The organism is Hyphomicrobiales bacterium (assembly GCA_039973685.1).
Classification (GTDB): domain Bacteria; phylum Pseudomonadota; class Alphaproteobacteria; order Rhizobiales; family JACESI01; genus JACESI01.
The window spans coordinates 1-57,671 of sequence record JBDWKL010000037.1; the positions used below are offsets into that span (position 1 = coordinate 1).

At 48.7% G+C, this 57,671-nt stretch carries 55 protein-coding genes (1 of these 55 running past the window's edge); 31 read left to right on the forward strand and 24 right to left on the reverse strand.

From position 1 onward, the window contains the following. From ABJO30_09740 to rpmG, 5 genes are all read left to right on the forward strand, one after another. Nucleotides 1-1,336 (forward strand): topoisomerase C-terminal repeat-containing protein (locus ABJO30_09740; GenBank protein MEP3233094.1); only part of this gene is annotated, 1,336 nt, incomplete at its 5' end. Nucleotides 1,337-1,339: 3 nt separating this feature from the next. Beyond that, nucleotides 1,340-3,613 carry a ribonuclease R gene (gene rnr, locus ABJO30_09745; protein MEP3233095.1) on the forward strand — a complete coding sequence of 758 codons (2,274 nt, stop codon included), beginning with the start codon at nucleotides 1,340-1,342 and terminating at the stop codon, nucleotides 3,611-3,613. Nucleotides 3,614-3,695: 82 nt separating this feature from the next. Further along, complete coding sequence (locus ABJO30_09750; protein MEP3233096.1) at nucleotides 3,696-4,181, forward strand: DUF983 domain-containing protein; 486 nt, start codon at nucleotides 3,696-3,698, stop codon at nucleotides 4,179-4,181. Continuing rightward, entirely contained in the window at nucleotides 4,178-4,918 is a 741-nt protein-coding gene (locus ABJO30_09755) for an NUDIX hydrolase (GenBank protein MEP3233097.1), read from the forward strand. The genes ABJO30_09750 and ABJO30_09755 overlap by 4 nt, the downstream gene beginning before the upstream one ends. 140 nt (nucleotides 4,919-5,058) lie before the next feature. Next, a complete protein-coding gene (rpmG, locus tag ABJO30_09760) occupies nucleotides 5,059-5,226 on the forward strand; it encodes a 50S ribosomal protein L33 (GenBank protein MEP3233098.1) in 168 nt (55 codons plus the stop codon). A gap of 357 nt (nucleotides 5,227-5,583) precedes the next feature. Here the strand turns inward: rpmG and ABJO30_09765 are convergent, their stop codons facing one another. Further along, a complete protein-coding gene (locus tag ABJO30_09765) occupies nucleotides 5,584-6,963 on the reverse strand; it encodes a PleD family two-component system response regulator (protein ID MEP3233099.1) in 1,380 nt (459 codons plus the stop codon). A 21-nt stretch (nucleotides 6,964-6,984) separates the two neighbouring features. Then, entirely contained in the window at nucleotides 6,985-7,356 is a 372-nt protein-coding gene (locus ABJO30_09770; GenBank protein ID MEP3233100.1) for a response regulator, read from the reverse strand. Between the two features lie 133 nt (nucleotides 7,357-7,489). On the opposite strand from ABJO30_09770, the gene ABJO30_09775 reads away from it, so the two are divergent. Together ABJO30_09775 and ABJO30_09780 are read left to right on the forward strand one after the other, a co-directional pair. After that, nucleotides 7,490-7,771, forward strand: coding sequence for a DUF3572 family protein (locus ABJO30_09775; protein ID MEP3233101.1), 282 nt, complete (start codon nucleotides 7,490-7,492; stop codon nucleotides 7,769-7,771). Then, complete coding sequence (locus ABJO30_09780; GenBank protein ID MEP3233102.1) at nucleotides 7,768-8,412, forward strand: hypothetical protein; 645 nt, start codon at nucleotides 7,768-7,770, stop codon at nucleotides 8,410-8,412. Before ABJO30_09775 ends, ABJO30_09780 begins: the two co-directional genes overlap by 4 nt. Before the next feature lie 6 nt (nucleotides 8,413-8,418). On the opposite strand, the gene ABJO30_09785 is transcribed toward ABJO30_09780, so the two are convergent. The 3 genes from ABJO30_09785 to aspS form a co-directional block, all read right to left on the reverse strand. Beyond that, complete coding sequence (locus ABJO30_09785) at nucleotides 8,419-9,906, reverse strand: hypothetical protein (protein MEP3233103.1); 1,488 nt, start codon at nucleotides 9,904-9,906, stop codon at nucleotides 8,419-8,421. 160 nt (nucleotides 9,907-10,066) lie between these two features. Continuing rightward, the gene (locus tag ABJO30_09790) at nucleotides 10,067-11,698 is read right to left on the reverse strand and encodes an EAL domain-containing protein (protein MEP3233104.1); all 1,632 of its coding nucleotides are present in this window, start codon (nucleotides 11,696-11,698) and stop codon (nucleotides 10,067-10,069) included. A 114-nt stretch (nucleotides 11,699-11,812) separates the two neighbouring features. Further along, nucleotides 11,813-13,594, reverse strand: coding sequence for an aspartate--tRNA ligase (gene aspS, locus ABJO30_09795; protein ID MEP3233105.1), 1,782 nt, complete (start codon nucleotides 13,592-13,594; stop codon nucleotides 11,813-11,815). Between the two features lie 182 nt (nucleotides 13,595-13,776). Here aspS and rnd point away from each other — a divergent pair, with 182 nt between their 5' ends. Further along, nucleotides 13,777-14,931, forward strand: a complete 1,155-nt coding sequence (gene rnd, locus ABJO30_09800) for a ribonuclease D (GenBank protein ID MEP3233106.1) — start codon at nucleotides 13,777-13,779, stop codon at nucleotides 14,929-14,931. A gap of 9 nt (nucleotides 14,932-14,940) precedes the next feature. Here the strand turns inward: rnd and ABJO30_09805 are convergent, their stop codons facing one another. The 4 genes from ABJO30_09805 to ABJO30_09820 form a co-directional block, all read right to left on the reverse strand. Continuing rightward, on the reverse strand, nucleotides 14,941-16,482 hold the full coding sequence (locus ABJO30_09805) for a Ppx/GppA phosphatase family protein (GenBank protein MEP3233107.1): 1,542 nt from the start codon (nucleotides 16,480-16,482) through the stop codon (nucleotides 14,941-14,943). 10 nt (nucleotides 16,483-16,492) lie between these two features. Continuing rightward, a complete protein-coding gene (locus ABJO30_09810; GenBank protein MEP3233108.1) occupies nucleotides 16,493-18,715 on the reverse strand; it encodes an RNA degradosome polyphosphate kinase in 2,223 nt (740 codons plus the stop codon). Nucleotides 18,716-18,787: 72 nt separating this feature from the next. Next, nucleotides 18,788-19,399 (reverse strand): DnaA/Hda family protein, encoded by a 612-nt coding sequence (locus tag ABJO30_09815; GenBank protein ID MEP3233109.1) that lies wholly within the window; start codon nucleotides 19,397-19,399, stop codon nucleotides 18,788-18,790. An 80-nt stretch (nucleotides 19,400-19,479) separates the two neighbouring features. Beyond that, nucleotides 19,480-20,565: an AI-2E family transporter gene (locus ABJO30_09820; protein ID MEP3233110.1), complete on the reverse strand. Its 1,086-nt coding sequence runs from the start codon at nucleotides 20,563-20,565 to the stop codon at nucleotides 19,480-19,482. Nucleotides 20,566-20,776: 211 nt separating this feature from the next. Here ABJO30_09820 and purM point away from each other — a divergent pair, with 211 nt between their 5' ends. Both purM and purN read left to right on the forward strand, forming a co-directional pair. Next, nucleotides 20,777-21,844: a phosphoribosylformylglycinamidine cyclo-ligase gene (gene purM / locus ABJO30_09825; protein ID MEP3233111.1), complete on the forward strand. Its 1,068-nt coding sequence runs from the start codon at nucleotides 20,777-20,779 to the stop codon at nucleotides 21,842-21,844. Continuing rightward, on the forward strand, nucleotides 21,844-22,515 hold the full coding sequence (gene purN / locus ABJO30_09830; GenBank protein MEP3233112.1) for a phosphoribosylglycinamide formyltransferase: 672 nt from the start codon (nucleotides 21,844-21,846) through the stop codon (nucleotides 22,513-22,515). Before purM ends, purN begins: the two co-directional genes overlap by 1 nt. Here the strand turns inward: purN and ABJO30_09835 are convergent. Continuing rightward, the gene (locus ABJO30_09835) at nucleotides 22,499-24,604 is read right to left on the reverse strand and encodes a molybdopterin-dependent oxidoreductase (protein ID MEP3233113.1); all 2,106 of its coding nucleotides are present in this window, start codon (nucleotides 24,602-24,604) and stop codon (nucleotides 22,499-22,501) included. The two genes, purN and ABJO30_09835, sit on opposite strands and share 17 nt — an antisense overlap. Nucleotides 24,605-24,800: 196 nt before the next feature. Between ABJO30_09835 and ABJO30_09840 the strand changes: the two genes are divergently transcribed. From ABJO30_09840 to uvrC, 5 genes are all read left to right on the forward strand, one after another. After that, nucleotides 24,801-25,247 carry a hypothetical protein gene (locus ABJO30_09840; protein ID MEP3233114.1) on the forward strand — a complete coding sequence of 149 codons (447 nt, stop codon included), beginning with the start codon at nucleotides 24,801-24,803 and terminating at the stop codon, nucleotides 25,245-25,247. Between the two features lie 11 nt (nucleotides 25,248-25,258). Next, a complete protein-coding gene (locus ABJO30_09845) occupies nucleotides 25,259-26,311 on the forward strand; it encodes a DUF1176 domain-containing protein (GenBank protein MEP3233115.1) in 1,053 nt (350 codons plus the stop codon). 149 nt (nucleotides 26,312-26,460) lie between these two features. Beyond that, nucleotides 26,461-27,417 carry a calcium/sodium antiporter gene (locus tag ABJO30_09850; protein MEP3233116.1) on the forward strand — a complete coding sequence of 319 codons (957 nt, stop codon included), beginning with the start codon at nucleotides 26,461-26,463 and terminating at the stop codon, nucleotides 27,415-27,417. Beyond that, nucleotides 27,418-28,182: an SDR family oxidoreductase gene (locus tag ABJO30_09855; protein MEP3233117.1), complete on the forward strand. Its 765-nt coding sequence runs from the start codon at nucleotides 27,418-27,420 to the stop codon at nucleotides 28,180-28,182. Between the two features lie 38 nt (nucleotides 28,183-28,220). Beyond that, the gene (gene uvrC, locus ABJO30_09860; GenBank protein MEP3233118.1) at nucleotides 28,221-30,122 is read left to right on the forward strand and encodes an excinuclease ABC subunit UvrC; all 1,902 of its coding nucleotides are present in this window, start codon (nucleotides 28,221-28,223) and stop codon (nucleotides 30,120-30,122) included. Nucleotides 30,123-30,157: 35 nt separating this feature from the next. On the opposite strand, the gene ABJO30_09865 is transcribed toward uvrC, so the two are convergent. Further along, on the reverse strand, nucleotides 30,158-30,916 hold the full coding sequence (locus tag ABJO30_09865) for a LuxR C-terminal-related transcriptional regulator (GenBank protein MEP3233119.1): 759 nt from the start codon (nucleotides 30,914-30,916) through the stop codon (nucleotides 30,158-30,160). Nucleotides 30,917-31,423: 507 nt separating this feature from the next. Here ABJO30_09865 and ABJO30_09870 point away from each other — a divergent pair. The 4 genes from ABJO30_09870 (at nucleotide 31,424) to ABJO30_09885 (ending at nucleotide 33,621) form a co-directional block, all read left to right on the forward strand. Further along, nucleotides 31,424-31,981, forward strand: a complete 558-nt coding sequence (locus ABJO30_09870; GenBank protein MEP3233120.1) for a carboxymuconolactone decarboxylase family protein — start codon at nucleotides 31,424-31,426, stop codon at nucleotides 31,979-31,981. Between the two features lie 307 nt (nucleotides 31,982-32,288). Beyond that, nucleotides 32,289-32,906: a CDP-diacylglycerol--glycerol-3-phosphate 3-phosphatidyltransferase gene (gene pgsA, locus ABJO30_09875; GenBank protein MEP3233121.1), complete on the forward strand. Its 618-nt coding sequence runs from the start codon at nucleotides 32,289-32,291 to the stop codon at nucleotides 32,904-32,906. Continuing rightward, complete coding sequence (moaD, locus tag ABJO30_09880) at nucleotides 32,903-33,151, forward strand: molybdopterin converting factor subunit 1 (protein MEP3233122.1); 249 nt, start codon at nucleotides 32,903-32,905, stop codon at nucleotides 33,149-33,151. The genes pgsA and moaD overlap by 4 nt, the downstream gene beginning before the upstream one ends. A gap of 2 nt (nucleotides 33,152-33,153) precedes the next feature. Beyond that, nucleotides 33,154-33,621, forward strand: coding sequence for a molybdenum cofactor biosynthesis protein MoaE (locus ABJO30_09885; GenBank protein ID MEP3233123.1), 468 nt, complete (start codon nucleotides 33,154-33,156; stop codon nucleotides 33,619-33,621). Between the two features lie 60 nt (nucleotides 33,622-33,681). On the opposite strand, the gene ndk is transcribed toward ABJO30_09885, so the two are convergent. Both ndk and ABJO30_09895 read right to left on the reverse strand, forming a co-directional pair. Beyond that, a complete protein-coding gene (gene ndk / locus ABJO30_09890; GenBank protein MEP3233124.1) occupies nucleotides 33,682-34,104 on the reverse strand; it encodes a nucleoside-diphosphate kinase in 423 nt (140 codons plus the stop codon). Nucleotides 34,105-34,205: 101 nt separating this feature from the next. Then, on the reverse strand, nucleotides 34,206-34,874 hold the full coding sequence (locus ABJO30_09895) for a glutathione S-transferase family protein (protein MEP3233125.1): 669 nt from the start codon (nucleotides 34,872-34,874) through the stop codon (nucleotides 34,206-34,208). Nucleotides 34,875-35,051: 177 nt separating this feature from the next. On the opposite strand from ABJO30_09895, the gene ABJO30_09900 reads away from it, so the two are divergent. Beyond that, the gene (locus tag ABJO30_09900) at nucleotides 35,052-36,953 is read left to right on the forward strand and encodes an ATP-binding cassette domain-containing protein (GenBank protein MEP3233126.1); all 1,902 of its coding nucleotides are present in this window, start codon (nucleotides 35,052-35,054) and stop codon (nucleotides 36,951-36,953) included. Between the two features lie 15 nt (nucleotides 36,954-36,968). Here the strand turns inward: ABJO30_09900 and ABJO30_09905 are convergent, their stop codons facing one another. Genes ABJO30_09905 through ABJO30_09915 form a run of 3 tightly spaced genes read right to left on the reverse strand, consistent with a single transcriptional unit; the run spans nucleotide 36,969 to nucleotide 38,699 of the window. After that, nucleotides 36,969-37,559, reverse strand: coding sequence for a GNAT family protein (locus ABJO30_09905; protein MEP3233127.1), 591 nt, complete (start codon nucleotides 37,557-37,559; stop codon nucleotides 36,969-36,971). Between the two features lies 1 nt (nucleotide 37,560). After that, nucleotides 37,561-38,253, reverse strand: coding sequence for a class I SAM-dependent methyltransferase (locus tag ABJO30_09910; protein MEP3233128.1), 693 nt, complete (start codon nucleotides 38,251-38,253; stop codon nucleotides 37,561-37,563). Beyond that, nucleotides 38,250-38,699, reverse strand: a complete 450-nt coding sequence (locus tag ABJO30_09915; GenBank protein ID MEP3233129.1) for a DNA polymerase III subunit chi — start codon at nucleotides 38,697-38,699, stop codon at nucleotides 38,250-38,252. Before ABJO30_09915 ends, ABJO30_09910 begins: the two co-directional genes overlap by 4 nt. A gap of 147 nt (nucleotides 38,700-38,846) precedes the next feature. Here ABJO30_09915 and ABJO30_09920 point away from each other — a divergent pair, with 147 nt between their 5' ends. Continuing rightward, the gene (locus ABJO30_09920; GenBank protein MEP3233130.1) at nucleotides 38,847-39,290 is read left to right on the forward strand and encodes a hypothetical protein; all 444 of its coding nucleotides are present in this window, start codon (nucleotides 38,847-38,849) and stop codon (nucleotides 39,288-39,290) included. 63 nt (nucleotides 39,291-39,353) lie between these two features. On the opposite strand, the gene ABJO30_09925 is transcribed toward ABJO30_09920, so the two are convergent. After that, complete coding sequence (locus tag ABJO30_09925; protein ID MEP3233131.1) at nucleotides 39,354-40,850, reverse strand: leucyl aminopeptidase; 1,497 nt, start codon at nucleotides 40,848-40,850, stop codon at nucleotides 39,354-39,356. Nucleotides 40,851-41,218: 368 nt separating this feature from the next. On the opposite strand from ABJO30_09925, the gene ABJO30_09930 reads away from it, so the two are divergent. The 6 genes from ABJO30_09930 to rsmA all read left to right on the forward strand — a co-directional run bounded on the left by ABJO30_09930 (nucleotide 41,219) and on the right by rsmA (nucleotide 48,846). Continuing rightward, the gene (locus ABJO30_09930; protein ID MEP3233132.1) at nucleotides 41,219-42,400 is read left to right on the forward strand and encodes an LptF/LptG family permease; all 1,182 of its coding nucleotides are present in this window, start codon (nucleotides 41,219-41,221) and stop codon (nucleotides 42,398-42,400) included. Then, nucleotides 42,400-43,506, forward strand: coding sequence for an LPS export ABC transporter permease LptG (lptG, locus tag ABJO30_09935; protein MEP3233133.1), 1,107 nt, complete (start codon nucleotides 42,400-42,402; stop codon nucleotides 43,504-43,506). Before ABJO30_09930 ends, lptG begins: the two co-directional genes overlap by 1 nt. A gap of 1 nt (nucleotide 43,507) precedes the next feature. Further along, nucleotides 43,508-45,829, forward strand: coding sequence for an LPS assembly protein LptD (lptD, locus tag ABJO30_09940; GenBank protein MEP3233134.1), 2,322 nt, complete (start codon nucleotides 43,508-43,510; stop codon nucleotides 45,827-45,829). A gap of 166 nt (nucleotides 45,830-45,995) precedes the next feature. Continuing rightward, the gene (locus ABJO30_09945; GenBank protein MEP3233135.1) at nucleotides 45,996-46,940 is read left to right on the forward strand and encodes a peptidylprolyl isomerase; all 945 of its coding nucleotides are present in this window, start codon (nucleotides 45,996-45,998) and stop codon (nucleotides 46,938-46,940) included. A gap of 32 nt (nucleotides 46,941-46,972) precedes the next feature. After that, nucleotides 46,973-48,013, forward strand: coding sequence for a 4-hydroxythreonine-4-phosphate dehydrogenase PdxA (gene pdxA / locus ABJO30_09950; protein ID MEP3233136.1), 1,041 nt, complete (start codon nucleotides 46,973-46,975; stop codon nucleotides 48,011-48,013). Next, nucleotides 48,010-48,846, forward strand: coding sequence for a 16S rRNA (adenine(1518)-N(6)/adenine(1519)-N(6))-dimethyltransferase RsmA (rsmA, locus tag ABJO30_09955; GenBank protein MEP3233137.1), 837 nt, complete (start codon nucleotides 48,010-48,012; stop codon nucleotides 48,844-48,846). Before pdxA ends, rsmA begins: the two co-directional genes overlap by 4 nt. Here the strand turns inward: rsmA and gmk are convergent. The 7 genes from gmk to fabD all read right to left on the reverse strand — a co-directional run bounded on the left by gmk (nucleotide 48,843) and on the right by fabD (nucleotide 55,372). Then, a complete protein-coding gene (gmk, locus tag ABJO30_09960) occupies nucleotides 48,843-49,463 on the reverse strand; it encodes a guanylate kinase (GenBank protein MEP3233138.1) in 621 nt (206 codons plus the stop codon). The two genes, rsmA and gmk, sit on opposite strands and share 4 nt — an antisense overlap. A gap of 53 nt (nucleotides 49,464-49,516) precedes the next feature. Beyond that, nucleotides 49,517-50,416, reverse strand: coding sequence for a YicC/YloC family endoribonuclease (locus tag ABJO30_09965; protein ID MEP3233139.1), 900 nt, complete (start codon nucleotides 50,414-50,416; stop codon nucleotides 49,517-49,519). A gap of 75 nt (nucleotides 50,417-50,491) precedes the next feature. Further along, nucleotides 50,492-51,655, reverse strand: coding sequence for an endolytic transglycosylase MltG (gene mltG / locus ABJO30_09970; GenBank protein ID MEP3233140.1), 1,164 nt, complete (start codon nucleotides 51,653-51,655; stop codon nucleotides 50,492-50,494). A gap of 160 nt (nucleotides 51,656-51,815) precedes the next feature. Beyond that, nucleotides 51,816-53,081 carry a beta-ketoacyl-ACP synthase II gene (gene fabF / locus ABJO30_09975; protein MEP3233141.1) on the reverse strand — a complete coding sequence of 422 codons (1,266 nt, stop codon included), beginning with the start codon at nucleotides 53,079-53,081 and terminating at the stop codon, nucleotides 51,816-51,818. Between the two features lie 114 nt (nucleotides 53,082-53,195). Further along, entirely contained in the window at nucleotides 53,196-53,432 is a 237-nt protein-coding gene (locus ABJO30_09980; protein MEP3233142.1) for an acyl carrier protein, read from the reverse strand. A gap of 208 nt (nucleotides 53,433-53,640) precedes the next feature. Next, nucleotides 53,641-54,375: a 3-oxoacyl-ACP reductase FabG gene (gene fabG, locus ABJO30_09985; GenBank protein ID MEP3233143.1), complete on the reverse strand. Its 735-nt coding sequence runs from the start codon at nucleotides 54,373-54,375 to the stop codon at nucleotides 53,641-53,643. A gap of 55 nt (nucleotides 54,376-54,430) precedes the next feature. Beyond that, complete coding sequence (gene fabD, locus ABJO30_09990; protein ID MEP3233144.1) at nucleotides 54,431-55,372, reverse strand: ACP S-malonyltransferase; 942 nt, start codon at nucleotides 55,370-55,372, stop codon at nucleotides 54,431-54,433. Nucleotides 55,373-55,780: 408 nt separating this feature from the next. On the opposite strand from fabD, the gene rpsF reads away from it, so the two are divergent. From rpsF to rplI, 4 genes are all read left to right on the forward strand, one after another. Beyond that, on the forward strand, nucleotides 55,781-56,209 hold the full coding sequence (gene rpsF / locus ABJO30_09995; protein MEP3233145.1) for a 30S ribosomal protein S6: 429 nt from the start codon (nucleotides 55,781-55,783) through the stop codon (nucleotides 56,207-56,209). 12 nt (nucleotides 56,210-56,221) lie between these two features. After that, a complete protein-coding gene (gene rpsR / locus ABJO30_10000; protein MEP3233146.1) occupies nucleotides 56,222-56,470 on the forward strand; it encodes a 30S ribosomal protein S18 in 249 nt (82 codons plus the stop codon). A 134-nt stretch (nucleotides 56,471-56,604) separates the two neighbouring features. Next, entirely contained in the window at nucleotides 56,605-57,534 is a 930-nt protein-coding gene (locus tag ABJO30_10005; protein ID MEP3233147.1) for a DUF2232 domain-containing protein, read from the forward strand. Between the two features lie 19 nt (nucleotides 57,535-57,553). Next, a protein-coding gene (gene rplI / locus ABJO30_10010; GenBank protein ID MEP3233148.1) for a 50S ribosomal protein L9 crosses the window boundary here: on the forward strand, nucleotides 57,554-57,671 show its beginning. The gene runs 503 nt beyond the window's last position; only the first 118 of its 621 coding nucleotides appear in the window; it begins with the start codon at nucleotides 57,554-57,556; its stop codon lies off the right edge, out of view.

The window sequence follows — 57,671 nt, forward strand, 5'->3', positions numbered from 1 at the left end:
GCGCCTTCCAGCTCTTTCCAATGGCGAAGACGTCAATAAAGATAAGATTGAAGCAACCCAGCACTTCACTGAGCCGCCACCGCGCTTCACAGAAGCGACAATGGTTAAACGGATGGAAGAACTCGGCATTGGCCGACCTTCAACCTATGCCTCAACCCTTGGTGTGCTGCGGGACCGCGATTATGTGACGCTTGATAAGAAGCGCCTGATGCCAGAAGACAAGGGCCGCTTGGTTACAGCGTTCTTGGAAAACTTCTTCAATCGCTACGTTCAATATGACTTTACGGCTGGCCTTGAAGAAAAACTCGATAAAATTTCGGCAGGCAACGCCCAGTGGCGCGATGTGTTGCGGGAGTTTTGGACAGACTTTTCTGGCCATGTTGATGAAATCAAAGACCTGCGTGTTTCGCAAGTACTAGACGCTCTCAACGAAGCGCTGCAAGATCACGTTTTCCCTGAAAAAGAAGACGGCACGCCGCGTCGTAAATGCCCGACGTGTGATGATGGCGAAATCAGCCTGAAAGTCGGCCGCTTTGGTGCCTTCATCGGCTGTTCCAACTATCCTGAATGTAAGTTTACACGCCAACTCACCCAATCTGCAGACGGAGAAGGTGGCGACGACGGGGACCGCTTGCTTGGTCAAGACCCTGAAACGGGCCTTGATGTATTCTGCAAAAAAGGCCGCTTCGGCCCTTATGTGCAGCTTGGTGAAGAAGCAAAGCCGAAGCGCTCATCCATTCCAAAAGGGTGGGACGCAGCAACGCTTGATCTTGAAGGCGGCCTAAAACTGCTTTCTCTTCCACGTTTGGTCGGTGTTCACCCAGAATCAGGCAAAGATATTACCGCAGGCCTTGGCCGCTATGGTCCATTTGTTTTGCATGATGGCACCTATGCCAATCTTGAAAGCGCTGATGAAGTCTTTGTTGTTGGCCTTAACCGTGCGGTTTCAGCAATCGCTGATAAAATCGCCAATCCGGGCAGACGTCAGGCAGCCAAAGCGCTCAAAGAACTTGGCGATCACCCAGATGGCGGTGGCAAGGTCACTGTTAATGAGGGCCGCTATGGTGCCTATGTGAAGTTCAACAAGATCAATGCCACGCTTCCAAAGGATCAAAAGCCTGAAGATGTGACCATGGATATGGCTGTTGAACTTATTGCGGCGAAGGCTGCAAAAGGTGGCAAGAAGCCAGCGGCTAAGAAGAAGGCTCCTGCCAAGAAAAAACCTGCAGCTAAGAAGGCAACAGCTAAAAAGCCAGCGGCGAAGAAAGCAGCAGCAAAGAAACCTGCGGCCAAAAAGACAGCGGCGAAGAAGGCCGCTGACGACACGGCGGAATAATCGGTGGTCAAATCCCAAAGCCCTTGGTTTCCAACACGCGACGAAATCCTCGCTTTTATCAAAGACAATCCTGATAAAAGCTCAAAACGAGATATCTCAAAAGCGTTTGGCATTAAGGGCCAAGACCGCATTGCGCTGAAGAAAATTCTGAAAGACCTCGCCAATGATGGCTTGATCGGTGGTTCTCGCAAAGGCTTCAATGCAGCGGGCGAATTGCCCAATGTCTTCGTTATGGACATTGTAGAACGTGATGCTGACGGCGAGCTTTTGGCGGTTCCCGTTAAATGGGAAAGCAAAGACACCCCGCCTCCCAAAATTATGATCCAAACCTCAAAACGCGACAAAGGCCCTGCGCCGGGCATTGGCCAGCGCGTTCTTGGACGATTGCAAGAGGGCGAAGGAACGGAAGACCATTCTGCTTCTATCATCAAGATTTTGGAAAAAGCCCCGACCAGTGTGCTTGGTGTGGTGCGCTTTGGCAGCGATTCCCAAAGCTTGCCGCGCCTCTTGCCTGTTGATCGCAAGCAGAAAGAACTCGACATTGACGAACTAGGCGACGCCAAAGACGGTGATCTAGTTGAAGTTAAAACCGTCAAAATCGGCAAATACGATGACGCCCGCGCCCGCGTTTTGAGTGTCATTGGCTCCCTCAAAACTGAGAAAGCCATCAGCCACATTGCGCTGCATGAACACGAAATTCCGCACATCTTCCCTGATGAAGTGATGGAAGCGGCAGAGGCAGCGACAGAAACTGAAGTTGGACCAAATCGCGAAGACTGGCGCGATATGCCATTGATCACGATTGATCCGGCAGATGCCAAAGATCACGATGATGCGGTTTTTGCGGAAGCTGACCCCAACAACAATGGTGGCTTTGTCGTTACAATCGCGATTGCAGACGTATCATTCTATATCCGTCCAAATACCATACTTGATAAAGAAGCCCGCCTTCGCGGTAACTCGGTCTATTTCCCTGACCGTGTGGTGCCGATGTTGCCAGAGCGCATCTCAAACAATCTGTGCTCCCTCAAAGAAGGCCTCGAGCGCCCTGCCCTTGCTGTAAAGGTTTGGCTGGATGCTGACGGCAAGAAAAAGAAGCATCGCTTCCACCGCATCATGATGCGTTCTCATGGCGGACTATCATATGAGGAAGCTCAGGCGGCCATAGACGGCGATGTGAGCGATCGCGCGGCACCATTGCTCGAAAACACACTAAAGCCACTGTGGGCCGCTTATGCCTGTTTAAAGCGCGAGCGAGAAAACCGCGAGCCGCTGGATCTCAACGTTACTGAGCGCAAAATCAAATTGGATGCAGATGGCCGTGTTGATCACGTCGTGGTGCCTGCCCGTCTTGATGCCCATAAGCTCATTGAAGAATTTATGATCCTCGCCAATGTCGCTGCGGCAGAAGCATTGGAAGCAAAGAAAACACCGCTCATCTATCGCGCCCACGACACACCGTCTTTGGCAAAGCTTGAAGGGCTCCGTGATTTCCTCTCAACGATTGAGATGCAAATTCCAAAATCTGGTAATATCCGCCCGCAGCACTTCAACCGCATTTTGCGCCATGTGCGTGATGAAAATCATGAGCTACTGACAAACCAAGTCATTTTGCGGTCACAGGCTCAGGCAGAATACACGCCTGAAAACTATGGCCACTTTGGATTGAACCTTCAGCGCTATGCGCACTTTACCTCGCCGATCCGTCGTTATGCTGATTTGGTCGTGCACCGTGCGCTTGTGTCAGGCTACCAGCTTGGCGAAGGTGGTATGGGTGATATGAATGTTGAGGGGCTGGCAGATATCGCCGCTCACATCTGCATTACGGAACGCCGCGCCATGAAAGCAGAGCGCGCCACCATTGACCGCCTCATTGCAGAATGGTTGAGCGAACAAGTGGGTGCTAAGTTCTGGGGCCGTATTGGTGGGGCAACGAAAGCGGGCCTCTTCATCACCCTTGATGAAACAGGTGCGGATGGCTTTATTCCGATCTCAAAGTTGAGTGACGATTACTTCCACTTTGACGAAGCCCGCCATCAGCTTTCTGGTGAGCGCACAGGGCAGACCTATACGATGGGTGACCACGTTGAGGTGATGCTTGTCGAAGCTCTTCCCTTTGCGGGCGCCTTGCGCTTTGAGATGCTCAGTGAGGGCAAAGAAGGCAAAGCGGGACGCCGTGCCTTCCCAAAACAAAAAGGCCGCCGTCGCAAGCCCTCAGAGAACAAACGTGGTGGTGCACCAAAGGGCATTTCACGCAAGATTAAGCGCAAAAGATAACATCCAATTTGCGCAAATGTTCTGATAATCTTCATTGTATCTCAACGACGCTCGACTTACATATAATGTAAAGCGAGGTGTTATGGCTAAATTCTCCCATTTTGAAAATGACGTTGATGCAAATTCTCACATAATTGGTAAGCCACACCGCGAATTGAAAAGCGCGATGTGGAAAGGCTTTAAGCATACATGCCCGAAATGCGGTAATGGCCCTCTCTATAAGAGCTATTTGAAAACCGTTGATCAATGTGGCGTTTGTGACGAAGAGCTGCATCACCACCGCGCAGACGATGCACCCGCCTATTTCACCATTTCCATTGTTGGCAAATTGATCGTTGGTTTTTTCCTATCGGTTGAACTGACCTATGCCCCGCCCTATTGGGTACATGCCGTTTTATGGGGGCCGCTACTGCTCATCATGACATTGCTCCTCCTACCGCGTATCAAAGGCATTATCGTTGGCCTGCAATGGGCAAACTACATGCATGGCTTCGACCCTAATTTCGTTGAAGGCGACGACATCGAAATTGCGCCCGCTGATAAACTGCTGGCACAGACCTCATCATGAGAATCAAAGACGCCGCTTCCATCGTCCTTGTCGATACCCGCGAGCAAGAACCGCGTATCTTAATGGGCAAGCGAGCGGCGAAGCATAAGTTTATGCCGAACATCTATGTCTTCCCTGGTGGACGCGTGGATTATGCAGATCGGTTTGGTCCTGTGGGCCTCGACTATCAAGACGACACACTTGATCTGCTAATGCAGCAAATGCGTGGCCGCACTACAGCACTGCGCGCGCAGATGATGGGTTTAGCGGCGATTCGTGAGACTTATGAAGAAGTTGATCTCAAGATCGGCATTGAAACTGATACCGTTCACAAAACAGCCAATCCAAGCTGGGCGGCTTTTTCCAAGGATGGTTTGAAAGCAGATCTATCTAAGCTTGCCTATATCGCCCGCGCCATAACGCCTCCGGGGCAAAACCGCCGTTTTGATACGCGCTTCTTTATCGCCGATGTAAGCGATTATCTGGAACACCAAAAGGCTCAATCGAGTGAAGAGCTTGAGGATGTGAGATGGGTTACTTTTGAAGAAACGAAAGAACTGCCTCTTCATTTCATAACGAAGCGAATCTTACTTTCCGCAAAAAGTGCGTTGGAACGACCTGACTTCGGCAAAACCCAACCAAATGTTGCGTTTTATCGCCCAAAGACTGGCTCTAAGGATGTGGCGAAAATCCTCACTGAACTGCGTGCTGGCGCCGCTCCATTACCTCCAACTGAGGTGCAAGTTGAAAAAACCTAACCTTGTTTGCGCGTCTGTAGCGAGAAGTGCTTGACAAAGCGCTTGGAATGGGTAATTTCGCGACAACTTAGGGAGCCAGTTTGCGCTCCCCTCTTATTTTTCGGCCAATTGGTCTGCTGCATAATCGAGGAACTTGAACGATGGCAAAAGCCACAACGATTAAAATCAAGCTAGAAAGCACTGCTGACACAGGCTTTTTCTATGTGACCAAAAAGAACTCACGTACAATGACTGAGAAAATGGTCAAACGTAAGTACGATCCTGTTGTTCGTAAGCACGTTGAATTTAAAGAAACAAAAATCAAGTAAGCATTACGCTTCTTGGTGACGATGAACCGGCTCTTTTTAAGTGCCGGTTTTTTTGTGTCTACAAACTAGATTTAGAAAAAGAAAAGCCGACGGATCAACCAAAGAAAGTTATGGGATCCATCGGCTAGCCTTGCAGCACAGGTGATGCGGCGGACCTGGTAACGCTACAAGGGGCCATATTGATCAAGATCAACTGACCTGCCTCTTGCTTCTCAAATAATGATAATTAATGCAATCTAAACTGGGATTTACCATGAATATTGACCATTAACGGTCTAGGTAAATTGGTTAAGATTGCAGGCGCTCAAACGCGCGTAGAACCGTTGGTTTCTAAGTAACTTCAGGTAAATCAGGTCGTTAGGCAGCTTCTTTGTAGATTACCTTATTACGACCGCCCTCTTTTGCCTCATAAAGCGCTAAATCCGCACGCTTTAAAATAGTTTCAGGCGTGTCGTTGTCATCATAATAACAACCAATTCCAATACTTGTCGTGATCTCAGCATCGCGACCTTGGTCTGCGATGTGGAATGGCTTCATTTCAACCACTTCGCGAATTCTCTCAGCGACTGAAAACGCCAAATCACGATCCGTTTCTGGCATAATCACAACGAATTCTTCGCCACCCATTCGGCATGGCAAATCAATGCGGCGAACATTCTCTTCAATCCGTTTGGCAAACTCTTTCAAAATCTCATCACCACCATCATGACCATAGGTGTCGTTCACACCTTTAAAGTGATCAATATCGAGAATGAGAATGGAAAGCGGTAGCTTCTTAACCGCTGAGGCTTTCACATGGCTTGCCATGTGGGTTTCCATATAACGACGGTTATAAAGGCCCGTTAATGCGTCTTTGACGGCCATTTCCATCGTGTTTTGCACGCTCTCCTGAAGGAAATCAGAATAACGTCTACGGCGCAATTGTGTCATGCATCGTGCAGCTAACTCATTTTGCTCAACGGGGCGTGTAATGAAATCACTTACGCCAAGTTCCAAGGCGCGAGCAAGTTTATCCTCAGCACCCTCGTCTGCAATTGCCAGCAATGGCATGTTGCGGGTCCGCTCTAACTGGCGGAACTGCGAACAAACACGCAAGCCATCAACACCATCAAGATCTAAGCTAACAATGCACAAAATAGGCTGTTCTTCTGCCGCGTAAATCAAACCTGCCTGAGGGTCCGCTTCTACCTTCACTGAATAGCCCGTACGCTCTAACGTTTTGCGCATCCGGCTTGCTTGGCTCTCTCGGTCATCAACAATCAGTACTTTTTCTTCAAGCGCTGGTTTTGCAAACACACGCTCAAACATAACCTCAAGGTGCACATCATGGGCCGTTTTTGCCCGTGCACGCAATTCATCCACCAGCAGCTTTACACGCAGCAAGCTCTTTACCCGTGCAAGCAATTCCATTTCGCGGACAGGCTTTGTCAAAAAGTCATCAGCACCTGCTTCAAGGCCCTGTATCCGGTCACTCAAACCATCAAGCGCTGTTACCAAAACAATTGGCACATGCATGGTTTCGGCTTTGCCCTTGAGATAGCGGCAAACATCAAAACCAGTAATTTCTGGCATCATCACATCAAGCAGAACAATATCACAACCGCCAGCCTCAACGACCTTAATCGCATCGAAACCGTTATCCACGCATTGAACGTTGTAGTACTCCGCAAGCAAACGCGCTTCCAAAAGCTTCGTGTTTGCCAAAATGTCGTCAACTATGAGGACGCGACCAGTCATAAATACTCTTCCTTAAAACGCCTATGCGTCCCCTAAGTAGGACCGAATAGTTTCTAAAAACTTAGATACTGAAATAGGTTTTGAAATATAAGCTTCACATCCGCCTTGGCGAATACGTTCTTCGTCGCCCTTCATCGCGAATGCAGTAATCGCAATAACAGGAATCATTTTGAGTGCATCATCTTCTTTGATCCACTTGGTCACATCGAGACCAGATACTTCTGGCAACTGAATATCCATCAAAATCAGATCAGGCATATGCTGACGCGCCAGCTCTACCGCATCTAATCCATTGCTGGTTTCCACGGTTTCATAATTTTGAGTGTGCAAAAGATCGTGAAACAGCTTCATATTGAGCTCATTGTCTTCCACGATCATTACTTTTTTTGCCATAGTTCTCACCAGTTCGCGTAACCAATAACGTATAAGTGAAAGATATTAGATTGCATTCCTTTCGCAATCGCAAACAAAGCCACAAAAACAGCAAGTTTACGAAAAAAAATGAGCTAAACGTAAAGGGACTGAAATGACTAGAGACGATGCAGACATGATTGCCATTCGAGGGCTACAACATATTTCAGCCGATGAAGCGCTTTTACAACGATTTGTAGACCTCTCCGGTTTGGACATTTCCGACATTCGCACCGCTGCAAGTAGCCCTCATTTTTTACTCGCAGTTTTAGAGTTTCTTCGCCAAGATGAAAGCGAGTGTTCCATGTTTGCAAGCAACCTCGGATTATCGGCTCATGATGTTGAAAGTGCTATACATTTTCTTTCTCCAACACAGATGGACGACAGCCGCTTTTGACCCACGATGCTTGCACACTCAATCGGAATTTAAACCCTCAAAAACCGCTTTTGATATGTGATGTTGATGAGGTGGTTTTGCATTTCGTCGCGCCGTTTGAAGACTTCTTGACGAGCAGAAAAGCTCAATTGAAGAAGCAATCGTTCAAATTGAGCGGTAATATTATCGACCTTCCATCCGGCAAGCCCTATTCCATGGAAGAATCAGGCGCGCTCATCCAAGAGTTCCACGACATTAGCGTTGATCAACAGGAGGTCGTAGAGGGCGCTGTGCAGGGATTGGAGCAATTGAGCGCGGTTTATGAAATTGTATTTTTGACAAATGTTGCAGCAGCCTTGACCGACCGTCGAAGAGCACACCTCGCATCCGTCGGCGCACCTTATCCAGTCCTTCAAAACGAAGGCTCGAAAGCGGAGATGGTGCACCAGTTAAGCAAAGACCTAATAGCGCCCATAGTATTCATCGATGATTTACCGCCGCACCACCATGCGGTGAAAACAAAAGAACCGCGCGTAAACTGCATCCACTTCATGGCCGACGCAACGTTTCGCTCGATTGTCTCGTTTGAAGGGGAAATTGCGAAGAAGGCTGAAAATTGGCCAGAGATCGTCGACCACTGTGAAGCAATTGCGCGTGCTTAGAGCAAACTAAGCGGCTTCTGCTTCCTCGCCCTCTTTTTCTTTTTCCGCTTGGACATGACGGACAGCGGCCATCAGCGCTTCAATGGTGAGGTCTGGCCCAAGATAAGACCCAGCGCCGACTTTAAAGCCGCTGCCAAGGGCGCTATTCAAGAGGTTCATATTGGAAATACCAAGCGCTATTGCCCCGACATGAAGCTGGTCGCACATATTCATGACGATCTCATTCATCCAGTTCAAAGCTTCATCTGATTCAGGGATTTCAGCAAAATCTACGACCAACTGGTGATAAGGCCATGCCCACATATCAGATAGAAATGAGAAGCGAACACTGCCGCATTCAATGGCGAGCTGTGACCCTGCTGTGGCGATGTTTTCCAAGGGTCTATACAATTTTGGATCAACACCATGATCGGCTGACCACTTTAGCAACAAGGATAGATTGTCATACCCGACCTCTTTGAGTCGAAAGATAACTGCGTCTCTAACCGCTGGCGCCAGCAGTTCATTCCCATCAAGCTCAATGATCAAATTGAATTCACGGCGCTTCTCAGCAAACGCTCCAATTTCACTCCAAACCATACCAATTATTTCTTCGATCGAAGGGCGTTCATCAGATACATTATCGAAAACTGATAAATCAGCCCGTGCGACAGCACCAACCAATAATTTGGTCTCTAAATTGATCACTGGTTCATAAGTAATTTTAAACAAAGAATGAGCATTTTCAACGATTTTAGCGCGTTCATTGCGCGACTTGCGAATGCGGGATGCGCGATAAATAAAACCCATTAACGCGATCATCAAAATACCAAAAACGCTCAAAATCATGATCGTAATCAAAGTTTGATAAAGCCCACCTGCCCAATTTTTAATGGCGGCGGCATCAACAACCATACTTAGAATTACGGGGAAACGAGCGCTGGTGCGGTCAATTTTCAAGATGTTATTGGAAAAGCCACCGACAATAGATTGCCCAGTCAACGTGTACCATAGCCCCCCATCAGGCAGGACCAAATCGATCTGGGTATGTTGAGCCAATGACCCTGGCAGCAGCAACCGTGTAAAACGATCTTTTGAAACAATTGCAAAGATCCGAAGATCCTCGAGGTTCTGCTTAATAATCAGGGGTAGCGACCCCTGTTTACCGCGAAGTTCTGCAAATTGTGGTTTTCTCAAATCACGCTTGCTTATTTCTGGGAACACAAGGTTTTCATGTGTTGTCTTGCCCACATGACACGTGATGTTGCCATCAGCGCTGACAATGCCCATGGAAATAACATTACCGGTCACAACCATATGCTTTTGCAGCACGGCTAGGTCAGAAGGCGCACAGGAGCCTCTGCTGGATTGCATGTAAGCATCCATAACCCGTTCAGTTTCACCTAGTATGTCATCAACTTCTGAAATGAAGAATGAAGCAATACGGTCCGCCTCTGTACGCACGTTAATCTCTGTCGTGCGGCCTGTTTGGTACATGGCAATCAAAACGGGCACCACGACCGCCAGCAGCAATATATAAAGGTTACGCGAAGATATCACGGACCCTGTAATTGCTAACTTAGAGAGGAAACTTGGCTTAAACATGTAATCACTATGAAGGAATAGGGTAAATAACCCTTAAAACATTGCTTATTAACTTGGGTTCACGGCCCGATTAGGCAGCTTTTGGTGACACCTCGAACTTTTCTTTAGTCCGCGAACGGCGTCTTTCGTCTGCCGACTTTGATAGAGGCACCATTCTCTCAATCAAACGTTTGTAAGTTTCAAAAGGCAATGGTTTTGCAAACAGATACCCTTGAGCCAAACTGACACCTTTTTCTCGCAAATACTCGACCTGCAATGTCTCTTCAACACCTTCTGCCACCACTTCCATCCCGAGGCTTTCTGCCAGATTGATCAAACTATCAACGATCGGTGCCGACAACGAATCTGTACCGATGGCATCAATAAACAGCTTATCGATCTTGATAACGTCGAGACCAAGTTGCTGGAGATAAGCCAAACCACCGTGGCCTGTTCCAGCATCATCAAGCGCCACTTTGCACCCGAGCGAGCGCATATTACGGATAACGATGCGTGCGCGTTGAATATCATTGAGGGGCTGTCGTTCCGTTACCTCAAACATCAATTGGCTATAGCTGATTTTGCTCGGGCCAAATATTTCCTTGATATCTTCAACAATATCGAGATTTTCAAAGTGGTCGTCAAATAGGTTGATACCAAGTTTGAGGTCTGGCCGCGCTTCATGCAGATCTTCCATCTCCTCCACCACATTTCTCATCAATGCGCGGGTCATGGGTATGGCAAGACCGGTCGCTTCCGCTAGACCGATAAAGGCGCCTGGGGAAAGGATACTGCCGTCCGGCTTACGCCAACGGATCAACACTTCACACCCTCTCAATGCGCCAGTTTGCACGTCGATAGTCGGCTGATAAAATGGGATAAATTCACCAGCTTCAATCGCAGCCTCGATCTCATTGGTGCGCGCTTTGCGGGGTTTCAAGCTCAATAGAAGCAATAGCCAAAGCACTATACCAACGGTGGCCGCAACGATGAGCGAGTTTTTATAAAACTCTCTCTCCCGCGCCCAAATCACTTGATAGGGCGCCAAAACTGTCACGTAAAATGGGAAGGATTCTGAATGCAGTGACGTCGTGAATGTACGTTCATCGAATGGCAAATCAGCACGAGCAACACTCTGTGACGGAGCCATGTAGAGCAGCGTGCCGTTTGTTGCCGTAATAATCGCCACACCCTTGTCGCGCATTTCACTAGGGATAACGTCGTCGGCCAACGCTTCTCCAGGAAGAACGGCACCAAGGCTCAAATCAGAATCAAGACGCCAAGTGAGCATCGTCTCATATTCAGATGAACCTTCGCGCATGACCGTTTGAATAATGATATTGTCAGAATTTCCACTCACGCCTTTCGAGCGGCTAATAAATTCCTGCGCATCACCAAATTGGTTACATTTGAAATTACCAGCATTATCGACGACGCCCAGTTCTTTCACCCAAAATTGGCCGTGAACTGCTTTTTTCATCTTTTCGACGTTGGTCGGCGAACATGTCGTTACACCGTGCAGGGTGAAATCTGACAAAATATCGAGAGCGTGACGAACATTTGTATCAGCCCGTTCAATCATGGTCGCAGCAATGGATTTTACGAGCTGATCGCCGCTTTCCTGCGCGTTTGAAACCAAACCCAAATGCACAGCAATAGTCGGCAGACACGCAAAGCACGTTCCAACCACAAGCACCAGAATTTTTATAACGCGACGAAACAAACCTAACCACCGTTTCTATAATGAAATAGAAACTAGCGGCTTACGGTTAAAGGCAGTTTAAGAATTGGCGCTCTATTCATGTTAAAAAGCGCAAATTTCTCGCTATATCAGCCTTTATTCTTGAACATTGAGCATGATTGAAAGCTCTCGCAACTGCTGCATAGTTGCGTCACTTGGCGCACCCATAAGCAAATCTTGCGCTTGTTGGTTCATTGGGAACAACGTCACTTCACGCAAATTCTGCGCGCCGACCAAGAGCATTACAATCCGGTCAACACCAGCAGCCATGCCACCATGTGGCGGAGCGCCATACTGGAATGCACGGTACATGCCGCCGAAGCGTTCTTCGAGCACGCTTTCTTCGTAACCTGCTATTTCAAATGCCTTTTTCATGACTTCTGGTTGGTGGTTACGGATAGCGCCTGAACCAATTTCAAAGCCGTTACACACGATATCGTATTGATATGCGTCAATGGTCAACGGGTCATCATTTTCAAGCGCTTCTAGGCCACCAGCAGGCATTGAGAATGGATTGTGGTTGAAATCGATTTTCTGCTCTTCTTCGTTGAATTCGTACATTGGGAAATCAACGATCCAGCAAAGATCGAAGCGGTCGTAGTCGATCAACTCTAGTTCTTCACCTACACGGGTACGCGCATTACCCGCAAATGTTGCGAATTTCTTCGGGTCACCAGCGGCAAAGAACACGGCATCGCCTGCTTCAAGACCAAGCTGTGTGCGGATAGCGTCTGTGCGTTCAGGGCCAATGTTTTTGGCAACAGGTCCAGCACCACCAACAGTTCCCTCTTCATCACGGAAGAAGATATAACCAAGACCCGGTTGACCCTCACCCTGCGCCCATGAGTTCATGCGGTCACAAAATGCGCGGCTGCCACCAGTTTTAGCAGGGATCGCCCAAACTTGGTTCTTCTCGTCAGCATCCAACATGCCAGCAAAAACTTTGAAGCCAGAGCCACGGAAGTGCTCGCTTACTTCTTCCATCTCAATCGGGTTTCTCAAATCAGGCTTGTCGTTGCCGTATTTGCGAATTGATTCGTGATGCCCAATGCGGCGGAACGTTTCTGTAACAGGCTTGCCTTCAGCGAATTCTTTGAAGATATCGCGGATCACAGGTTCCATCGTTGTCAGCACATCTTCTTGTGTGACGAAGCTCATTTCTAAATCGAGCTGATAGAACTCACCTGGCAAACGGTCAGCGCGTGGGTCTTCATCGCGGAAACATGGTGCGATTTGGAAATAGCGGTCAAAGCCAGACATCATAAGAAGCTGTTTGAACTGCTGTGGCGCTTGTGGGAGTGCGTAGAATTTACCTGGATGCACACGAGATGGCACAAGGAAGTCACGCGCACCTTCAGGCGATGAGGCTGTTAGGATCGGCGTTTGAAACTCGTTAAAGCCAATGCCTGTCATGCGCTCACGCATGTAAGAAATGATCTTTGTGCGTTTGAGCAGGTTTTGGTGAAGGGTTTCACGACGTAGATCGAGGAAGCGGTTACGCAAACGAATGTCTTCTGGATAATCAGGTTCTTCGAATACTGGCAACGGTAGCTCTTTGGAGGAGCCGAGCACTTCAAGATCTGTACAGAAAATTTCGATCTCACCAGTCGACAATTTGTCGTTCACGAGAGAGGCGTCGCGGTTTTTCACATTGCCGTCGATGCGCACGCACCACTCAGCACGAACCTTCTCAAGGGCGGCATAAGCGGGCGAATCAACATCGGCCACAACTTGCGTCAAACCATAATGATCTCGCAAATCGACGAACAATACGCCACCGTGGTCGCGAACGCGGTGAACCCAACCTGAAAGGCGGACTTCTTCTCCGGCATTTGTGGCTCTCAAATCGCCGCATGTGTGGCTACGGTAGCGATGCATGATAATTGTTCCCAAATTGACTAATTTCCTTGTGCCGTGAGGTGCACCGCACGGCTTGATTTGTCAAGGAAAAGCCGCCGTTTAAGTGATCTATGAACCAGTTCGGGGAAATATTTCGCCAATAGCGCGTTAACACCGCAGTTCAACGCGACAAGTGATAAATTTTGGTCTATATATTTACCATGGAAATGATTACTACGACTGATGCACTTATTGTTGCATGCGATAAGCTTAAAAACTCCGAGTTTGTAACGGTAGATACCGAATTTCTTCGCGAGACAACTTACCGACCCAAACTTTGCCTGATCCAAATGGCGATACCGGGCTACGATGTTATTGTCGATCCGTTGGCGGAAGACCTTGATCTTGGTGCTTTTTTTGAATTGATGAGCAATGAAGCCGTGGTGAAAGTTTTTCACGCAGCGCGCCAAGACGTAGAAATCATTCACAATCTTGCAAGCATCATCCCTAACCCACTATTCGACAGTCAGGTTGCCGCGATGGTTTGTGGATTTGGCGATTCTATCAGCTATGACCAGCTGGTATTTCGCATTACCGGCCACAGAGTTGATAAGTCATCAAGGTTTACTGATTGGACGCTGCGCCCGCTCTCTGAACGACAGCTTGATTATGCAGCAGCTGATGTGACCCATTTGTGCGATGTCTATATGTCGCTCAAAGCCAACCTTGAAGAACAAGAGCGCTCCTCTTGGGTTTCTGAGGAAATGGCGGTTTTGACCTCGGTTGATACCTATCATATCAAGCCTGAAAACGCATGGAAGCGCATGAAGCTTCGGGTGCGCAAACCGATTGAGCTGGCGGTTATGAAAGAACTCGCAGCATGGCGCGAAGCAGAAGCACAACGTCGCGACGTGCCACGTGGCCGCATTATAAAAGACGATGCCATTTATGAACTCGCCGCCCAGCAGCCTGCCAGTGTAAATGCTCTTGGGCGCTTGCGCAGTATTCCAAAAGGCTTTGAAAAATCACGCACGGCAGAATCAATTCTAGCAGCCGTTCAAAGAGCAATGGCAATCCCGAAAGAGGATTTGCCAGCCATTCCAAAAGGCCGCGCGTCACCAGAAGGCTCTGGTGCGGTGGTTGATTTGCTCAAAGTTCTTTTGAAAATGACAAGCGAACATCATGCTGTAGCAGCCAAGGTGATTGCTACTGTGGATGATTTGGAACAAATCGCCTGTGATGACGACGCGGATGTTGCTGCCCTAAAAGGCTGGCGCCGCCAATTGTTTGGTGAGGCGGCCCTTTCCATCAAACGCGGTGAGATGGGCTTGAAGATCAAAGGAAAACGCGTTGTCGCGACAAAGTCGGATGACTAGCGACAAAAATTAAGACCAATCGCCAACGCGAATTTTGGTTTTAATACCGATGATTTTTTCTATCTGAGACAACCGTTTTAACAAGCGTTCTCCAACGTGCCCCGCTTGATCTTCATCAATGCGGAAGATCACGGTGTCGTCTTCCATGATGAATTCACTCTTAAGCAACGCACCGGGCATAGAAGCTGAAACCAAATGAGCAAGGCGGAACAAAACACCGTTTAGGCGAGCACGACGACGTTGTTCTTCGTCCAAAAGCTGCGCCACACTCGGCAAAGCATCATCGTTCAATTGGCCCTCATGTCTGAAATAGGCAGACAAAGCAATAAACGCGCGGGCTGGATGATCGATTGAGACAAAGGCTGCATGGGCAATCATATTCACACTCTGCTCGCCGCGATAATCTGGATGGGCACGCCAACCAACATCACTCAACAAACAGGCGGCTTGTTGCCAACGAAGCAATTCGCCATCCAATCGCCAACCAATGATGCGATACAGCGAGCAAGTCCAATCAATCAGTTCAACCGCATTTTCTGGCGAACGAGAACGTAGATGGGATAGCTCTCGTGCACCCTCAATCAAACCATCTTGTGCGCGAATATTGTCGTCTAGCTGCTCGTAAAGTACGCCTTCACGAATGCCGAGTGCACTGATCACCACCTTCTCAGGCTTCATTTCCTCAATGATCGCAAGCAATACCGCAGCGCCATATTGTATAAGTGGTGCGCGATTTTTGGAGACTTGGTCAATTTCATCAAGCTCATCAAGCTTTGCATGGACGACCTGATCGCAGAACTTCGCCATTTTCTTGGCTGATACTTCGTAGTGATGCAGGACACTAAGCGGGTATTTGTTCTGCCTCATATGTAGCGTTGCAAGAGACCGCCATGTGCCACCAATGGCGTAAAAAGAGCGGTTTTTACCGGCTTTCAGAATTTGATTATTCTTCAAATCATCCCGCGCCAAAGACAAAGCTTTTTTCGGTGATTTTTTGGAAACATCTTGAAGGCGCAAACCACCGAGCGGGAAGGTTTTTCCTTCTCCGATGACATCACGAGATACATCCGCAATTTCTAAGCTGCCGCCGCCCATATCGCCCATCACACCATCAGCGCGGTAGATGCCGCTTAATATGCCATAGCCAGAGTAGAGCGCTTCATCGTTACCTGTGAGGACTAGCGGTTCGGTGTCTGCGATTTCGGCAACACGCTCAATGAACTCGTCACCATTGCTAGCATCGCGTGCCGCAGCGGTTGCTAGAACGATGAGTTGAGCGGCTGCGAGTTGGTCTGAAATTCCCTTAAAACGGTGAATGGCAGCAATGGCCGCTTCAATCGCGTCTTCCTCCAACTTACCTGTCAGAGCGAGCCCACTACCAAGGCCGCAAAGGGCTTTTTCATTGAATATTGGGGTCGGCGAACGGGATAAGCGCTCATAGCAAACAAGGCGAACAGAGTTTGAGCCAATATCGATTACCGATATAGGGCCATAACCCGCGATGCGGCTAGGCGCATGAGGTAGTACTTCCAAGCGTTCAGATTTAGACATGGTGCAGTTGCTATATGGTGAGCGGAGGTTGTTTTTCGAGAGATTGGCCACGGCCTGATAGACTCGGATTAGTCATGAAATAATGTTGGCTATCAAAAGGCTCATCTCCGCGCAACACGTCAACCCGTTTTGCACTACCGTCGCTTAATATTTCCCAGCTTTGCTGGTTATCCAGAAGATTTGCGACCATGATTTGATCCAAGACCTGTTGATGCACAGTCTCATTGGTAATTGGCACAAGGGTTTCCACCCGCCGATGCAAATTGCGCGGCATCATGTCAGCTGAACTGATATAAACATGCGCTTCCTTTGACGGCAGACCTTGGCCACGACCAAAACAATAGATTCGGGAATGTTCTAAAAACCGTCCAACAATTGAGAAAGCGCGTATGTTTTCAGACAAACCTTCAACACCCGGGCGCAAACAACAAATGCCGCGCACCACAAGCTCAATCATCACACCGGCAGCACTCGCTTTATAAAGCGCGTCGATGATTTCTGGATCAACCAGCGAATTCATCTTCATCCAAATTTGCGCCGGACGCCCCGCTTTCGCGTGTTCACACTCATCTTGTATGTAGCCCAAAATCTTCGACTTAGCGGAGAAGGGAGACACACCCAAAAGATCAAGATCTTGCGGTTCTGCGTAACCCGTAATGAAATTGAAAACCCGCGTCACATCGCGTGCAATCGCAGGGTTAGCCGTGAAGAGTGAGAGGTCTGTATATACCCGTGCGGTAATTGGGTGATAGTTGCCAGTGCCCAAGTGGCAATAAGAGACAATCTTATCGCCTTCACGCCTTGCGACATAAGAAAGCTTGGCGTGGGTCTTAAGCTCTAAGAAGCCATAAACCACCTGCACCCCTGCCCGTTCCAATTGGTTGGCCCATTTAATGTTGGCCTCTTCATCAAAACGCGCCTTCAGTTCAATCAGGGCGGTGACAGACTTGCCAGATTCAGCCGCCTCAACGAGCGCTGCAACGATGGGTGAATTGTTGGAAGTTCGATAAAGCGTTTGCTTGATCGCCATCACATCAGGGTCTGCTGCTGCTTGCCGTAAAAACTGCAACACAACGTCAAATGATTCATACGGGTGATGAACAATCATATCCTTTTCGCGGATAGCCGCGAAGCAATCACCATTAGCCTCCCGCACCCGCTCAGGAAAGCGTGGGGTATAAGGGGTAAATTTAAGCTGGGGGCGGTCTAGCTTTGTAAGTTCTGCCAAGTCATTTAAGGCCAACATGCCCGGCATGACACTGATATTTCCTTCACGAACCGATAGCTCCTTCGCCACAAATTCGCGCAAGGCAGGCGGCGCAGCCGCTTCGATTTCCAATCGGATGGCAACGCCTCGACGACGACGTTTTAGCGCAGTCTCAAAAACCTGCATCAAGTCTTCGGCTTCTTCTTCAATCTCAATATCGGAATCACGCACCACACGGAAAGCACCTTTTGCAGTCACCGTATGAGCTGGAAAAAGCTTATCGATAAAGAGACTGATTGCCTCTTCCACACGGAACAAGCGGGTCGCCTGCCCTTCACTTGCTGGCAGCTGCAAGAACCGATCAATAGACGGCGGCACACGCAGGAGTGCGATCATTTGCTGATCATCACGGTCACGGCTCAAGTTAAGAACCAGTGAGAAACCAAGGTTCGGAATAAACGGGAAAGGATGGGCGGGATCTACGGCCAATGGGGTCAGCATTGGAAAGATTGATTCCATGAAGAAGTCTTCAAGCCAAACATGGTCTGCTTTGTTCAGTTCTTCAGGCTTCACAATAAGAATGTCTTCGGCAAAAAGTTCCGGCTGAAGGGCGGCCCATCGTTCCTGTTGTGCATCAACAAGGCCGCGCGCCTCTTCAAAAATGAGGGCCAGTTGAGCCTGCGGTGTCAGACCATCATCACTCAATGTGTCGATACCTGCCCGCAGTTGCCCCATAAGGCCTGCAACACGGACCATAAAGAATTCATCGAGGTTGTTGGCTGATATAGAAAGAAAACGTATGCGCTCTAGCAGCGGATGACGCTCGTTGGCCGCCTCTTCCAAAACGCGTTTATTAAACTGAAGCCACGACAATTCGCGATTGATGAAACGCTCAGGCTTATCAAACCAAGATGCATCTAAAGCTGCATCATCAGCACCCTCACCACCCGATTGTTCCAATTCGAACATGCCAGCGGCTTGTGTCAGGGGTGTATTTTCTAGGTCCAATTTATTCTCATCCATCATCTCAAGGCCAGCGAAATAAATAAATTCGCAGCAGCTTTAGCAAAGCCATAAGGCGTGAAAATGACGGGTGGATTAGAACTCAAGCACATCCGCTGCAAAGCGTTTTGTGATTGGTCGGCCTTTGGAAAAGGCCGCCTCATCCAGCACATTCACGACTTCTCTCACCGCATTGAGTGAGCGCTCTATTCGCAATAGGAGATAATCTATCACATTTGGTTCAATATTTATTTGCCGATCGGAAAATTGCTTAACGAAAACCTGACGCATGAGCGTGTCATCTGGCAAGGTTATATCTATGGGCAAGGCAGCCCGTAAACGAGACGTGAGATCAGCCGTTTTTAGCCCCCAGTTTGTAAAGGGTTCATCCGCCGTAATGAGCAAATGAGCGGAACTGCCGCGTACCGCATTGACCAGATGGAAAAGGGCTGCTTCATCAAACCCACTGGCCTGCACATCTTCCAAAACAAGCGCGTTGCTCTCTAACCAGTCAGGGATGAGATCAAGGGTCAAATTCTTTGCTTTGTGCTGACGCGCACCAGCAAGGTTTGCCCAAATATTTGCAAGATGGGTTTTGCCAGACCCCGATGGACCGCATAGCACCGCGACATTTGCGGACCATTCAGGCCAGTTAGAAATGAAATCATAGGCACGCTCATTGGGCGCAGCGACGATATAGTCGTCCACGCCCATCGCCTCCTCAAAAGGCAAATCCAGTGTTAGTTGAACTTGTGCTTTAGCTATCATGAGCGATTAAAATCTCAAACTTAAATGCCGTCGGAATTCGAGTTGGGGCCAAGATAGAGTTCACTAGTTAGATAGCGCCGCATAGCGAAGCGAACCAGCACCCCGATACATGCAGCAGTAGGTACAGCAATCAACATGCCAACGAAACCATAAAGTGACCCAAATGCGAACAAGGCAAACATCAACCAAACGGGGTGAAGCTGCACATGATTACCTAAGATGCGTGGCTGTAGAATATTGCCTTCAAAAAACTGACCAACCACAAAAACACCACCGACAACCGCAATCATTATGTAGTTTTGCTCAGGCAAGAACTGCGCAAGCGCCACGCTCATGGATAACAACAATCCAAGAATCGCGCCGATGAAGGGAATAAAGCTAACCAGACCGATGCCAAGACCAATCAGCAAACCAAAATTTAGCCCAGTTAGGCTGAGCGCAATGGCGTAAAAAATGCCCAAGATCACACAAACCAAACCCTGAGCACGGAGGAAGCCCGCAATCATATCGGACATTTCTGCCATGAGTTTTCTAATCGTCGAGGCATGTTCGCGCGGGAGCCAGCTGTTTATCCGCGCCACCATGTTATCCCAATCAAACAAAAGGTAGAATGCGACGACAGGCGTGATAACAAACAGTGAAATAATACCAAGCAACGCCTGCCCACCACTCAACAACGATCCTAAAAGGCGCGATAACCAACGTGCACCATCATCGACAAAATTGCCGACGTATCCCTGCAAATCATCCGCTTCAACTGGCAAAAACTGCGTTACCCGCATAACCGTATCTGACACCAAGAATGCTTGCAGCGATTTGATGTAGGCCGGAATTTGCTCGATAAAATCTCCCATCTGCTTGCTTAGCAATGGAACGATAATGAGAAGTGCGAGGATAAAAACCAAAAGCGAGAATAGCAAAATAGTCGACGTTGCCGCCATCCGGCTCAAGCCCATGTCTTCCAATTTGTCGGCAACCGGATCAAGAATGTAGGCAAGAATCATCCCTGCAACAAAAGGCAGTAGGATATCGGAAAACAAATAGATGAAACCGAGGAAAGATACGAAGAATAAAGCCCACCAAATTGCTTGCCGCTGCCACGCCATTCTATTTCCTCTCTAACAATACTCACCAAATGATCTATCCTGCGCTATGACAAGCGTCAAGAAAACGCGCCCTCCCGCAATCAAATTGATGAGAAGTGACGAGGAAACCGTGAATTACGGGCATTTTATCGAGATACCCTTGCACTCAAGCCCAATATAAGCTTTCACACCCGCAAAAGACTTTTAACCGAGCAGGCAATCGGGCAGGCATATGAGCGATAACAACAAAACAACTGGACTAACCTACGCCGATGCAGGCGTTGATATTGATGCGGGCAACGCGGTGGTTGACCGTATTAAGCCGATGGTTAAGTCCACAGCACGGCCGGGTTCCAACCCAGACCTTGGCGGCTTCGGCGGTTTATTCGATCTTAAAGCGGCAGGTTTCAAAGACCCAATCTTGGTTGCGGCCAATGATGGCGTCGGTACGAAGTTGAAGATTGCCATTGATACAGGCATCCATGACACCGTCGGGATTGATCTTGTTGCCATGTGCGTCAATGACCTGATCGTGCAAGGTGCTGAGCCGCTGTTCTTCCTTGATTATCTTGCCACAGGGAAACTGGAAGAAAACCAAGCAGCCGAAATCATTGCTGGTATTGCTGATGGTTGTCGCCAATCTGGTGCGGCCCTCATTGGCGGTGAAACGGCTGAGATGCCGGGCATGTATCAAGGTGGAGATTATGACCTTGCTGGCTTCTGCGTTGGCGCTGCTGAGCGTGACGCATTGTTGCCGCGCGGTGACATTCAAGACGGTGACACACTGATCGGCCTTGCTTCATCTGGCGTCCACTCAAACGGCTTCTCGCTTGTGCGCAAACTTGTCGCTAATCATAACCTTGATTGGAAGGCACCTGCCCCGTTTGATGAAAGCCAAACATTGGGTGCAGCCCTTTTAACGCCGACCAAGATTTACGTAAAACCTGTGCTTAATGTAATGCGTGAAACAGGTGCCTTAAAAGCGCTTGCGCATATTACGGGCGGTGGCCTGACGGAGAACATTCCACGCGTTCTTCCAGACAGTTTGAGCGCTGAAATTGACCTTGATAAAATCACGCTTCCGCCTGTGTTTAAGTGGCTATCTGAAGCGGGTGGTATGGACTGGACCGAGCTCGTTCGCACCTTCAATTGTGGTGTTGGCATGGTGCTGGTTGTCGCAAATTCGCAAGCTGATACTTTGATTCAAGCGCTTGAAAAACAGGGTGAGACAGCGATGAAAATTGGCTCGCTCAAACCACGCGACGGCGAGGCTGTGACTTATAAAGGGTCAATCCTTTAATGAATGCCGCGCCTCATAACAACTCGGGCAAAACGCGCGTTGCCGTTCTGATTTCAGGCAGCGGAAGCAATCTTCAGTCTTTGATTCAAGCAGCTGAGACAGAGAATCACCCAGCAGAGATTGCTCTGGTCCTATCAAACAAGGCGGATGCCTATGGGTTGGAGCGCGCGAAAAATAATGGAATCAAAACAAAGCACTTAGATCATAAAGCTTATGCTAATCGTGAAGCTTTTGATGAAGCGATTCATGCTGTTTTAGTTGAGGAAGAGATTCAACTTGTGTGCCTTGCAGGCTTCATGCGTATCCTCACCCCAGAGTTTGTGCGCAAGTGGCCAAACCGCATTTTAAACATCCATCCATCGCTGCTCCCGTCCTTCACAGGGCTTGATGTTCACCAACGCGCCATTGATGCAGGCGCACGCTTTTCTGGCTGCACAGTGCATGTGGTTGATGAGGGGTTGGATGAAGGCCCAATCGTCGTTCAAGCCGTCGTGCCGATTTTGCAAGATGATAGCGCAGACACGCTCGCAAGCCGCATCATCACGATGGAGCATCAAATCTATCCAAAGGCGCTAGAGTGGTTTGCAAGTGGCCGTGCGACAGTCGACGGCCAGCGTGTTTTCATTGACGGCGAGAGCGAACCATCCGCCCCGATTATATGGCCCGCTTAAGCCACACTTTACAATCGTGAAACGAGGCGCCACCAAAGGGTGCAACAGGACGCGCGGTGATCAATGTATTGATCCCCTCACCCTTCACATGCGCCTTGTTTGGCCAGATACCTTCTGCAATCAATGTTGATGGAACGAGCTTGTCAAAAAGCTTAGCGTGCAAGGTCACTTCGCCCAGCTCATTACCGACAATTACTTCATCGTCATTTGCAATATTATAGGTCGCCGCATCATCAGGATGGATCATCAATGTTGGACGCACTTCGCGTTTTTGGCCTGTTGGCGTTTCGGTGAATGACGAATTCAAAAACTGGCGTGCAGGCGATGTCGCAAGATCAAAAGGATGCGCCTCATCACGCGTCTCATTCACCGCCCAATGGTCTGGCCATTCAGGCATCTCATCATGGGCGCCCATTTTTCCCATCCGCTCAGGCGATTTGAAGTTAGGTGTCACATCATCCCATTTCGGCTTGAAACGATACTTACCATCAGGCCAAGCAAAGCCATCTTTGTAATGAGCGCGGTCCTTGTCTTTTAGTAAATCTTGCCACGGATCATTCTCAATCGCATCAACACCTGGAAGGTTCGCCGTTTTGACGATTTTATCGACGTGCTCGCGAGCGGTCAGCTTAAATTCTGGGTCGTCTATGCCAAGACGTTGCACTAGACCAGTGACAACCTCATAATTCGATCGGCACCCCTCAGGCGGCTCCATGCCCTTTAAACCCAGAGACATATGAGTATGACCACCGCTTCGGTAAATATCATCATGCTCTGTGAACATCGTTGCAGGCAGGACAATATCAGCAAGCTCTGCTGTTTCCGTCATAAATTGCTCATGGACGCAGACGAACAGATCATCGCGCATAAAGCCCTCTTTGACCTTTCGAAGATCGGGCGCCACAAGAGCGGGGTTGGTGTTTTGGATAAACAGGCCAGTCACAGGCGGCCCGCCATAAAGATCCGCCTCTTCCCCACACAATACCGCGCCGATACGAGATTGATCGAGACTGCGGCGATTATCTTTCGCAAGTTCGTTGCCTTGGATAACATCATTGTTGATGGGATAGGCACCAGAATTAGATAACAGCGCGCCGCCGCCCTCATACTGCCAAGCGCCCATTACCGCTGGAATTGAGGTGACAGCATGCATGTTGACGATGCCGTTTTGCTGGCGTGAAAAACCGTAACCGATGCGGAAGAAGGATTTTTTAGTTTTGCCAAGGAGAAGCGCAAGCTCTTCAATGGTTGCTACATCCAAACCTGTAATCTGCGCTGCCCATTCGGGCGTTTTGTCTTTCAGGTGCTTTTCAAAACCGCGCGGGTCATCGGTGAACTTTTCAAGAAAGTCCCAATCTGCATGGCCATCGCGGAATAAGATATGCATTAAGGCAGTGGCCAATGCGCCATCTGTTCCAGGCCTGATGATGATTTTATGATCGGCCTGTTTCATTGTGCCGGTTTCATAAATATCGACCACCACAATTTTCGCGCCGCGTTCTTTGCGTGCCTTTATCGCGTGGGTCATAACGTTGACCTGCGTTGTAACTGGGTTGGTTCCCCAAATAACAATACAATCAGATTGAGCCATCTCGCGCGGGTCTACGCCGCCAAGCCTGCCCGTACCAACCGCATAACCTGCAAAGGCGGGCGTGGTGCAAATGGTTGAATGTTGTTTGGAATAACCCAGAACATTACGGAACCGATTGATGCAATCGCGTTGAACCAACCCCATTGTGCCTGCGAAATAATAAGGCCAGATGGTTTCAGCACCATATTTCTCTGTGGCTTTCAAAAAAGCTTCGGCAACTTCGTCCAATGCATCTTCAAAAGCTAATTCTTGAAATTCACCGTCACCACGCGCACCAACGCGTCTGTAAGACTTGGTCAGACGGTCAGGATGGTGCACACGCTCGGCATAGCGCGATACTTTGGCGCAAATAACGCCTGCCGTGTAGGTATTTTCGGCTGCTCCGCGCACCCGCGAAATCTGCTCGTTTTCATCGAGGTCAATTTTCAATCCACAAGTCGACGGACAATCGTGCGGGCAAGTGCTGGAAATTGTGCGAGGATCAACATTCTTATTCATTACAATGCCTTATAGAATCACCGTATTCTCAAACAGATTAAGGTGACAATAGAACATAACCATTTTTCGCACGAAACCAAGCGATGTTCCTATTTGGCGCTTTATAATCAATTGTTCAAAGGTCTCAATTTACGCTATTGACCAATCATGTTGCCTGTCGCATTTTGTTGCGACTCTATAAAAGTTGGATATTGCCATGCAAATTTCAAAGTTGTTTTTAGCAACGGCCCTTATCATTAGCAGCAGCAGCGCTTTTGCTGATTATTCCGATCCGCCAAAAGTTGAGGCTGGCCTGAAAGGTGAAGGCAAAGTTCCTCAGTGTGATGATGCAAAAGTCTTGAAAAAGATCACCAAGAAATTCGCCAAGATCAATATCCGCTATAATGACCCTAAAACTGCATTCACAGAGATTGAACATGTCCGTGAGACGTCCTTTGTATCGAATCCAACAGATCAAAACGACCGTCGTTTTTGCAAAGCACATGTTCATCTAACAAGCGGCAAGCACCCAAGCATGTTCTACCTTATACAAGAACACGAAGGCTTGGCCTCCCTTGGTTGGGGCGTTGAGTATTGTGTCATCGGGCATGATTTCGAACGCGAACATGGCGCCAATTGCCGTTCATTGAAAGCGCCGTTCTAAAGGCGATAAGAATGTTCACCCTTTCAAACAAGACTGCCGTCCTTGCCCTCTTGGTCGGGCTTGGCATGAGCCTGCCAGCAAAAGCACAAGACGCAAATTTTAAAGACTGGTCTGTTTCCTGCGATGAGGCAGACTATTGCGAAGCAAGCACTAGTGATACCAAGAAAATGGCTGGCCCATTGCGTATTGCTCGCTTGTTAAAGGGTAATGCGGTTTGGGAAATTTCGGTTGAACTGGATGAATCTGCCAGCCCAATCTTGAGGCCAACACAGCTGCGAATAGCAGGCCAACGCACCAACCGCCTTTCCCCAAAGCGTGATTTTGCGACTTTCGGTAGTTCAAACCGATTTCACCTTGTCAATTCAGCCTCGCTGCAACCGTTGTTTCGCCGCATGATTGAAAGTCGGCGGATGTTTGCCTCATTCAGCAATGGGACGACCCAACGTATCGAGGCAAGCTATTCGCTCAATGGGCTATCAGCTGCCCTTTTGTATATTGATGACAAGCAACAACGGCTCGGTTCCCCGCGCATTGCTGGACCTCCGACAGGTGACCGCGTTGTAGCCAAAGCGCCTAAAAACTCTGAAAGCCCAAAAAGCAATGAACCGATAGATATTGCTAGAATCGCCGAAGCAGAACACGAAAGAACCAAAGACCGCGAAGAATGCGATATTGATGGCGCGGCAAGTTATGCGCTTGGCACGGCAATTAGCACGCTTGATGATAAAAATTCAGTCGCCGTCGTTCCCTGCTCCGCGCACGCGTACAACGTCACCTTCAATGTCTATGTCATTGACCATGAGACAAAAGCGGCGAAGCGCCAGCAATGGGCCGTTTATTCAGGCTTTACAGGCTGGATTGGAACAGATCGCCTGACAAATGTGAATTTTGATCAAGAAACTAAAGAGCTTTTCATGGTCCATAAAGGCCATGGCGCGGGAGATTGCGGCATGACTGGCCTTTGGAAATGGGGCGAATACGGCTTCAAAATGGTCTCGTTCCACGCAAAAGACGACTGCGATGGCAAGAACGATGACTGGCCTCAAGTGTTTCCTGTCGAATAATACACAACTGAATTAGGATAACTTTCGGCTATTGCTGACATTTTTATGGGAAGGAGTTGAAAGCTTCCTATATTAAGTTATAAGCCAATTGTTAGATTGGTGGGTCAAACAACTGGCTCTCTTTAGCTCACTCAGGATCTTAGCCCTACATGGAATTCGCGCTCTATCTCATTGCCGGCTTCGTGATATTGATCATTGCAGGCGACATCCTTGTGCGTGGTGCCGTTTCTTTGGCAGAACGCTTTGGCATCCCAAGCATCGTTATTGGTCTGACCATCGTTGCTTTTGGCACCTCTGCTCCTGAACTAGTGATCTCTCTTAAAGCCGCTTTGACGGGACATGGTGAAATTTCCATCGGTAATGTGGTTGGCAGTAATGTCGCCAATGTTTTGTTGGTGCTCGGCATGCCTGCCCTTATCAAGGCTATTCCCTGCGGTGGTGAAGGTTCTGTTCGTAACGCAGTCTTTATGGTGATTGTCACCGTTGTTTTCATCGTCTGCTTCTGGTTTCAGCCATTTACCTATATCCACGGCATCATCTTGCTTTCTTTGCTTGTGGTCTTTTTGGCGGACAGCGTACGCTTTTCAAAAGCTCAGCGCGCTAAAGGCATCGAGGTTGAAGACCCACTTGATGAAGTTGACGGAAAGACCAACAGCCTTGGGCTTGCAATTGGTTTTTTGGTTGTAGGCATTATCGGTTTGCCGTTGGGAGGCCATTTGGCCATTGATGGTGCAATTGGTATTGCGCGTATCTTTGAAGTGTCAGAAGCGGCCATCGCCTTGACAATTATTGCACTTGGCACCTCGCTCCCAGAATTGGTAACAGCGCTTATTGCTGCCCGCAAAGGTCATACTGAACTTGCGATGGGTAATGTGATTGGCTCTAACGTATTCAACATCTTGGCGATCATCGGCACGACGGCGCTCGTAACGCCAATCAGCGCCCCAGAACGCATGATCAACTTTGATATTTGGGTTATGGTTGCTGCATCGGTGTTCTTGCTGCCCTTCGTCTTTTTCTGCATTCCGATCAGACGTCGATTTGGCGCGCTCATGCTCTTGGCTTACGCGGCCTACATGGTGTCTGTGTTTTATATGGAGGCTTAAATGTCTACCCCAATCAAAACAGCCCTCATAACAGGCGGCGCGAAGCGCATTGGCCTTGCCATTTCAGAAAACCTAGCCGCAAACGGATGGACACTCGCCATTCATTGCAATTCATCGGCTGCAGCTGGCAACGACCTTGCCGAGCGCATTCGTGCTAAAGGCGGCAAAGCCCATGTGGTTGTTGCAGACCTTGGTAATCACGACGCTGTTCAAGGTATCGTGCCTGAAGCGGTTGAAGCCCTTGGCCCGATCGACCTACTTGTCAACAATGCTTCTATCTTTGAAGCTGACGAGATTGCCTCTACGAGCGAAGCCGTATGGGACATGCATATGGCCATCAACCTAAAAGCGCCGTCGTTTCTGGTCCAAGCTTTCGTCAAGCAATTGCCAGACGGTATGGCGGGCAATGTGGTCAACATCATTGATCAACGTGTTTTGAAGATTACGCCTGAGTTTTATAGCTACCAGCTCACCAAGAGCGCTCTATGGGTGGCAACACGCACACTTGCGCAGTCTCTCGCGCCCAATATTCGCGTCAACGCCATTTCCCCCGGCCCCACCATTCAAAACGCCAGACAGTCCCCTGAGGACTTTCAGGCGCAGCTTGACGGTATCTTGTTGAAAAAAGGTGCTGAGCTAGAAGAATTTGGCAACACAATACGCTATCTTGTCGAGACACCATCAATCACTGGCCAGATGATTTGTCTTGATGGTGGGCAACATTTGGCATGGGAAACCCCAGATGTTGCAGGCATAGCTGAGTGAATGACAAAACCGAATATGTAGTCCAAAACGAAGAAGGCATTGAACGCACGCTAAAAACTGGCGCGGCGATTATTGCTGATTTCGTCACACGCTTGCCAAATGCCCCTGGCGTTTATCGCATGATCAACGATGAGGGTGATGTGCTTTATGTGGGCAAAGCACGCTCGCTCAAAAAACGGGTTTCAAACTACACCAAGCCAAATGGCCTTTCCACGCGCATCATTCGCATGGTGCAGGCAACCGCGACGATGGAATTTGTCACCACGAAGACAGAGACCGAGGCGCTACTTCTTGAAGCAAATCTGATCAAACGCTTCCGCCCGCGTTTCAATGTGCTTTTGCGGGACGATAAGTCGTTTCCCTATATTCTCATTTCAAAAGACCATGAAGCACCGCAAATCACCAAGCATCGCGGCGCTCGACAACGCAAGGGCCGTTACTTCGGGCCGTTTGCAGCCGCTTGGGCCGTGGATAAAACCATCAACTCGCTACAAAAAGCGTTCTTGCTGCGCTCTTGCACAGACAGCGTTTATGACAGCCGCTCGCGTCCATGCTTGCTTTATCAAATCAAACGCTGTTCTGGTCCCTGCACAGGCGAAATCAGCACTGATAATTACCGTGACCTTGTCTCATCCGCCGAAGATTTTCTCTCAGGCAAATCAAGCACCATCAAAAAGAAACTCGCGGCACAAATGGAAGAAGCCTCCGAGCGTCTCGATTTTGAACAAGCCGCCATCTACCGCGACCGCCTCTCCTCGCTCTCCGTGATCCAAAGTCACCAAGGCATCAATCCGCAAACGATTGAAGAAGCCGACGTCTTCGCGATCCACCAAGAAGGCGGGCAAGCTTGTGTGCAGGTGTTCTTCTTCCGCACAGGGCAAAACTGGGGCAACCGCGCCTATTTCCCGCGCGTTGATAAGAGCGACACACCTGACACCATCCTCAGCGCCTTTCTAGCCCAGTTTTATGACGACAAGCCCTGCCCGCGCCAAATTCTGTTAGGCGTTGATTTTGACGAGCGTGAGCTGCTTCAAGAAGCCCTGACGGGGAAGAGTGAGCACAAGGTCACGGTTCTCGTGCCAAAGCGCGGTGAAAAGCGCGAGGTGGTGCAAGACGCGACAGACAACGCCCGCAAGGCGTTAGAGCGCAAGCTTGCTGAAAGCTCCACCCAATTGAAACTCCTTGAAGGCGTGCGCGAGGTCTTCGGCCTTGAAGAAATGCCGCGCCGTATCGAGGTTTATGATAACTCGCACATTATGGGCACCAATGCTGTCGGCGGCATGATTGTCGCGGGGCCGGAAGGGTTCGTGAAAGGGCAATATCGCAAGTTCAACATTAAAGACGAGAGCATCGAACCGGGTGATGATTACGGCATGATGCGCGAAGTGCTGCGCCGCCGCTTTCAACGCCTCATCAAAGACGAACCGCGCGAGAAAACATCAACCAACCAAGATGAAGACGCGCCCGCCCCTTCCAACGAGGATGCAACGGGATGGCCCGACCTTGTGGTGATTGATGGCGGCAAAGGACAACTGAGCGCCGTGCAAGAAACCTTCGCAGAACTGGGCGTAACCGACGTGCCGCTGGTGAGCATTGCCAAAGGCGTGGAACGGGACGCAGGCCGCGAACGCTTCCACATGCCAGATCGCGAACCCTTCATGCTGCCAGAGCGCGACGCCGTGCTCTATTTCGTGCAACGCCTCCGCGACGAAGCCCACCGCTTCGCCATAGGCACCCACCGCGCCAAGCGCAAAAAAGACATGATCAAAAACCCGCTCGATGAGATTGAGGGTATCGGTCCGAAGAGGAAACGAGCGTTGTTAAAGCACTTCGGTTCCGCCAAGGGGGTAAGCCGTGCTGGGATTGATGATTTACTTGAGGTGGACGGGATAAATGAGGCCACGGCGCAGGTGATTTATGGGTTTTTTAATGCGGGGTGAATTGAGGCATATAAATCTCAATCGCCTTCACAAAACTAACGAATAAGGTTTTCAATAAACCCAATCGCGATCGCATGCTCGCGGGTTTTCGCATTTAATTTCTGTTTGATTGACTTGATATGAAAATTTACCGTGTCGTTTGTAATGTTCATCTTATGCGCGATACGGTCAACACGAAGACCATTTGCAAGCCAGTTTAATGTTTCAAGCTCTCGAACTGTTAGCCGTTGAGCGTCGTCATTTAGTGGCACCCAATTTTCCATCCCACGACGCTCAAAAAGAAGTTTCGGCATGAAACTTTGCGCTAGAGAGGTTGCAAGCACCACGTCTTCTTCAATCTCCGCGAAGAAAGGTAGAAAATCATCAGTCTCCAAACTGCTACCAAGATTAAAGGCTACGGCTTGTCCGGGGTAATTTTGGCGAAATGGCGTTTCATAGGAACAACGTAACCCAAAATTCGCGGCTTCGTTAAGCATCTCTCGTGCAAGAGGGTTATCTAGGCCCGGAAGTTTGTCGATTGTTTTGGAGCAATAAAGAAGGTTGTCGTCAGATTCGAGCGCATAACGCACCATTGGATCAACACCGCCATATCGCTCTGCATACAGGCGCATCCATTCATCGCTCATATTGGTAAAGAACCCTCGGGGCAAACCCGTTAATGTATCGACGACGCCAAAATTTACGACATCAAATCCCAGATCAGTAAAATGACCTTCAATAGCCATCCAAGTATCGCGACTTGTCTGCGCACCTAAGATTTTGCTCAAAAAATCTTGTGTTGCATATGTCCCCATATCAACCCCAAATATTCGTAAAAATATAAATACAAAAATAGTAACCTGAACATGTTCCTACCAAATTATGTAGCTTACATACAATAAAAAACATGTGATTATTGGATTCATAACAACGACTTTTTGAAATGGTTCATATGACTAATTTTCTCAAAGTCAGATTCGCAACAACCATTGGCCCAACAAGGCCTTTTTCTAGGGAGCATAAAAAATCTCATCGCCTTGGGCCGTGTAAAACACTTGAAACCCTCTATCACCCTCCTTTGGACACAACGAATACTAAAGAAACCTCATACTAGGTTTAGAAGAAAGGGATCGATCTTATGATCGGTCCCTTTTGGATTTTCCACCTAAAAAGCCTGACGCCTCACACCCTATTTCGCGAATTACCACGCAACAAAATCAAGCCAGAACTTCTCCCCCCAATCACCAAATTGTTCCCCCACACCCTACCAAATCATGCAACAAAGGACGCCTTACTAAACTAAACTTTGAGGCCTCCCTTTTATGACTGACTTTACGACCCACACGATTGAATCTGCTCCTGAATCTGCGAAACCTTTTCTCGAAGGTGCCAAGGGGAAATATCAATTCGTGCCAAACCTTCTTGGCAATATGGCTGAATCCCCTGTTATGCTTGAAGCTTACATGAAGCTTGCGGGCCTGTTCGGGAAATCTGATTTTTCTGAGACTGAGCGCCAAGTCATTTTGATGACCAATAACCGTTTGAATGGGTGTAAATACTGCATGGCAGCGCATACGACTGTTTCTCAAATGAGCGGTGTGCCAGCTGATGTGATTGAAGCCTTGCGTGCGGGTAGCGCCATCGCAGACAGCAAGCTTGAAGCGCTTCGTCAGTTCTCAATCGTTATGAACGAAACACGTGGCAACCCAGCCAAAGCTGATCTCGATGCCTTCTTCGCAGCCGGATACAGCAAAGAAAATGTCTTTGAGGTTATCGTCGGCACAGCCTTCAAAGTAATGTCCAACTACACAAACCACATTGCAGAAACAGAAGTAGACGCGCCGTTTGCCGTCAATGCATGGTCTGCTGACAACGCTTAATGTTGATTATTTGATTTAACATGGTCTTGTGGCCCAGTTGAAAACTGGGCCACAATAAACGCACAACAGAACATCAGCTATATGAGCCATATTTACAAAGCCGACGAGCACTAGGGTCGAAAGAACGAGTGAAGCAGCTAACAAGAGTTTCCTCAGCATAACCCCATCTAACAAATCATTATATTCGATGCCTGAGCGCACCACAGAACGATACAAAATCGAGTTATGACCAATTTGTTCTTAGAAGTTGAACAAAGCAGGTCACTTCGCACTTGCAATGCGCGGCGTTATTTGGTGAGTTCACGCCATGACAATAAGCGATGACACACAAAGCAAAAGACTGGCCGAAAAAGCACGTGAACGTTCACTCACGTTGAGCTTGCCTAATCTTTTGACCTACGGACGTATTTTGGCAGTTCCAGCCGTCGTTGGCTGCTTCTTTATCGATGGGGTGATCAGCAACTGGATTGCCTTTATCCTGTTCGTTGCGGCTAGCATTACAGATTGGTTGGATGGCTATTTAGCGCGCGCTTGGTCGCAGCAATCAGCGCTTGGCCGCATGTTAGATCCCATCGCCGATAAACTACTGATTGCAGGCTGTCTGCTTTGCCTTTGTGCCTTTGGCGTTATTGCCTCATGGTCGATATGGGCGGCTGTCATTATCTTGTTCCGCGAAATTGCTGTTTCGGGCTTGCGCGAGTTTTTAGCGTCACTACAGGCCAGCGTTCCTGTGTCTAGGCTTGCCAAGTGGAAGACAGCTATTCAGATGATCTCACTCGCGGTGCTTTTGATAGGCCCTGCCCTTCACCCGCTCATCACAGACTTGGGCATTGCTCTTTTGTGGATTGCAGCACTGGTCACTTTGATTACGGGCTACGATTATTTCCGCGCTGGCCTTCGTCACCTGCTTGAGGATGAAGTATGAAGCTCGTTTATTTTGCATGGGTGCGCGAACAAGTAGGCCTTGGTGAGGAAACCGTTGAGCTGCCTGATAGTGTCGCCACGATTGCCGATCTTATGGCCTGGCTTGCAACGCGCGGCGATGAATATGCGATATTTGAAAATGCCCATGCGCTTCGTGCTGCCATCAATCATGAGCACGTTGAGCACGCTGAGCCGATAAAGGGCGCCAATGAGATCGCGATCTTCCCACCGATGACAGGTGGATGATCATGGCTGATATCACTGTTCGCATTCAATCAGAGCCGTTCGATATCAATGCTGAAAGCCAACGCATGACAGGGAGCGATCATCCCAATGTGGGCGCACTCGTCACCTTCACTGGCTATTGTCGCAATGAAGACGGCACAATAAGCACCCTAGAGCTTGATCATTACCCCGGCATGGCAGAGCGCGAAATCACCCGCATAGCTGAAGACGCAGCAAAGCGCTGGCCGCTTGATGCTATCACCGCAATCCATCGCTTTGGCAAAATGGATACGGGCGATCCAATCGTTCTGGTCGCCGCCAGTTCCCGCCATCGCCGTGCTGCTTTTGAAGGCGCTGAATATGTGATGGACTTCCTTAAAACCCGCGCGCCGTTTTGGAAAAAAGAGCACCTGACAAGCGGTGATGAAAGCACGTGGGTTGATGCGAAAGAGGCTGACGATGAAGCCCTCACCCGCTGGGATAAGTCATAACCCCCAAACAAAAAAGGCGGCCCCGATGGACCGCCTCTTTCAAAATTCTATAAGTTTGGCTTAGCCAGCGATATCGCGGCCAGCAAACCAGAATGCGATTTCTTCAGCAGCTGTTTCAGGTGCATCTGAACCGTGTACTGAGTTTTCACCGATTGAAAGTGCAACCGCTTTACGGATTGTGCCTTCGTCAGCTTCAGCTGGGTTTGTTGCACCCATTACTTCGCGGTTTTTCAAAATCGCGTTTTCGCCTTCAAGAACCTGAACAACTGTTGGGCCTGAAGACATGAATTCTGTCAATTCACCGAAGAAAGGACGGTCTTTGTGTACTGCGTAGAATGCTTCTGCATCGCGCAAAGACATGTGAACACGGCGAGAAGCCACGACACGGAGGCCAGCTTCTTCAAGCATCGCTGTGATTTTGCCAGTTAGGTTACGAGCCGTTGCGTCCGGCTTGATCATTGAAAATGTGCGCTCAATCGCCATTGTTTTCGTCCTGTATTAATGAAAGAGGGAAAGGATTGGCTGCTCTATACAGCCGTGTCCGCCCTTCGACAAGAGCGGACACGCGCAATTCGTATAAAAGACTAAACGCCTGCGTACATCGCGTCGATGCGTTCAAACCATGCTTTAACCGGATCATCGCTTGCGAAAATCTCAAATTCAGCAATTTCGTTGAACCATTTTAGCGTGCCAAATACGATGTAATCAGCATAAATTGGGTTTTCACCGCCAATAAAGGCTTGGCCGCCAAGTGTTGCGCGCAATGGTGTGAGCGCTGTGCGGAAGTTTTCAATACGGTCATCACGGCCTGCTTGAACTTCTTCCAACGTTTTACCGATCATTTTCTCGCGGCTTTCGCGGAAGTACTTTTGATCAGGCTCAGCCAAAACATCATGGATATCTTTGATAATCAGGCCAACAATAACAGGCGCCAATTGTGTATTTGCCCAGTTTTGCACGAATTGCGCTGTGGCAATTGCTTCTGCGCTACCGAAAAGTGTTGGTGCGTCTGGGTATTTCTCATCGAGGTAAACAGCGATCTTGAATGAATCGTTGATCTCTTCGCCACCATCAACAATGGTAGGCACAGTTTTCGCTTCGCCTTTAACAACTTCTTTGATCTTCGTAAAAGGCGTACCAACCGCATCAAAAGCAAGCTTCTTGTGATTAAGCGCTAGTTTTGTGCGCCAGCAAGTTGGGGAAAAGCGGAGACTTTCGTCTGCGCCGCACAGATCATAAACAGTGATAGACATCAAAAAACTTTCTTGGTTTTCGCGTATTTTACGCGTGAGATAAATTCTAGAGTGGTGAAGGCTTCGATATTATGTAGCCGCATACTATCCACATGGTGTGATAACGATTATAGACAAGCGAAAATAGAGAAATCTTTCTCGATCACACGACTTTGAACACAAAAAGACCGCCACACCATGCTCCACATAAACGATGTCACGTTCCACATTGGCGGTCGCACGCTTTTAGATAAAGCAACTGTCGCGATTACCACGGGCATGAAAGCTGGCCTTGTCGGCAAAAACGGCACGGGTAAATCGACGTTATTCAAGCTGATTACAGAAGAACTAAGCCCTGTCACTGGTGATATTTCGGTCAATAAAGGCGCCCGCTTTGGGCAGGTGGCTCAAGAAGCACCAGGCAATGAGGTTTCGCTGATCGACACAGTGCTTGCAGCGGACACAGAACGCGCTGCCTTGCTTGCAGAAGCAGAGACGGCAACTGATCCAAACCGCATTTCAGATATTCAGCTGCGGCTAACCGACATTGATGCCCATTCAGCCGAATCGCGAGCGGGTTCAATCCTTCATGGCCTTGGTTTTGACGCTGAAACCCAAAAACGCCCCTGCTCTGAGTTTTCCGGCGGTTGGCGTATGCGCGTGGCCTTGGCAGCAGTGCTCTTTTCTGAGCCTGACCTACTGCTGCTTGATGAGCCAACCAACTATCTCGACCTTGAAGGTACGCTTTGGCTTGAGAATTATATCAATCGCTATCCTTACACAGTGTTCTTGATCAGCCACGACCGCGATCTTTTGAACAAATGCGTCAACACAATCATTCACCTCGATCAAACCAAGCTCACTGTCTACAAAGGCAATTACGAAGTCTTCGACAAGCAGCGCCGCGAGCGCCAAGCGCTTCAGTTGAAATTGAAGTCAAAGCAAGATGATCAGCGCCGCCACATGGAAGCCTTTGTTGAACGGTTCCGCGCTAAAGCAACCAAAGCAAAACAAGCCCAAAGCCGTCTTAAAGCATTGCAAAAGATGGAACCGATTTCGGCCATGGTGGATGACCATATCCAACCATTCAACTTTCCAAATCCGAAAAAGCGCCTCTCCCCTCCGATGATCCACATTGAAGAGGGTAAAGTTGGCTATGTCGAAAACCAACACATTCTAACGAAGGTCAATGTTTCTCTTGGACCAGATGATCGGATTGGCCTGCTTGGTGCCAACGGCAACGGTAAGTCGACAATGGCGAAACTTCTTTCAGGCCGCTTAGACCTGCAAGAAGGCCATATGAAGCGGACGCACAAGATGGAGATTGCCTACTTCGCGCAGCACCAGCTTGATGAGCTTCGCCCGAAAGAAAGCGCCTATGAGCACATCAAGAAAATGATGGATGATGCGGTGCCTGATGGCGTGTCAGAAGCACAAGCACGTGCTCGTGTTGCGCAGATCGGCCTTGATCGCTCCAAGATGGATACGCCAGCACAAGACCTCTCAGGCGGCGAGAAAGCCCGCCTCCTGCTTGGCCTTGCGACTTTCAACGGTGCTCACCTGCTGATTATGGATGAACCGACCAACCACCTTGATATTGATAGCCGCGAGGCGCTGGTTCATGCGCTGAATGATTATGAAGGCGCCGTGATCATCATCAGCCACGATCGCCACCTCTTAGAAGCCTCCGCAGATCGGCTTTGGCTTGTGGCAGATGGCACGGTCAAACCTTATGAGGGCGACCTAGAAGAATACCGTCGCTATATTCTAGACAGCAAAAAGACATCGAAGAAAAAATCTGATGCGTCGATTGCGCGGGAGCAAGAAAAGACCGCCCAAGAAAAGCGTAAAAATGCCGCGCAAAAGCGGGCATCAGTTGCTCCATTGAAAGAGAAAATTCGAACGCTTGAAAAGCAGATGGCACTGCTAGAGAAAAAGCTCGCCCTAGCCGACGAAAAACTCGCCATGCCGAACCTTTTCAGAGACTTCCCAGAAAAAGCAGCTCAACTCGGAAAAATTAGAGCGCGTTTGGTCGGCGAAATGGCGCAGGCTGAAGAAGAATGGCTTGAGGCTGGGGCGCAGTTGGAAGAAAGCGTTTAAGAGCGATAAGAAGCGCTACGCTTGCAGCTTATGACCCAGATGCGCCTTTACCGTCGGCCATTCTGGGGCGATGATGGAATAGACAGCAGTATCGCGGATGGTGCCATTTGCCATTACCATATGAGCGCGGATAATACCGTCGAACTTCGCCCCTAGCCGTTCAATTGCACGACGTGAAGACTCGTTGACCACATGGGTTCTAAATTCAACGGCAATACAATCAAGCGCTTCAAATGCGTGAGTTAGGAGAAGCAGTTTGCACTCTGTGTTGAGCGGCGTGCGTTGCACCGACTTTCGATACCAAGTCATTCCAATTTCAACACGACGATTTACCGCATCAATATTCATGTAAGTGGTTTGACCGACCACCTTACCGCTTGCCTTATCAATGATCGAAAAGGGTTGCATCCATCCCGTTTCGCGCAAACCTAAACGGCGTTCAATCTCTGCTTCCATGTCGTCTGCATGCGGTATCATCGTATACCAAAGACGGTGCAGTTCCCCATCGCGAACGGCTTCTTTCAAATCATCAAGATGATGACGTTCAAGCGGCACCACATCAACGTGTTGTCCACTTAACGAAAAGGTCTCGGGCCAAACTGACATTTCATCTACGTTCCCAAATAGCAAAACTGTGCGGAATTTCGCGGTCACCGCGCTTCACCGTAAAGCGCTTGTCTGAGAGCTTAGTAAGGCCGTGTTTTGCTGGTAGGTCCAAATGCTGTTCTTGCAGTGGCCACGGAGGACCATTTGCAGTAGCCCCATTGTCGCGCATTCTTGTGTAGATCAGCAACTTGCCTTTAGGGGCGACTAGATCGCAGATTGCTTTGGTACTGCCCTCAATCATGCCCTCCGGCAATGCTTGCAAGGTGTAACATTCATGGACGAGATCAAACCCTTGCTGCCATTCACGAGGCAGATTAAATAGGTCAGCTGCTTGATAGGTTACATCGCTGTTTAAAAAGCGCTTTTTCGCCCATTCGATAGCTTTTTCTACCACATCAAACGCGGTCACTTGGTAGCCATGCGCTGCCATCGCTTCAGCATTATCGCCAAGGCCACAGGCAACATCAATAGCGCGCCGCCCCTCGCCTGCATGAGATTCTAGATAGCTCACTAAATCATCTTTTGGCGCAAGGTCGGCCCACGGTATCTGGGCCTCATCGCCATTGGCTCGGTCATACACCGCGTCGAAAAAGACATTCCGACCATCGCTGTCTTCAGCATAATTTCCAGGCAAATCATCAAGTGCCGCGCGGGTTTGTTCCCGTCTTGCCGCAAAATCAGGGTCGTCGCTCATGCCTTCTTTTCCCATTTGCCGTATTCATTTTGCGCCCAATAGGTCACTTGATGGCCAGCTGCTTTTTCAACCTTCCAGCGCCCACGCGCATGGTTCAATTGATCATGGTCATTGCCATTAAACAAATACACCACGCGCTCATAAGAAGCAGCATCATCTACCTCCGCACCATCGACCAAAAAGCGAATAGCCGCGCCGTTGGGGTTATCTGTTCCATCCGTCAACCAAACGGGTTGATCAGCGCCGTCGCCGTCAACGCTAGAGCCGTGCGGAAGAAAGCTCGCTTCCTTATACATCCATAGAGCATTATTGAGCGCCTCAACCCGTGCGGCGTGGCCCGTTTGCACAACGGCAGTCCAGCCCTTTGCCAAGCTCTTTTCAAGCAAATCTGGCAATACGGCTTCAAGTGGTGTCGATAGGAGATGATAAAATAATACGTCGCTCATAAGGGTTTATATCTCAGAGATCTGATTTCTGCCATACAAGCTTTTTGATCATCACACATTGATGAAATTTCACGTACTCGCTTGATTATTCGCGAAAGCTGCCCCTTAATATTGGTACTGGGAACATATGGGAGTGACGGGGACGAGATGAAAAGTTTGAATTTGAAACGAACGGTTGCTGCATTTGCATTTGTTTTTGCGGGTACAACGCTAAGTTTTGCGCAAACCAATGTTAGTGTTTCACTGGGAAACAATGGAGGAGTAGAGCCGCCACCTGCCTGCGCCTTCCCTTGCCAAGAGCCCTTCGTGCTCCCTGGTTTTGCAAGAGTTCTTGCATTGACAAACCCTGATAGCATTTATGAAACCAAGTTGAGCAGACCAGCATTTCGTCAGCAGCTTGAAGGATGGCGCAAGCGGGCAGAAGTATTCCGCCGCACCATTGAACTCAATCAGCGTAAAGCCCCTGATTGGAAGGCCGCTAATGTCATGTATTTGGTGGAAGTTGGTCGCTACCGTCAATTCGTCGAAGCATATCGCGCCGCCATTGCGTTGGATGACGCGGATGCCATCGACTACGGCGAAGGCAAGTAGGCTTGAAAAGCAAAACGCGCCGCAAGTGCGACGCGTTTCATTCTAATTGGTTCTAATTCCAGTTTAGCTTTCGTATTGGTCTCGCACCAAGCGATCCAACAGACGCACACCGAAGCCTGAAGCCCATGATTTGTTGATCTCAGTTTGTGGTGAGCCCATCGCCGTGCCAGCAATATCAATATGCGCCCAAGGCGTATCACCCACATAGCGCTTCAAGAATTGCGCAGCCGTGATTGAGCCAGCCGCCCGCGAACCAACGTTTTTCATATCAGCAAATTTTGAATCGATCAGCTTGTCGTAGTCGCTAGAAAGCGGCAAACGCCAAACATGCTCGCCTGATGCAAGACCTGCTTCGGTGATTTCAGATGACAACGCATCATCATTTGAAAACAATCCAGCATGATAATTGCCGAGAGCGATGATCACTGCACCCGTCAATGTCGCAAGATTGATCATGAATTTAGGGTTATATGTCGTGTTGACGTAATGCAGAGCATCACAAAGAACGAGGCGACCTTCCGCATCTGTGTTGATCACTTCGATCGTTTGACCAGACATAGACGTTACGATGTCACCTGGGCGTTGCGCGTTGCCATCTGGCATATTTTCAACAAGACCTAATACACCGATCACATTGACTTTGGCCTTACGTGCAGCAAGAGCGTGCATCAAGCCGATCACGGCAGCAGCGCCACCCATGTCGCCCTTCATGTCTTCCATGCCGCCGCCTGGTTTTAGCGAAATGCCGCCGGTATCAAACACAACACCTTTACCGATGAAGGAGATTGGCTGTTCGTCTTTCTTGCCACCCATCCATTTCATAATCGCCATGCGCGGTGGGCGAACAGAACCTTGAGCCACACCCAAAAGTGCGCCCATCTTCAATTCACCCATTTCCTTCTCGGTGAGGATTTCAACTTCAATACCAAGGCGAGAAAGGTCACTTGCATGGGCTGCAAATTCGACGGGACCGAGGGTGTTAGCAGGCTCATTTACGAGCGTTCTCGCAAACAGAGTTCCATCGACAACCCCTTCTTCCAATTCCCATAATTTAGCAGCATCTGCATGATTTGCTGTCACCAAAGAGACAGAAACGCTGCCTTGCTCTTCATCTGCATTATCGGAACTTGTTTTGTATTGATCAAATTTATAGGCGCGCATTTTGATGCCGCCTGCAATCGCGATCAGCGCTTCACTATCAAAATCGACATTATCTGGACGCTCCAAAATCACGCTGACATTATCGCATTTCGAAGAAAGGATAATGCCGCCAATTTTGCCGCCTAATTTCAACCAATCTGGTTCTTCCATGTCGCTGGCATCGCCAGTACCGACGAGAACCAAGCGCTCAGCTTTAACATCGCTTGGCGACACCAAATCGAGGACCGAGAGAGATTTGCCCGTGAATTTGGTCGTATCAGCGGCGCGGCTGAAAAGGTTTTCAGGTAAAAGATTCGATGTTGCCTCACCAAGGGCGCGTTCTTCTGCGGCCAAGCCTACGACCAACTCGTTGCCGATTTTATCTAATGGTAGAAATTCGATATTTACGTCGCGCGCCATGGGTCATCCTTCGTTGATGTTATTGCAGAGGTCTGGCTACTGGAATGTAGCTGCCGGAGTGTTTGCTTAACTTTACTTATGCCTCTCCAGCACAGCTTGGCAAGCTTGGAACCCATTTGATTCTATCAAACCACTCACGATATGGACAAAAAGCCCGTTTCTTGACCCAAAAAACGTCTCATTTTCATAGTACTGACGGCTCTCCTTTACCATTCGAACAAAAACATGTGTCCAGCAAACGTTAATCCCTTGTTTACCTTACTTTTTCAGGGCAAATTATCCTTGTTAGGGCAAACTGCCCTGTTCCGAAGGTGCAAAGCTTTGCACGAGCAATACTGTGATACGTATAAAAGGGCGCGCTTTCATTGATGAATAGCATGCAAACTTACATATTCTGGCGAGCCTCTCGTGCGTTTTTTCTTGCCCTAACCGTTTTAATCGGGATTGTTTGGATAACGCAGGCTTTAGAGCAGCTCGAATTGATAACCAACAAGGGCCAGAGCTTTCTTATTTTCTTGCAGATAACGTGGTTGGTTCTGCCGAAGTTTATATCCTTTATCGCGCCAGTTGCTGTGTTAATCGCCGCAATTTACACCCTGAACTCGCTGAATAATGATTCCGAGCTTGTCATCGTCACCAATTCTGGCGCGACACCTTTTACTATTTTAAAACCGATTCTGTTTCTGGCGATTTTGATTGCTGTGGTGGATAGTTCTGTCTCGCATTATTTCTCACCAAATGCCCGACGTGAGATTCGTGTGTTTTTCACCGAAATAAATTCAGATCTAATATCAAGCGTTATCAAACCAGGCGAATTTGCCAGCATCAATAACGGGATCACCTTTTACGTCGGCGCGCGTGATGCCAATGGCATTTTCAATGATGTTGTCGTGAATGATAATCGCGAAGAAGAACAAACCCTCACTTATCTGGCAAAACACGGTGCGATCACACGGACAACAGAAGGCACTTTCTTCGTGCTGCAAGATGGAACAATCCATCGTCGTCCCAAAGAAAGAGATTCTATCTCGATCATTGATTACTCGTCTTATGCCTTTGACCTATCGACATTTGAGCGGCGAGTGCCCAATGAGCTTCGCTTCAAAAAGCCATCAGAGAACTTCACGCCGTACCTGTTTAAGGTCGACAGTAGGAATGACAATTTCGTCAAATCACCTAGTAAGTTCTATGCTGAACTTCACAATCGGTTTGCATCCCCTTTTTACTCCATCGCTTATGTGATGATTGTGTTTTTCTTTCTAGGAACTGCGCAAAGCACCAGACAAGGGCGTGGTTTTGCGGTCCTCAGTGCGCTTTTAACTGTGCTGGCTCTTAGAGGGGGCGGGTTCATGGTTCAAAGTGGTGCGAAAGCCAACACTCTCCTTAATTTTGTTCAATATTTGCTTCCGCTAGGTACCATTGCCATTTGCACCTTGTTGATTGCCCGCAATGTAGAACCGCGTGGCTTGCAAGCGCTTGGCTTTAAATTGGAGCAATTCTGCAATTCTTTACGCCGGCTGCGCCCAGGCTCCAATGTTGGGGGGTCATAATGGTATTTAGATTATCATCATCCCCAACACTCCACTGCTATTTTGCATGGATTTTTCTCAAAGCGATCTTGCAGATCATTTTGTTCATTTCCGTGTTGGTTTTTCTAATCGATTTCACTGAGATGCTCCGACGCACATCCAGCCTACCGGATGTATCGACGAGCACGGTGATGTTTTTATCGCTCATCAGAACACCATCCATCATGCAGCAAATTCTCCCCTTTGCTGTTTTAATTGGTGCCATGGGGTCATTGTTCGTATTGTCAAAGCGCCTAGAACTCGTGGTCGCGCGCGGTGCTGGTGTGTCTGTTTGGCAGTTTATGTTGCCTGGTTTTATTGTTGCAGCCGCATTTGGTGCCTTTGCGACAACTGTGTTTAATCCGGGGGTTGGCTACCTCAATGAAAAAGCGCGTGTGCTTGAAGGAAGTGTGTTCAACCGTGACGCAAAACTCCTAACTGGCAGAGAGAGTTCTGTTTGGCTTAGAAAAGCAGGCCGAAGTGAAGATATTATACTGGGCGCTGCGAGTGCTTTAAGCGATGGATCCGAGCTAATCGGCGTCACTATGATTCGCCTTAACAAACGCGGCGGATTGATCCAGAGAATCGACGCAGATAGTGCTCAACTCGACCATGATCAATGGACGCTCGGCAATGCGACTGTTACCGGCTTAAAATCTCAACAAAAGAAATTAGACCGCTATTTCCTACAATTGGACCTTACTGCAGAAGAAGTAAGAGATGGTTTTTCCAAATCTACGCAGCGTTCTTTCTGGTCTTTACCTGAATTGATAGAGAAAGCACGCAATGCAGATTTACCTACAAATAGCTATAGTTTGCAGTTTAACACCTTGCTAGCACAGCCATTTTTCTTTATGGCCATGATGGTAATAGCCGCGACGGTATCGCTTAGATTTATTCGAAGTGGTAACATAAGCGGATTGGTCTCTGCAGGGATCACAGCAGGCTTTGTGCTTTATGTGATGCGTTCGCTTGCAGAAGACTTGGGGAGTACAGGCGTGGTGCAACCAGTTTTAGCAGCTTGGTTGCCTACGTTATTAGCGTTGGTAGTAGGATTTACAATGTTATTGCATCAGGAGGACGGCTAGTTTGACGCGGTTCTCTAGTTTCAATGAGCGTCTTTCGCCTCTTTATCGCGCAACGCAAAATTGCGTGCGCGGCCTCGCTATAGGTACGACCTTACTTGTTAGCGCATCAACACTTCCAACCACCCTCGCCCATGCACAATCTTCATTCAACAATATTGGTGGCGATCTGCGCACTGAAGAAGAGCGCTTGCTGCTGGATGCAGATACGCTAACATTTGATACCAACCGAGACGTTGTGACCGTGTCGGGTGATGTACAAATTTTCTTCGCAGGAAATTCGCTAGAAGCTGACAGTGTGGTTTATGACCGTAAGGCTGGAACCCTAAAAGCTGTTGGCAAGGTACGCCTGATAGAAGTGGGCGGGAATTCCATTCGAAGCGAAGAAGTTGAGCTGAGCGAAGACTTTAAAAACGGCTTCGTTAAATCTCTTCAAATCGAAACGATTGATGAAACGTATTTTGCTGCTGCAAGCGGTGAGTTCGTTGATGGTAATAAAACTGTTTTGAAGAACGGTGTTTATTCGGTTTGTGCTGTGTGTCGGGTGAAACCTGGGCGCATTCCAACATGGCGGATCAAAGCCGAGGAAATCATCATTGATGATGTCTCGCATCGCATCCGATACAAAAAAGCAAGTTTCGAATTCTTGGGTGTTCCGGTCGCCTACCTCCCCGCTTTCTCCCATGTTGATCCTAGGGTTAAACAAAAGACAGGGATTTTAGGCCCACACTTTCTACAAGATTCTGACCTCGGCATTGGGTTTGGTATTCCGATCTATTATGCCGTGGATGAAAGCCGTGACCTGACCTTCACACCGACCTATTTGACCAAACAGGGTTTGCTCGGTGAAATTGAATGGCGACAAAGAACAGCAAGAGGCGCCTATACTTTACATTTAGCTGGCATTGATCAGCAGGATCCTGATGAGTTTTCTGGCGAATCTGGTGAGCAGTCTTTCAGGGGCGGCTTGAGAACAACTGGTAGCTTCGACATTGCCTCGCAATGGAATGCTGGCTGGGATATTCTTGCTTTAACAGATAGAACTTTCGCAGAAGATTATGAACGCCTAACCTCACGCGTTGACCGTTTCACATCAAACGTCAATTTGACAGGTCTTGGCAAAACAAATCATTTCGATGCGCGCGGCTTGTTTTTCAACATCCTTGATGACGACGATGGGATCACCGGAAACCTGCAATCACAACAAGCAATCGTTCACCCATCGATTGATTATGATGGCATCATCGATAAAGCTATCGTCGGTGGGCAAGTTTCATTTGCCACCAACGTCACAGCGCTTAGTCGTGCAGATGAAGACGTCAATGTCATAAATGGCCAAAACTTTCTCGATGGAGCATCAGGCACACAAGGACGTGCTTCAGCAGAAGTTGAGTGGAAACGCCGCTTCATTGCAAAGGGCGGCCATGTCTTAACCCCATTGCTTGCTGTGCGTGGCGATGTGCAAGCGTTCAGCCAAACAGAAGCGGGTATTACAGGCGTTTCTGGTGAGGACCAAGTAGCGCGTGGACAAGTAACAGCTGGCTTAGAATGGCGTTATCCCGTTCTAATCACACAGGGCAACACCTCTCATATTTTTGAACCAATCACCCAAATATTCGCAAGCCCGAATGAGCAACAGATTGATCGCTTCCTCAATGAGGATTCACAAACTTTGGTGCTCGATGACACCAACATTTTCTCCCGCGACCGATTTGCAGGCTTCGACAGAGCTGAAGGTGGTGTGCGAACAAATATTGGGTTTACCCACAAAACACAATGGAATGACTGGTTCAAGACTGATGTTCTGGTTGGTCAATCCTTCCACCTAGCAGGCACAAATTCCTTTTCAGAACAAGGCATTGCCAGCCTTGAAACTGAAAATGGGCTACAAGAAGACCGCTCAGATTTGGTTGCACGCATTGCAGCAACCGCTGTCGACCAATTCAGCCTAGTTGGACGAATTCGGGTTGATAACGATTATGCAGATATCAACCGTGGCGATATTAGCGCAGTTTATTACTCTGACATTTTGTCATTGAATGCTGGCTATACCTTCGTCAAAGAACAAGAGGTCGACGATCTGCCTCGTAGTTCTCAAGCGAATGGAGGCTTTTCCTTCAAAGCGCACGAATATTGGACGGTCTTTGGCGACGCACGCTACGACTTTGATGACAATCGATTTGTAAACAACCGCTTTGGATTAACCTTTGACGACAAGCAATTGAGAGTTTCTCTCGCCTATGTTCGAGATTTTGACGAACAAGGGGATCTCGACGAAGAGGGAATTGAATTCAGTATAAACTTTAGAACATTGGGTGGCTTCTAAGAAAGAAGCAGTTTGCTGTCACACTCTTGTTAGAAGACATCAAGAACCTGTGTTCGCTAAAATAACGACGTATTTTGCAAACAAATGACAAATTTGTAAGATGTACTAGGATGAACCACCAACGGCGAATTTTTGAAAAGGCTTGAAGACCATGTTGGAGCTGATTGTGAGAACGCGAAACTTCCTTGTAAGAGGGCTTGTTCTTGTTGCTATTATTTTTTCCATTAACACAACTGCGAACGCTCAAACACGGATCGCCGTTGCTGTAAATAATGGTGTCGTGACGACCAATCAAATCACACAACGCGCTCGCTTTTTGAGACTGACCGGTTTTAAAGGTGACACACGCAAAGAAGCACAACGCCAACTTGTAGACGAAGAATTGCAATTCCAAGAAGCCAAGCGGATTAACTTTTCAGTCCCTGACAGTGCGGTAAATGACGCATTTGCCAATATTGCTAAAGGCAATAGGCTAAGTGCAAATCAGTTTGAATCTGCTTTGCGTCAACAAAGCATCAATCCGTCCACCTTTAAACGGTTCATCAGAGGGCGGATTTTATGGCAGCAAATCGTTGTAGCCCGCGCGCGCCAACAAGGTCGCCGCCCACAGGCAGAGACCGACATCACCTCTATTTTGTTCAATAGAGCCAATGGTGGCAAAAACCGTACAGTCAAAGAATACACCGTTGAACAAATTATCTTTGTGGTCAAAAAAGGCGCATCGAAAAACGTCTTTTCACAACGTCGCCGCGAAATTGAAGCGTTTAGAAATCAAAACAAATCATGTCAGGCCGCATCAGACGCCGCAGTTCGGTTAGCTTCAAGTGGCGTGATCATGAGGCAGCTTGGTCGTTTCACCTCTGATACACTTCCAGACAACATCCGCGAAGATGTGCTTAATGCCAATGGCCAACTATTCTCTTCACCGAAGCAAGGTGAGTCTGGCGTTGGTATTTTGGCAATCTGTAATGTTCGCGATATCGTTGATAACACAGTGCCAAAAGAAGGCTTAAATGTGGATGTTGGCAAATTCGATTCGAAAGATCTGCAAAGAAAATCTGACAAGTGGATGGGCCAATTACGCAAGCAGGCAAAGATTGTTGTCCGCTAAAAGTCATTGAGACAAAAGGGATGGCTTGAGCCATGAGCCATTCTTTGGACAAGCCTGTCTTATTGACGATCGGTGAACCCGCAGGCATTGGCCCTGAACTAGCTGTAAAGCTCTGGGCAGAACAAAAAACTCATTCAGTTCCACCTTTTGTGCTGATGACTGACCCTGCTTTTATTGAAAGCCGCGCCCGCCTGCTTGGCACTGACATAACCATCCAACAATGGGATGAAAATTGGTCTGCCTCAACGCTAAAACAGGCTTTTTCTGAAACCCTCCTCTTTCATCCGCTACAGCACAGCATCGAAGATGCCCCGACCCAACTACGCGCTCAAAATAGCCCTGCGGTAATTGAAGCGATTGAAACGGCGGTTGGATTAATCCAGCAAGGTCGCGCAGGCGCTGTTGTTACAAATCCAATTAACAAGAATGCGCTTTATGAAGCAGGGTTTAAACATCCAGGCCATACTGAGTTTTTGGGCGAGCTTGCCAAACTATGGGGCAACACCTACCGCCCTGTTATGATGTTAGCGGGGCCTGAACTACGAACAGTGCCTGCAACCCTTCATATCCCGCTTAAAGACGTGCCAAGCGCACTTAATACCCAAGAGCTTACCGAGTTGATGATGATCACGGCACGGGAACTTAAAAACCGTTTTGCCATCGCCTCACCGCGCATTGCTGTCACTGGACTAAACCCACATGCGGGCGAAGAAGGCACGATGGGGAGTGAAGACCGCGACATTATCTTGCCTGCGATCAAGGCAGCCCAAGAAGCAGGCATAACGGTCAGCGGACCGCATCCAGCCGACACCTTGTTTTATGCCCAAAAGCGCAAAACCTATGATGCGGTGATCGCCATGTATCACGATCAAGCCTTACTGCCTGTAAAAACGATTGCCTTTGATGAAACTGTCAATGTAACCCTTGGTCTTCCCTTTATTAGAACATCGCCAGATCACGGCACCGCCTTAGACATTGCTGGCAAAGGTATTGCACGGCCTGATAGTCTGTTGGCAGCCCTAAAAATGGCCAGCGAAATGGCTGAACACGCGGCAGAATCGAAAATATCATGAGTACAATCGACAATCTCCCCCCTCTCCGCGACGTTATTCACCGCTATGAACTCAATGCGAAAAAGTCATTGGGGCAGAACTTCATTCTCGATCTCAACATCACCACGAAGATCGCCAAGACTGCTGGACAGCTTGAAGGTCATCATGTGATCGAAGTTGGTCCGGGGCCTGGTGGTCTAACCCGCGCTATTTTAGCAGCAGGGGCCGACCATTTAACCGTGATCGAACGCGACCAACGTTGCATCAGTGCGCTGAAAGATATTCAAGCAGCCTATCCCGACCGAATGACTATTTTGGAAGAAGATGCCTTGCGGGTCGATTATAAGCTTTTAGAAAAAGATAGCCTACCAACCAAGCTAATTGCCAACCTGCCCTATAACATCGCCACACCCTTGTTGATTGGCTGGCTAACATCCGATAACTGGCCGCCGTTTTATGAGAGCCTCACATTGATGTTCCAGCGCGAAGTGGCCGAGCGCATTGTCGCCGAATCGGGCGAAAAACATTATGGACGCCTCGGCGTTATGGCCGGATGGCGCACCCACGCAAATATTATGTTCGATCTTGGGCCTGAAGTTTTCACCCCACCGCCTAAAGTAACGTCCAGCGTGGTCCACTTAAGCCCAAAAGCTAAGCCTCTGCCCTGTGAAATCGGCAATTTAGAACGCATCACGGCTGCAGCCTTTCAACAAAGGCGCAAAATGCTGCGGGCAAGTTTGAAGAGTGTGTTTGATGACCCGATCAAAACACTGGAAGATCGCGGCATTGACCCAACCGCACGGGCGGAAACCCTTAGCATTGAAGAGTTTATCGCTTTAGCTAATGCTCTTTAAGACGTTTCTTTAATAAGGTCTTCGTGCAAGGTTTTGGCCAAAGCACTATGGGCGCCTTGCCTGCGTTGGCGCATGCGCTCAGCGGTCAATATAGATTTGACCTCGTTAAATGCTTTCTCCAACTCTTCGTTGACCACCAAATATTCGTAATCTGGCCACGCCTCAAGCTCACTAACAGCTGTTTTCATGCGGCGTAAGATGACCTCATCAGAATCCTCCGCCCGCCGTTTCAAGCGTGATTTCATTTCTGCAATTGAAGGCGGCAAAATGAAAATGGTCGCCACATCTTCCGGCATCTTCTCATTGATTTGGTAAGTGCCTTGAACATCAATATCGAACAAGACGTCAGTTCCAGCTTGAAGCTTTTCCTCAACGAATTGTCGCGGTGTGCCGTAATAATTGCCGTGGACCTCAGCCCATTCTAGCAACTCTTCATGCTCGACCATTTTCTCAAACTGTTCGCGGGTTCTGAAGTGATAGTGCACGCCATCGACTTCACTAGAACGTTTCTCGCGCGTTGTAACGGAGACGGAAAGATCGAGGTTGTCGTCCTCATTCAGTAAAAGCTGTGCGATCGTAGACTTGCCCGCTCCTGATGGCGAGGAGAGTACGAACATTAGCCCTCTTCGGTTTGCAGTTGGGGTGTTATTCTTGTCGCCGGCCATTTGGTCTATTCCACGTTTTGAATTTGTTCGCGAAATTGGTCGATTGCTGCTTTAAGAGCAAGTCCAATATTGGTTATCGCCACATCATTAGCCTTGCTGCACAGCGTATTCGCTTCACGGCCAAATTCTTGCGATAGAAAATCAAGACGGCGACCCACAGGCTCATCCAATTTGAAGAACGAACGAGCTGCTTCAACATGAACAAGCAGTCTGTCGATTTCCTCTTTAATATCAGCTTTAGCTGCCATCATAAGCGCTTCTTGGTGCAAGCGCTCTTCGCTTAGGCCGTGATCACTTTCGATAAGATCAGACAGTTGGGCCTGCAATTTTGCAGAAATAGCTTCTGGTGCGCGCTCTGGGGCGTTTTGAGCAGCATTTGAGAGTGTTTCGATCTCGTGCACCACATCGACCAAAACAGCTTCTAGAGCCTGCCCTTCTCCTTTGCGAGAGACAACCAAATTATCAAGCAACACATCGAAATCAGCAACAACGGCTTGTTCCAGTGTTTTGAGGTCATCAGAACCGAGGCTCGTCGTGTCTGATTCCACCATACCTTTGATAGCAATCAGGCCATCGAACGTAATCGGCGCGATACCATGTGATTTTGATGCTTTTTCTGACGCTGCAAGCACCGTCTTCATCATGTCTTCGTTTAAGGAAAGACTTTGCTCGTTACCATCATGCTCAAGCGAAAGGCTTGCTTGCAAATTGCCGCGGGTAATTCTTTTACCCAGCAGCTTGCGCACTGCCGGTTCGCAGCTTTGGAGCAAATGCGGCAAACGCAAGCGCATGTCGAGCGCCTTGCCGTTTACAGCCTTAATTTCCCACGTCCATTGATAGACTTGTCCAGCCACCTCTAACGTGCCTTCGCGGCTTGCAAAGCCAGTCATACTTTTCAGTGCCATAAAACATCAGCCCCTGTTGGCATTCTCATTACGACTTTAATAAACCGAGAATCACAAAATGCCAATTGAGCTTGATTAGTTAGACGATGTTTCGCCTTCTTCTTTTTTGCCAGCCTTACGGTCAGCCTCAATACGGCGCCAACGTTTCACGTTGTTATTGTGCTCTTCCAACGTCTTAGCGAATGCATGACCGCCGGATCCGTCTGCCACGAAGAAAATATCATCGGTGCGTGATGGATTGGCGACAGCTTCCATCGCAGCAAGACCAGGATTGGTGATGGGTCCAGGCGGCAAGGCATCAATCGTGTAGGTATTGTATGGCGTTGGCTTAGCAATATCTGATTTATAGATCGGGCGATCCTTTGGCTTTCCCGCGCCACCAAACAAACCATAAATAATCGTCGGGTCGGATTGTAGTTTCATGCCACGGTTCAAACGATTGATGAAAACGCTGGCAACACGGCTACGCTCATCTGCTTGTCCAGTTTCTTTTTCGACGATAGAGGCAAGAGTGACAAGTTCGCTTGGTGATTTGATCGGTAAATCAGCAACGCGGTTTTCCCAGATGCGTTTAAGAGCCACCTCTTGCGATCGTTTCATCCGGTCGATCACTTGTTGGCGCGTGGTGCCACGGCCAAAAGAATATGTGTTCGGCAAAAGCGACCCTTCTTCCGGCACTTCAGTAACGTCACCCACCAAAACTTCATCTCTACGAAGAACTTCAACGATCTGTTGCGAGCTCAAACCTTCTGGCAGGGTTACTTTGTAGACCAGAGCCTTACCTTCAACCAACTTATCCACTACAGACTGCATAGTGGCGCCTTGCTCAAACAAATATTCGCCATGCTTGAGAGCGTTTTGCTGTTTTTGGAATCGTACACTTGCTTGAAACAAAATCGGGCTTGTAATCACATTGGCGCGCTCAAGGCTGCTTGCAATACCTGAAAGACCTGCTCCCTTAGGCACAGTCACTTTGCGTGGCTTCTCCAAAGGACCTTCCGCGATATATTGTTTACTTCCCCAGTAGAACAAACCAGCAGCGGCAATTAAGCCTAGGACTGCAAACGAGAAAAAGAAATTCAAGATGACCACGAAAAAATTCTTACGATGACGAGAGCGTTTAGGCGCTTTCGGCGGCGTTTGTGCGCGCATCACATCCTTTGGGCTTTTGGGACTGACAGGCCCACCAGACGGTATTGTTCTCGCAGATTCATCTGACTCATTGGTCGTTTCAGACATTTAGTGAATTACCTCTTCACGCGCCCTTTGGGCAAATACTATTATCAAATACCCCAAAATCAGATCCACCCGAATCTTGAAGCATTGTATTGTCAGTAGCATATGAACTGTAACAAAATGGCGAAACCACGAACAACCAACAAATTTTTAGGCTAAAGCTTTAATCTTTAAATCTGCGCAACACCAACGATGCATTGGTTCCACCGAAACCAAAAGAATTGGATAGCGCAATATCAATATTCATCTCTTTTGCTGTGTGAGGCACTAAATCAATACCTGTTTCCACAGACGGGTTGTCTAAATTCAATGTTGGCGGCGCCACTTGGTCGCGAATGGCGAGGGTTGTGAAGATTGCTTCCACGGCCCCTGCTGCACCCAATAGGTGTCCAATCGCCGACTTAGTGGACGACATAGCAAGCGTTTCACTTCCCTGCCCGACCAAACGTTCAGCTGCGCGCAATTCAATCTCATCACCCAGCGGCGTCGATGTACCGTGAGCGTTGATATAATTGATGCTGGAAGGCTCGATGCCTGCCCGCTTACATGCTGCCGTCATACAGCGAAACGCGCCGTCGCCATCTTCTGCGGGCGCTGTAATGTGATGCGCATCGCCAGACATGCCGTAGCCAATCACTTCAGCGTAAATTTTGGCACCGCGTGCACGTGCATGTTCCAATTCTTCCAAGACAACAACACCAGCACCATCGCCCATAACAAAACCATCGCGGTCCTTGTCATACGGTCTAGAACCAGATTTTGGATCATCGTTGAAATTTGTGGATAGCGCACGACAAGCAACAAAACCTGCAATACCAAGGCGACAAACACTTGATTCAGCACCACCTGCCACCATTACATCAGCATCCCCAAGCGCTACCATGCGCGAGGCATCACCAATAGCATGGGCGCCTGTAGAACAAGCCGTTACAACAGAATGGTTCGGCCCTTTAAGGCCATGTTCAATAGAAACATATCCACTGGCAAGATTGATCAAACGACCGGGAATGAAAAAGGGGGATAAACGACGCGGTCCTTTTTCGTGGAGCGTCATCTCGCCTTCGCCGATACCTTCAAGGCCACCAACGCCAGAACCGATCATGACACCTGTTGCGCATTGATCTTCATGGGTCTCAGGCTTCCAGCCCGAATCCTTCAACGCTTGATTGGCAGCCCCAACAGCATAGATGATAAACTTATCTACTTTGCGCTGCTCTTTTGGAACCATATAGTCATCAGGGTTGAATGTTCCATTCTCACCATCGCCAAATGGCACCTGACAAGCTATTTTACAAGCAAGATCGCTCACATCGAAATTTGAAATTACTTCTGCCGCATTTTCGGCATTTAACAATCTGGACCAACTATGCTCAGCACCATTGCCTAATGGTGTAACCGCACCCAGACCAGTAATGACAACACGTCGCATCTCATTTGTCCCCAGTATTTACTTGTGTTTCCGATCAAACATTTGCCACTTTAAACGACAAAAGCCGACTTTCTTTAGCAAGAAAGCCGGCAATTAAAAACAGTCGATTGAAAATTAAGCAGTTGCTGATGTCAAAAACTTAACCGCATCACCAACTGTTTGGATGGTTTCAGCTGCATCGTCTGGAATTTCAACGCCAAACTCTTCTTCAAAAGCCATAACCAGCTCAACCGTGTCCAAGCTGTCTGCACCGAGGTCATCGATAAAGCTTGCATCAAGCACAACTTTTTCAGCTTCTACGCCGAGATGTTCAACAACGATTTTAGACACGCGATCTGCAATTTCACTCATTTTGTCGTTCCTAATTTTAGGCCAAATGTAAATTCGTCAATTCCTCTATGGAGCTGGCCGTAAGCCGCTTTTGTCAAAAAAAGCATGCATCTTTAGAGGATGTTCGAGAGGCGTTTGCCACAGACTTGCCCAATACGCAAGTGTAAAGCATCGAAGAAGTGGGCTTTTGTGAGTAAGTCACCAATAAGTTTACTTACCCACAAAGACCTTAGATCATTGCCATGCCACCATTTACGTGGATGGTTTGCCCTGTAATGTAGGCTGCATCTTCGCTGGCAAGAAAAGCAACAGCACTTGCAATTTCGTTAGCTTGTCCAAGGCGTCCAGCAGGAACGTTGGTCAAAATTGCTTCTTTTTGCTTGTCATCAAGAGCGTCAGTCATCGCCGTCTCAATAAAGCCCGGTGCGACACAATTCACAGTGATATTGCGGCTTGCCACTTCATAGGCGAGAGATTTTGACATCCCAATGATGCCCGCTTTCGTGGCAGCATAATTGCCCTGCCCGGGATTACCTGTAACACCAACAACAGAAGTAATTTGGATGATCCGCCCCTGACGCGCCTTCATCATGCCGCGAAGAACAGCCTTTGAAAGTTTAAAAGCTGCGGTCAAATTGACATTCACTACATCGTCCCACTCATCTTGCTTCATACGCATGAAAAGATTGTCGCGTGTAATGCCTGCATTGTTGACGAGAATGTCGACACTGCCCATTTTTTCGATTGCTGCTGGAACAAGGCCATCAAGCGCTTCATCATCTGACAAGTTGCAGACGATTGGATGAGCGCGATCACCAAGGCTTGCAGCGACTTCATCGAGCACGGCTTCGCGTGTACCTGTCAAACCGACTGTTGCGCCAGCTGCATAGAGCTTTTCAGCAATTGCGCGGCCAATACCACCTGATGCACCCGTTACAAGCGCTGTTTTTCCTGTCAAATCCATCTTCACTTTGTCCTTCATCTGGAATTATTTTTGATGTCGCCGCTTTTGTTTTATCTTAAGACCAAAGAGCTTTTGCGCCATCCATATCATCTGGCTGTCCAAAATTGGCGGCTTGTAGGCTTCGATCCATACGTTTGATCAAACCCGTCAAAACCTTACCGGCTCCCACTTCCAATTGGTGTGTCACGCCATTATCGAGCATCCACTGCATGCTTTCACGCCAGCGGACAGAACCTGGAACTTGTTCAATCAAACGCGTTCGAATGTCAGCGGGGTCACTAATTGGACCGGCCACAACATTTGCAATGAGGGGTACGACAGGCGCGTTAATTTGAGTCGATGCTAAAGCCTCTGCCATAACTTCGGCGGCTGGCGCCATTAAACGACAATGGAACGGAGCAGACACAGGAAGCAACATGGCGCGCTTTGCGCCTTTTGATTTTGCAATATCGATGGCGCGCTCAACAGCGTTTTTCTCACCGGACACAACAGTTTGCGCTGCTGCATTATCATTTGCCACTTCGCAAACAGCCCCTTGGGAGGCAAGATCTGCAATTTCACTAACCGCGTCAAGATCAAGTCCAAGCACAACGGCCATCGCGCCCTCGCCCACAGGGACGGCTTCTTGCATGGCTTTGCCGCGTGTGCGCAAAAGCCGCGCTGCATCACCAATTGATAAGCTGCCAGCTGCTGCAAGTGCTGAATATTCACCGAGCGAATGCCCTGCAACATGGCTAACATGATCCTCAATCGACAAACCTTCCGCTTCCAGCGCACGGATGGCGGCAAGACTAACAGCCATGAGTGCAGGCTGTGTGTTTTGTGTGAGGGTTAGTTCTTCAGGCGTTCCTTCCCAGATGAGAGAAGAAAGGCTTTCGCCGAGCGCTTCGTCCACTTCATCAAAAACAGCTTTTGCTTCTGGATATGCGTCAGCAAGGGATTTGCCCATACCAATTGCTTGGCTGCCTTGGCCTGGAAATGTAAGTGATAGTGTCATGTTTTGCCTCATAATTTCGAACGCGATAGGTGGCGAATACGCGTCTAATTGTCAAGCCGCAGCAACGTTACCTTGCTTCATGCCCACTCCATTCTACGTCAAACCAGCATATTGATGCAGTGTGTATAGATCAAATTATTCCCCTCAGGCTCGATAACCTCTTGCATTTCGCTGAAAAGGCGATAATACACACACAACTCAGCCGTGGGCTGGGGGCTGAACGGAAGGCAATTGGGTTCTTAGATACTCAAATGCAGGTTAGGACAACCAAGCCGACTTCCCGTGTCTCCGCTCTCCACTGGTGCTTATTCTGCCTTTCAATGGTCCAGCAAAATCTGGATTTAGAGACAGGTGTTGATGAGGCTTCGCGCTTGCGGCCAGAGTGACATGAAACAAGAAAGGCAGAGAATGGCTCTCTACGAACATATCTTTTTGGCACGCCAAGACGTGTCAGCTCAGCAAGTCGATCAGATGATCGAACAATTCAAAAGCTTGCTTGAAGAAAACGGCGGCTCAGTTGCTAAAACTGAAAACTGGGGTTTGAAATCACTTTCATACCGCATCCGCAAAAACCGCAAGGCGCATTACGCTCTTATGAACATCGACGCACCAAGTGCAGCTGTTCAAGAGATGGAACGCCAAATGCGCATCAACGAAGACATTCTTCGTTTCCAAACTGTGCGCGTTGAAGAACACGAAGAAGGTCCATCTGTTATGCTTCAAAAGCGTGACCGTGACGACCGTCCACCACGCGGTGGTCCACGCGGTGATCGTAATGATCGCGGCGGAGATCGCGGTGAACGCGGTGGCGATCGCCCACCACGTGAAGAAAGCTAAGGAGAGAGAATTATGGTTGAAATCGCACAACAAGCATCCCGTCGTCCTTTCTTCCGTCGTCGCAAGACCTGCCCATTTACAGGTCCAAACGCGCCGAAGATTGATTACAAAGATACACGCCTTCTACAGCGTTACATCTCAGAACGTGGCAAGATTGTACCAAGCCGCATCACCGCTGTTTCTATCAAGAAACAACGTGAGCTTGCTAAAGCAATCAAACGCGCACGCTTCCTTGGCTTCTTGCCATACGTTATCCGCTAGTTTTTAGCGAACAACACGACATTCGGCTGGCGCCGCACTCAAATCGCGGCGCTGCCAACCTTAAAAATGAAATCTTGCTGGATCAGGCGATCACGAATTGACCTCATCCTAACCGTCACTCGGGACAGCACCTTATGAATGCCCAAACCATCATTATAGCCTTGATTGCCGGCGCGACATCGTTCGTGTTGATGACGGCTGGGCTTGTGGGTGGGCTTGGTGGCTTTCCGCTTTTGGCTCTCTCCCCGCTCCCTATTGTTATTGCAAGCCTTGGATGGGGAACACGTGCCGGCGGCATTGCAGCGGTAACTGGTGTTATTTGCGTCCTTTTCCTCGCGCATCTAAATTCTGCCCTAGTATACCTTGCAGGCATCGGCTTTCCGGCCGCTTACTTGTGCCACCTAATCGGTTTATCTCGCCAAGATGACCCAGACCACGAAGAAGAATGGTTCCCTGTTGGTGACATCATGCTTCGCAGCATTATTGTTGGTGGATTGGTTTTTGGCTTAGGCTTCATCATCTCAAAGTTCGACATTGACGAATTCACCACTGCAGCACTCAGCGCCTTTGAACCGACCATTCAACAATTGGAAGCAGGCACACAGCAGACCTTTAGGGATGCCCTCACCTTCCAAATTCGCATGTTGCCCTATTTCGTGCCTGCAACGTGGCTTTTGATGATCTGGGTCAACATTTGGCTCGGCGTGAAAGTTGCAAAACTCTCAAACCGCATGAACCGTCCAAAATTTGCGCTAAGCGATGCAGAAACACCTTTCATCTCAGCGCTCATTTTAGGTGTCGCTGTTGTGGTCAGTTTTGCAGCGCCGCCACTCTCTTATCTTGGCGCCGCCTTTGTGGGAGCTTCGGGCATGGCGCTTGTCATTATGGGCTGCGTTACCCTCCATGTCGTAACGCACAACAACAAGTTTCGTGGCATCATGCTGAGCTTGCTCTACGCATCAATGCTGTTTTTCGGATTCCCAATCTTCATCATGGCAGGCCTCGGCCTTGCTGATCTTTTCCTCAAAATTCGTCAGCGCTTCTTGCTGACTAATCCACTTTAAGAAAACCAGGAGACTACCAATGGAAATTATTCTTCTCGAACGCGTCGCAAAACTCGGCCAAATGGGCGAAATCGTCCGTGTTAAAGACGGCTTTGCACGTAACTACCTTTTGCCAAAAGGCAAAGCCCTTCGTGCAA

Bases quoted from the DNA above. Each gene is read 5' to 3' on its own strand.
- ABJO30_09750 (MEP3233096.1), top strand. From the start codon at position 3,696: ATGGCTAAATTCTCCCATTTTGAAAATGACGTTGATGCAAATTCTCAC.
- ABJO30_09755 (MEP3233097.1), top strand. From the start codon at position 4,178: ATGAGAATCAAAGACGCCGCTTCCATCGTCCTTGTCGATACCCGCGAG.
- rpmG (MEP3233098.1), top strand. From the start codon at position 5,059: ATGGCAAAAGCCACAACGATTAAAATCAAGCTAGAAAGCACTGCTGAC.
- ABJO30_09765 (MEP3233099.1), bottom strand. From the start codon at position 6,963: ATGACTGGTCGCGTCCTCATAGTTGACGACATTTTGGCAAACACGAAG.
- ABJO30_09770 (MEP3233100.1), bottom strand. From the start codon at position 7,356: ATGGCAAAAAAAGTAATGATCGTGGAAGACAATGAGCTCAATATGAAG.
- ABJO30_09775 (MEP3233101.1), top strand. From the start codon at position 7,490: ATGACTAGAGACGATGCAGACATGATTGCCATTCGAGGGCTACAACAT.
- aspS (MEP3233105.1), bottom strand. From the start codon at position 13,594: ATGCATCGCTACCGTAGCCACACATGCGGCGATTTGAGAGCCACAAAT.
- rnd (MEP3233106.1), top strand. From the start codon at position 13,777: ATGGAAATGATTACTACGACTGATGCACTTATTGTTGCATGCGATAAG.
- ABJO30_09805 (MEP3233107.1), bottom strand. From the start codon at position 16,482: ATGTCTAAATCTGAACGCTTGGAAGTACTACCTCATGCGCCTAGCCGC.
- ABJO30_09810 (MEP3233108.1), bottom strand. From the start codon at position 18,715: ATGATGGATGAGAATAAATTGGACCTAGAAAATACACCCCTGACACAA.
- ABJO30_09820 (MEP3233110.1), bottom strand. From the start codon at position 20,565: ATGGCGTGGCAGCGGCAAGCAATTTGGTGGGCTTTATTCTTCGTATCT.
- purM (MEP3233111.1), top strand. From the start codon at position 20,777: ATGAGCGATAACAACAAAACAACTGGACTAACCTACGCCGATGCAGGC.
- purN (MEP3233112.1), top strand. From the start codon at position 21,844: ATGAATGCCGCGCCTCATAACAACTCGGGCAAAACGCGCGTTGCCGTT.
- ABJO30_09835 (MEP3233113.1), bottom strand. From the start codon at position 24,604: ATGAATAAGAATGTTGATCCTCGCACAATTTCCAGCACTTGCCCGCAC.
- ABJO30_09840 (MEP3233114.1), top strand. From the start codon at position 24,801: ATGCAAATTTCAAAGTTGTTTTTAGCAACGGCCCTTATCATTAGCAGC.
- ABJO30_09845 (MEP3233115.1), top strand. From the start codon at position 25,259: ATGTTCACCCTTTCAAACAAGACTGCCGTCCTTGCCCTCTTGGTCGGG.
- ABJO30_09850 (MEP3233116.1), top strand. From the start codon at position 26,461: ATGGAATTCGCGCTCTATCTCATTGCCGGCTTCGTGATATTGATCATT.
- ABJO30_09855 (MEP3233117.1), top strand. From the start codon at position 27,418: ATGTCTACCCCAATCAAAACAGCCCTCATAACAGGCGGCGCGAAGCGC.
- ABJO30_09865 (MEP3233119.1), bottom strand. From the start codon at position 30,916: ATGGGGACATATGCAACACAAGATTTTTTGAGCAAAATCTTAGGTGCG.
- ABJO30_09870 (MEP3233120.1), top strand. From the start codon at position 31,424: ATGACTGACTTTACGACCCACACGATTGAATCTGCTCCTGAATCTGCG.
- pgsA (MEP3233121.1), top strand. From the start codon at position 32,289: ATGACAATAAGCGATGACACACAAAGCAAAAGACTGGCCGAAAAAGCA.
- moaD (MEP3233122.1), top strand. From the start codon at position 32,903: ATGAAGCTCGTTTATTTTGCATGGGTGCGCGAACAAGTAGGCCTTGGT.
- ABJO30_09885 (MEP3233123.1), top strand. From the start codon at position 33,154: ATGGCTGATATCACTGTTCGCATTCAATCAGAGCCGTTCGATATCAAT.
- ndk (MEP3233124.1), bottom strand. From the start codon at position 34,104: ATGGCGATTGAGCGCACATTTTCAATGATCAAGCCGGACGCAACGGCT.
- ABJO30_09895 (MEP3233125.1), bottom strand. From the start codon at position 34,874: ATGTCTATCACTGTTTATGATCTGTGCGGCGCAGACGAAAGTCTCCGC.
- ABJO30_09900 (MEP3233126.1), top strand. From the start codon at position 35,052: ATGCTCCACATAAACGATGTCACGTTCCACATTGGCGGTCGCACGCTT.
- ABJO30_09905 (MEP3233127.1), bottom strand. From the start codon at position 37,559: ATGTCAGTTTGGCCCGAGACCTTTTCGTTAAGTGGACAACACGTTGAT.
- ABJO30_09910 (MEP3233128.1), bottom strand. From the start codon at position 38,253: ATGAGCGACGACCCTGATTTTGCGGCAAGACGGGAACAAACCCGCGCG.
- ABJO30_09915 (MEP3233129.1), bottom strand. From the start codon at position 38,699: ATGAGCGACGTATTATTTTATCATCTCCTATCGACACCACTTGAAGCC.
- ABJO30_09920 (MEP3233130.1), top strand. From the start codon at position 38,847: ATGAAAAGTTTGAATTTGAAACGAACGGTTGCTGCATTTGCATTTGTT.
- ABJO30_09925 (MEP3233131.1), bottom strand. From the start codon at position 40,850: ATGGCGCGCGACGTAAATATCGAATTTCTACCATTAGATAAAATCGGC.
- ABJO30_09930 (MEP3233132.1), top strand. From the start codon at position 41,219: ATGAATAGCATGCAAACTTACATATTCTGGCGAGCCTCTCGTGCGTTT.
- lptG (MEP3233133.1), top strand. From the start codon at position 42,400: ATGGTATTTAGATTATCATCATCCCCAACACTCCACTGCTATTTTGCA.
- pdxA (MEP3233136.1), top strand. From the start codon at position 46,973: ATGAGCCATTCTTTGGACAAGCCTGTCTTATTGACGATCGGTGAACCC.
- rsmA (MEP3233137.1), top strand. From the start codon at position 48,010: ATGAGTACAATCGACAATCTCCCCCCTCTCCGCGACGTTATTCACCGC.
- gmk (MEP3233138.1), bottom strand. From the start codon at position 49,463: ATGTTCGTACTCTCCTCGCCATCAGGAGCGGGCAAGTCTACGATCGCA.
- ABJO30_09965 (MEP3233139.1), bottom strand. From the start codon at position 50,416: ATGGCACTGAAAAGTATGACTGGCTTTGCAAGCCGCGAAGGCACGTTA.
- mltG (MEP3233140.1), bottom strand. From the start codon at position 51,655: ATGTCTGAAACGACCAATGAGTCAGATGAATCTGCGAGAACAATACCG.
- fabF (MEP3233141.1), bottom strand. From the start codon at position 53,081: ATGCGACGTGTTGTCATTACTGGTCTGGGTGCGGTTACACCATTAGGC.
- ABJO30_09980 (MEP3233142.1), bottom strand. From the start codon at position 53,432: ATGAGTGAAATTGCAGATCGCGTGTCTAAAATCGTTGTTGAACATCTC.
- fabG (MEP3233143.1), bottom strand. From the start codon at position 54,375: ATGGATTTGACAGGAAAAACAGCGCTTGTAACGGGTGCATCAGGTGGT.
- fabD (MEP3233144.1), bottom strand. From the start codon at position 55,372: ATGACACTATCACTTACATTTCCAGGCCAAGGCAGCCAAGCAATTGGT.
- rpsF (MEP3233145.1), top strand. From the start codon at position 55,781: ATGGCTCTCTACGAACATATCTTTTTGGCACGCCAAGACGTGTCAGCT.
- rpsR (MEP3233146.1), top strand. From the start codon at position 56,222: ATGGTTGAAATCGCACAACAAGCATCCCGTCGTCCTTTCTTCCGTCGT.
- ABJO30_10005 (MEP3233147.1), top strand. From the start codon at position 56,605: ATGAATGCCCAAACCATCATTATAGCCTTGATTGCCGGCGCGACATCG.